The organism is Clostridium sp. AM29-11AC (assembly GCF_003480545.1).
Taxonomy (GTDB): domain Bacteria; phylum Bacillota; class Clostridia; order Lachnospirales; family Lachnospiraceae; genus Otoolea; species Otoolea saccharolyticum_A.
In genome coordinates this window covers 1-40799 of the sequence record NZ_QUJI01000026.1, presented here as the reverse complement: position 1 = coordinate 40799, position 40799 = coordinate 1, and the positions used below count along the sequence as shown (strand labels likewise).

Genomic DNA, 40799 nt, shown 5'->3' with positions numbered 1-40799 from the left:
TAGCATACAGACCTTGGAGAGGGTCTATAAACACTACTACTATATAATACGAGGAAAAAGGGGGAGTCCGGCAGGCGTTCAGCCTGCCGGGATATGAAAAAGAATTAAGTAGCAAGCAGTGTTTCTTGTCTTGCTGACTGTATCATACCAATCAGGTGTGAAGGAATTGTGGTGAAAATGTGAAAAAAGTGTGTTTCCGTGAGCAAAGAAGATAAAGGGCAGCAGAGGGAGGAAAAGAAACAAGAGGGGCTTCAGCCACAAGAAAATCATAAGAAAATCTTTAACAAATACTCCCATTTGTGCCACAGGCCGCAGGTTGACCGGACTGTAAAATGATGCTATAATCTATGAAGCCGCAGCAGGCCCAGACTACTGCACAGGAAGACGACGGCATTTCCAGGAATTCCCGGGAGATGCAGGCCCGGTAGCGGGACTGCTATATTGCGGAAAACAGGATTACAGAGAGAATAAATGAAGCATTGGCACATGGATTCTGGCTGTATGGTAATAGAGCCGGTAGGCGGGCAGGGAAGCTGTCAGCCTAGGAGTTCTGCGGTTTTTAACTTGCAGAATGGCGGAGCATACCCAAAAAACAGCAAAATCAGTGCTTCTGGACAGGAGGAAGCCCGTAGGTGTGGTATGTAGTACAGGTATACGGTGGGAGGGAAGAAAATACGGCAGAGCTGATAAAACAATGGATTCCCAGACAATTTCTCACAGATTGTTTTATACCGGTCCGGGAAAGAGAACGGAAGTTTCACGGAAAATGGAATTTCGTCCGTGAGGTTCTCTTTCCCGGCTATATTTTTGTAGAAAGCAGCCAGCCGGAAAAATTATTTGAAGAATTAAAACGCGTTCCGAAACTGACAAGGCTTCTGGGAGGGGACGGAGGAGATGAACCCTGCTTTATCCCGCTTGAAAAGACAGAGGCCAGGGAGATCTTAAAACTGGGGGATGAAAACCACGTAACAGGAATTTCAAAAATCAGGATATCTCCAAAAACAGCGAAACAGGACGGAAAGCCCGGTGAAGATGGAGAGGGCAGAAAAGCGGAAAACAGGGTTGAGGTACTCAGCGGGCCTTTAAAAGGAAAGGAGGGCAGGATTGCGAGAGTAAACCTGCATCGGAGAGAAGCCGTAATCAGGATAGATTTTATGGGAAGGGAAACGGAAATTTTTCTTGGAATTGAAACGATAGGGGACAAATCCCCACAGAAAGAATTGAAAAAATAAATAGTCAGAAATGAAAACAGATTGTTAGGAATGGTAAAAGAGGAGAAAAGGGCAGGAAAAATGAATCGCAGACAATTTTATATGAAATGGAAACGGCTGTCAGATACAGTTCTGGCGGCGTTGGGGCTGATTATATTATCGCCCCTTTTTTTGTTGCTGATTATTCTGATCAAGCTCGACTCAAGAGGGCCGGTATTTTTCCGGCAGAGGAGGGTGGGGATTCACAGGAAATATTTTGAAATCCTGAAATTCCGAACCATGAGGATCGACACGCCCAAGGATACGCCGACGCATCTGCTTGAAAATCCGGAGCAGTATATAACGCGGATGGGAAAATTCCTCAGGAAAACCTCCCTCGACGAGCTTCCGCAGCTAATTAATATCCTGAAGGGGGATATGAGCATCGTAGGGCCGAGGCCGGCGCTGTGGAACCAGGAGGATCTGCTTAAGGCGCGGGAACGGTACGGCGCAAATGACGTGATGCCTGGACTGACCGGCTGGGCGCAGATCAACGGCAGGGACGAGCTGGAAATCCCGGTAAAGGCAAGACTTGACGGAGAATATGTAAAGCATATGGGAATCAGGATGGACTGTGTGTGCTTCCTCAGAACGATTGCCTCAGTGCTTAAAAGTGACGGGGTGGTAGAAGGGGGAACGGGGAAGAAGAAAAGAGAAGGATTAAAATACAGGGAGGAAGAGAAAAACGAAAAAAGAACGGAAAGCAGGGGAAAGGTAGAGGAAAAAATCAGAAAAGGAATGGAAAGTCCAGACAGCGAAGCGGGAAAAAACAAAGAGGAGAAAACGAGAAAATCAGGGTGCAGTTATCCGGCGGGAGAAGGAGGGCAGGGGCAGAAAACAGAAAAAAAGAAAATTTTGATTACGGGGGAGGGATCCTTTATAGGAAGCTCTGTGGAAGGGTATTTAAAACGTAACTGTTTTGAGGAAAAATACCAGGTAGATACAATAGATATGAGGGGAAATGGATGGAGAAGCTATGATTTTACAGGTTATGACACTGTATTTCACGTAGCTGGAATTGCCCATGCGGATGTAGGAAAGGTAACTGAGGAGGGAAAGAAGCTGTACTATCAGGTGAACTGCGATCTGGCGGAGGAAGCTGCCAGGAAGGCGAAGGATGCCGGGGTCGGGCAGTTTATTTTCATGAGTTCTATGATTGTTTATGAAGGCTGCAAGACGAAACTTATTACAGCTCGGACAAAGCCCAGGCCGGCAAATTTTTATGGGGATAGTAAATGGCAGGCAGAACAAAGACTGTGGCGTCTGTCAGAGCCGGACGGGAGTTTTAAAGTAGCCGTACTGCGGCCTCCTATGATTTACGGGCCGGGAAGCAAGGGAAATTATCCTGTGCTTGCCAGGATTGCAGGCGCGCTGCCTCTGTTTCCATCTGTGAAAAATAAAAGATCTATGCTTTATATTGATAATCTGTGCCAGTTCGTGAAGCTGCTCATTGATAACAGGGAATCGGGGGTATTTTTTCCGCAGAACAGTGAATACAGCAGTACGTCAGAGCTGGTTCGGATAATAGCCAGAGCCAGAAATCACAGAATCTTTTTAGTCCCTTTTTGCGGGCCTGCCGTAACTATTTTAAGAAAATTTCCTGGAAAGGCCGGAAAGCTTGCGGAGAAGGCTTTTGGGGATCTGGCATACGATATGGAAATGAGTGAATATAAGGAAAATTATAGAATTTATAGTCTTAAGGAATCAGTCTGGCTGACCGAAAGGAGCTAAGAAAGTCGGGAACCTGATTATAGCAGATAAAAAGACAAATGAATAAAAGGGGAAGACAGTGAAGAAAAAACATATTTTAGTTATTAGCCAGTATTTTTATCCAGAAACCTTTCGGATTAACGATATTTGTACAGAATGGGTAAAACGGGGCTATAAAGTAACGGCAGTGACGGGAATACCTAATTATCCTCAGGGAAAGTTTTACGACGGCTATGGTTTTTTCAGAAAGAGGACAGAGCATTGGAACGGCATTTCGATAATAAGGCTTCCGCTGATTCCCAGAGGGAAAAATTCCCTGGGACTGGCAGCAAACTATCTTTCCTTTGTGGCCTCAGGATATATTTGGAAGCTGTTTACCAGGCTTAAGGCCGATATGGTGTTTATTTTTGAAGTATCTCCGATGACGCAGGCGCTTCCCGGGATCTGGTATGCAAAGAAACACGGAGTCCCCTGCGCCATCTATGTGCAGGATCTTTGGCCGGAGAATGTGGAAATTGTTGCCGGAATAAATAATCCTGCGGTAATTCGCCCTATTGAGAGAATGGTGGATTACATTTATCGGAGTTGCGATCATATTTTCGCCACATCGCCAAGTTTTATGAGGGAGATTCAGAAGCGGTGCAGGGAAAGGAAGAAGGTAAGCTATCTTCCGCAGTATGCAGAGGACTTTTATCAGCCGGTGGAAAGAGAAAACGCTGTTAAGCTGTGCAGGGTTTTGCAGCTTGCCGCGGATCGCCGCTTTAAGATTGTTTTCACCGGCAATATAGGAAAGGCCCAGGGACTTGGCATCCTTCCTGGGGCAGCGGCAAGGCTTAAGAAAAGCTGCAGCGGCAGCCTGCTGTTCGTCATAGTAGGAGACGGCAGGTGCAGGGAGGAGTTCCTTCAGCAGATCAGGCGGATGCAGGCAGAGGATATGTTCCTTATGATCGACAGGCAGCCTGCTGAAGAGATTCCGGCGATTCTCGGCTGCTGCGATGCTGCGTTTATTTCCTTTATGGATAACAGGCTGTTTGCCGGAACCATACCGGCAAAGCTGCAGTCTTATATGGCCTGCCGGATGCCTGTACTGGCCTCGGCGTCAGGAGAAACAGAGAGGATCGTGCGGGAGGCAGAGTGCGGGATAACAGCGGATATTGGAAGCGAGGAAGACTTGTGCAGGGCTGTTGAGAAGATGATGTCCCTTGACAGGAAAAAGCTTTTAGAGATGGGCTTAAATGGCCGACGTTATTATGAACAGAATTTTGATAAGGGAAAAATACTGGATCAGATAGACTTGATGCTCTGGTAGGTGAAAAAAATGAGGAGAAAAGAGATGGTTCGTCAATTTCAGAGATGTACAAAGTGCGTGATGGATACCTCTGATTCAAAAATCAGATTTGATGAGAATGGGGTATGCGATCACTGCAGGAATTTTGAAAAAAATATCAAACCTTATTGGAAACCGGCGGAAAACAGGTTTGAAGAGCTGGAGGCTGTCGCAGCCAAGATAAGGAAGGCGGGAGAGGGAAAAGAGTATGACTGTATTCTGGGATTGAGCGGAGGGGCGGACAGTTCCTATATGGCATATATTGCAAAAGAAATTATGCATTTAAGACCCTTGGCATTTGTTGTTGACACAGGGTGGAATTTAAATGTAGCGGTAGAAAATATTGAAAAAATTGTTAAAGGCCTTAACCTGGATATGTATACAGAGGTGATAAACTGGAAGGAAATGGCGGATTTTCAGCTTGCTATGTTTAAATCCCAGATTTCTTCGCAGGATGCACCGCAGGATCATGCAATTTTCGCGGCTCTGTATAATTATGCAGCCAAGCACCATATAAAATACGTTTTAACAGGGTCGAACAATTCAACAGAGTTTATCAGGCCGCCGGTTGAGTGGATTTATATGAATGACCTGACCCTGTACAAAGATATTCATAAAAAATTCGGAAAACGTGAACTGAAAACATATCCAACCTGCGGTATTTTAAAATATCGATTGTATTATAAATATGTTCTGGGTCTTAAAAGGTTTTATCCTTTGGATTACGTAGTATATAACAAGGCAGAGGCGGAACGCTTCCTTCATGAAAAATACGGATGGACAAAATATGAAAACAAGCATTATGAAAATGTATTTACACGTTTTTTTGAAGGATATTATCTGCCGCATAAATTTGGGTTTGACACGAGAAAAAATGTATATTCCACACAGATCCTTGCCGGAACGATGACAAGAGAGGAAGCACTCAGAGCCCTTGAAGCAAACCCGTATGATCCGGATTTGATGGAGCAGGATAAAGAATACATAGCAAAAAAGCTGGGAATTACAGCCGGAGAGTTTGAAGAGATTATTGAGGGTGATAATAAAACTCCTATGGATTATAAAAACAGCTTCTGGATGATTAAGCTGGGTGTCTGCATCTGTAAAATTTTGGGAATTGAAAACAGGAATATAAGGTAGGTAACATATGATCGCAATTATAGATTACGGGCTGGGCAACCTCGGCTCTATTGCCAATATGCTCAGGACAATCGGGGAAAAATCGGTGATAACAAGCAAAGCGGAAGTAATACGGCAGGCGGATAAGCTGATTCTTCCGGGAGTCGGTGCGTTTGACGCGGGAATGTCGGAACTGGAAAAAAGAGGCCTGGTTCCTGTTGTTAAAAAGGAAGCGGCCTCCGGAAAACCGATTCTGGGGATCTGCCTTGGAATGCAGCTTCTGGGAAGAGGAAGCGAGGAGGGGGAAAAAGCAGGAATGAATCTGATCCCCTTTGATAATATACGTTTCCGTTTTGATGAAATAAAAGAAGACATGAGAAAGCAGCTTAAGATTCCTCATATGGGCTGGGATATTGTGGAGTTTAAGCAGAAAAATCCTCTTCTTAATGGGATTGTGGGAATGCAGAGGTATTATTTTGTGCATTCCTATCATGCCGTGTGCGATAGGGAGGAAAATGTACTTATGACTTGCGACTACGGTTATCAGTTTGCGGCGGCAGTGTGCAAAGAAAACATTTACGGAGTTCAGTTTCACCCAGAGAAAAGTCACGATTTTGGAATGAAGCTTTTTGAAAATTTTGTGAGGAGGTGCTAGGAATGTTTACAAGGCCAAGAATAATCCCGGTGCTTCTGATTGACGACAGAGATTTGATTAAAACTGTGAAATTTGGTTCGCCTACATATCTGGGAGATCCTGTTAATGCTGTCAGAATTTTCAACAGAAAAGGAATAGATGAACTTTCTGTTCTGGACATATCGGCATCACGGCGAGGTTCCGAACCGGATTTTGAACTTTTGGAGGATATTGCCAGCCAGGCATTTATGCCCCTCAGCTATGGGGGAGGAATTAAGACGCTCGAACATGTAAAAAGGCTCCTTTTTATTGGATATGAAAAGGTGGTTATCAATACAGAACTGGTGAAGAATCCAAATCTTATAGAGAAGGCGGTAAAATTAGCTGGAAGCCAGAGCGTTGTAGCGTCTATTGATGCAAAAAAGACAGAAAACGGATATTGTTGCGTCATTGAGGACGGCAGAACAATAGTAGAAAGCTCTCCCGCAGAGCTGGCAAAAAGGGCAGAATCCCTGGGAGCCGGAGAAATATTACTTAATTCTGTAGATTGTGATGGAACGATGAAAGGATATGATATTAAGTTAGTCAGATCCGTAACGGATGCGGTGTCCATTCCCGTGACGGCCTGCGGAGGAGCTGGAAATATAGGAGATCTTAAAAAGGTAATCCATGAAGGACAGGCCCATGCAGCCGCAGGAGGGAGTATGTTTGTATACTATGGAAGATTAAAGGCTGTACTGATAACGGCCCCCAGTGAGGAAGAACTTGTAAAAGCAGGGATATACAGTCAGTGAAGACGGAAGGACCAATAAGAAAGCAGAAAGAGGAAAGAATGGATCAGTTTATTCATTATTATAAAAAAATAATATTAAGGGTATTATTAATGCCGCTAAGGATTATGCCCATAAAACAGAACCGTGTGTTTATGCACAATGATTTGGCATACAACTATTCATGTAATCCCAAATATGTTACAGAATATCTGCTGAAAAAGTACCCAGCTCAGTTTGAAATTATTATTTCCACAAAATATCCGGACAGATATAAATATCTGAACAGCAAGGGAAGAAAAGTGGTAAAGTTTAATTCATTTCTGTATTTTTTTTATGCTATGACTTCAAAAGTATTTTTAACTAACAGCGGAGGCTTTTCTTACATACCTATGCGAAAAAGCCAGATAGTGATTAATACGCATCACGGAGGAGGAGCGTATAAAAAAATAGGAAGATACGTATATGGAGATACGCCCATTTTCCGCAAAGATCTGCTGCTGTCAGCAAATCTGACAACCGTGTTTCTCTCTACCTGCCGCAGGTTTACAGAGGTTGTTTCAGACTCTCTTTTAGTGCCGAAGGAAAAGTTCTGGGAAATCGGAATGCCGAGAAATGATATTTTAATTCAGAGAAATGAAGAGGAATATAGACGAGTAAGAGAAAAAATAGGCCTGAAAGAGGGCGAATATCTTGTGCTGTATGCGCCTACTTATAGAAAAACAGATGATAATTATTTTAAAGATTCCATTTCTATCTGCTACGGAATTGATTGCAACCGGGTCTGCGCCGATTTGTCAAAACGGTTTGGAGGGAAATGGGTGTTTGGCTTCCGCTTCCATCCCTGCGTAACAAACCGGGATCAGTTTCCGGAAGGAAATATAATTGATTTGTCAGATTATGAAGAAATGCAGGAGCTTTTACTTGCAGCAGATGTAATGATAAATGATTTCTCGTCTTCCATGTGGGATTATATGCTGACAGGCCGTCCAAGCTTTATGTTTGCCGTTGATATGGAACATTATATTGCAACTACGGATGTGGAAACTCCGGTTTCTGAATGGCCATTTCCAAAATCGACAAATAATGACGAACTGGAACACTCTATTTTAAATTTCGATGAGGAAAAATACAAGAAAGACTGTGAGGAACATTACAGAGCGCTTGGAGGATGCGAAAGCGGGAGAGCAACAGAAATGGTTGGAGATTATATATATAAAACATGCTTTAAAGCTGGGGCGGGGGAAACAAGATGAATATAGCAGTTATATTTGCCGGAGGAGTTGGAAGCCGGATGCACAGCAAAGAAATGCCAAAGCAGTTTCTGAATCTTCACGGTAAGCCGATTATTATTCATACTTTGGACGTATTTGAAGACAGCGCCGATATAGATGCGATTGTCATAGCCTGTGTGGAAGCCGGGATTCCCCATCTTGAAAAGCTGGTTTATCAGTACAGGCTGGATAAGGTTAAGAAAATCGTCCCAGGAGGAAAAACCGGGCAGATGTCCATTTACAGAGGACTCCGGGCGGCCGAAGAGATCGCAGGGGAAAAAGAGAGCATTGTTTTGATTCATGATGGAGTAAGGCCCCTGATTAATGCAGAGGTGATTAAGAAAAATCTGGAGAGCGTAATAAAATACGGTTCAGCTATAACAACCAGTGTTGTAAAAGAAACGGTTTTGGTAGTAAAAGAGAGCGGAAGAATTGATTATGTCCCTGACAGAAGCCACTCAAGAATAGCGAAAGCGCCCCAAAGCTTCTGGCTTTCTGACATTATGGAAGTACATAAAAAGGCTCTGTCTGAGGGAAAAACAGATTTTATTGATTCCTGTACAATGATGCAGCATTACGGACATCTGCTACATTTGGTGGACGGGCCTTATGAAAATATAAAAATTACAACTCCTGATGATTTTTATACAATGCGGGCTCTGCTGGATGCGAAGGAAAACGCACAGATATATGGATATGAGGGATAGTACAGTACGGTTTGATAATCGCAGAACAGAATAATGCGTAAAATAACAGTGAAATAAGAGGCTAAAAATGAAGAAACCATGGATTCCGATGGAGCTGTTAAAAGAAAGCAGCATATTTATTACAGGGGCTTCCGGGCTTATCGGCTCAGTTATGGCAGAGTATCTGTTGAAAATAAACGAAAGCTGCCGTCTTGACCTGCATTTGCTCCTGCTTGTCAGAAATAAGAATAAACTGCCCTTAGAAATTCTGAGGGAGGAAGAAAAAGGAACAATAGAAATTATAGAAGGCGATGTATGCAAGATCCCTGAAATAAAAGGAGCAATAGATTATATTGTTCATGGGGCGAGCATTACTGAGAGCCGCATGATGGTGGAAAAGCCGGTGGAGGTAATCAGGACAAATCTGGAGGGAACGCTTAACTGCCTTGAGCTTGCCAGAAAAAAGAATATAAAGTCAATGATATATTTATCTACCATGGAAGTATATGGCTTCACAGAAGAAGAAATGCTTCTGACGGAAGAAAAGGTTCAGTATCTTAATCCTCTTGTGCTCAGAAGCAGTTATCCGGAGAGCAAGAGAATGGCGGAAAACCTGTGCGTATCATACGCAAAAGAATATGGAGTGCCTGCCAGAATTATTCGTTTGGCCCAGACCTTCGGACATGGGGTGAAGGAAAACGATACAAGAGTTTTTGCGGAATTTGCAAGGTGCGCAAAAAAAGAAAAGGATATCTGCCTGAAGACGGATGGTATGAGCAAAAGAATGTATTTAGATACCGGTGATGCGGCCAGGGCTGTTCTTACAGTCCTTTTAAAAGGGAAAGCCGGGGAAGCGTACAATGCAGGAAATAAAGAAACATACTGTTCAGTTCGGGAAATGGCGGAAATGGTCGCCTCTAAGATTGCTGATGGAAAAATTTCTGTTCAGTTTGCTTCGGATGAAAACAGCCGGAAGCAATTTTCTCCGCCCCATCGTCTGCTTTTAGACGTATCCAGGCTTGAGGCGCTAGGATGGGAGGCGACGGCAGGGCTAAAGGAAATGTATCTTGAGATGATGGAAGACTGGAAGGGAAAGAAATAAACGTAAAAAATGGACAGAAAAAAGAATTGCTTTAATTTAATCAGACTCTTAGCGGCGATTGAGGTATTTATTGGACATGCTTCAGAACATTTTGAGATTCCTCTTCCCCCGATGTTATATGAAATATGGTATGCCTTCAGAGGAGTTCCGATTTTCTTTATTTTAAGCGGCTTTCTGATCTGGAATTCATTGCTGAAAGAAGAAAATTTTAAAATTTATTGTAGAAAACGGGTAGCCAGATTATATCCGGAATTATGGGCAGGAGTATTGATAAATGCGGCGGTAATGCTGGCTGTATATGGGAAAGAAATAATGATAGTCCCATTTATAGCTTTTACTTTTGCACAGGCAACAGTATTCCAATTTTGGACTCCAGACTGCCTCAGGGGATATGGAGTGGGGACTCCTAACGGAGCTTTATGGACGATAGGAGTAATGGTGCAGTCCTATTGCATGATTTTTGCTCTGAATAAATGGCTGAGAGGAAGAAAGAGCAGAATGAAATTTTTAATAGCCCTGCTTTTTGCCGGTATGGCATTAAATATCATAACGCCAGGAATGAAAGGCTTTTTCCCGGATATTGCGTATAAATTATGGTCTCAGACGTTTTTTCCATACATTTGGCTGTTTATTCTCGGCGCGGTGATTTGCGAATGCTTTGACGGAATAATTAATTTCCTGATGAAATACTGGCCTGTGTTTTTGGCTGCTTCTCTGCTGATTAGCATGCTGCATTTAGAAAACGGAATTGGAATTTACGGGACAGTGGGGAATAGTCTTCTGGGAGCGGCGATTGTTGGGTTTGCATACGCTCTGCCCGATTTTGATATTAAATACGATTTTTCTTACGGGTTTTATATTTACCATATGATAGTCATTAATTTTATGGTGGAGTATGGATGTATAGGGAAAGTGTCTTATTTCCTGATCGCGTTTATAGCGTCCGCTACGCTTGCAGTGATTTCATATTACGTTGCTGGAGAGCTCGGAAGGAAATTAAAAAGGAAAACAATGTAGAGGAGAGAAACTATGAAGGTTGCTTACTGTAGTTTGCTTCTTCCAGAGGAAAAGCATCTGGCTGAGCGTGCCAAAGAACGGTTATCAGGTATTTCGTTACATAAATTTACTCGTGCAGTGATAGAGGGGCTTGATCAGAATCTGGAGGAGCCAGTGACGGTATTTAATATTATTAATACGTTAAATTATCCTAAATTCCCAGATCTAGTCTTTAAAACAGAGCGTTGGCATCACAAGGATAATTCAGATGATTGGCATATAGGATATATAAACTTAATTGCAGTCAAGTATATTACGCAGGCATATAATCTGTACAGAAAATTAGATCAATGGGTAAGGAATTTTAAGGATGAGCCGTGTATTGTGTGCGTTCATCATATTTATTTTCCTAGCATGTACGCTGCTCTTAAATTGAAAAGGAAATATGGAAGAAAGATTCAGCTTTGTCTGATAACAGGGGACATGAATGGAAAATTTGGCCTTGCGTCACAGTATAAAGCAAATTTGAAATCGTTTCTTCTGAAATTTGTAGAAAGAAAAATAGACAGAATGGCAAAGGATTATGACTGTTTTGTTTTTGCTACTAAGAATATGGCAGAGGCATTTGAGGTAGAAAAAAAGCCGTTTACAGTTGTAGAATGTGCGTATATAGCCCCGCCGGATTCGGAGAAAGCCCAGACGAACAGTGAAGATGAAACAAAGAAAATTATTTTTTATGCAGGAGCAATCCGGAGGGAATATGGAATCATTCATCTTCTGAAAGCTTTTGCTATGATTGAAGGCAGCGAGTATCGTCTATGGCTGGCCGGGGACGGAAATGCAGTTCCAGATGTTCAAAGCTTTGCCAAAGAGGATTCCAGAGTTGAGTATCTGGGCTTTTTGACGCCGAAACAGGTAGACGAATGCCAGAGAAAGGCTTCGGTATTAATCAGTCCCCGTGTAGCAGGAAATTATGAATATGTAAAATACAGTTTTCCCAGTAAGACAATGGAGTGTTTGGCTTCAGGAAAACCATATATAGCCCATAAATTGCCGTGTGATCCGTCGGAATATAGCAAGTATATCCAATATGCTGAAAGTGAGTCAGATGAATCATTAAAAAATAAAATTGTAGAGATTTGCAGTCTTTCAGAAAATGAAAGGCAAAGGATAGGAAAAGAAGCAAGAAGGTTTATATTGCAAGAGAAAAATCCAGTTATGATGACAAAACATATTATAACTATGTGGGAAAAAATGTTAAAAATCTATTATGACTAAATATTAAAAATTAATTCATAGGAGCTGGGCGAAAAAGTGAGGCACATCAAGATAAAATTATTGAAAAATATGCCGTTTATGACAGTAATTGCATCTATGCTATATATGATTCTTGCATCAAGATATATTAATTATATTTTTGAGAAACCATATATTATAGACTTAGTTTTAACAGGATTGTTTTATTCGATATTTTTAGGTTTTATTATATGGAATTTTATTGATGATTTTAAGCGTTTTTCTAATCATTCGTATATTTGTGCATATATAGCATTTGTAATATATTATTTGGCAGTTTGCTGCTACAGAGCAATTTTAGGTATGGAAGTAAAGGAAAGTTTGTACTATACAATTATTTTACTGGGTTCGCTTTCTATGTTTCGTGTTTTTGAAAAGAGGGAGGTGGTTATAACTTCAGAAGAAATAAATTCAGGAATACATAAATTTGCATTTATAATAACAGCCTATTGGATTTTATTTATTTTCGTAATTAACAGGTATACATACTATTCACCGATAAATGATAATATTGTAGGAGCGTGTTTTATTCTTACAATTCCAGTTATATTTAGAAATTTATTAGAAGCAAAGAAAAATACCAAAAAAATCAGAGGCTGCAGATGGCTGCTTATAGGTGAAATTGCCTGTGTTATAACAATCGGCTCAAGAACAGCTTTTTATTTGCTCGCCTTTGAGTTAATTATACTATTTCTTCTCAATTTAAAAAAACGTAAATTTATATTAAATTTTATGGCGATTTTTGGCTGTGTACTGTTGATTATTTCTATTTTGTATGTTTTGGATATTGGACAGACAAGATATGCAATATACCGTGAGGTGAAAATAGCAGTTAAGACGGATAGTGAACACTCGGAAAATTATAAACCTAAGGAGGTTGAAGAAGCGTCAATAAGACAGAAGGCAGAAGAACAAATCTTAAGAAGCGATTCAGGAAGAAAAGAGATGATGCAGCAGAGTTTAAAACAAATAAAAGAAAATCCGTTATTCGGGACGGGAGATGTCCTGTATGAATACATTGTAGATGGAACAGGAACTTTTCTGCAATCGGCTCATAACGGAATTTTAGAAACTCTTAATTGCTATGGAATTATAGGTTTTATCCAAGTTCTTATATTATTATACGTAATTGTTTTAAAAAAGATAGTAAAATATAAAGTTTATTTGGATTATCCGGAACTAATAATTTGTATTTTGATCTTTTTGGCTAATGGAATGGTTCAGCCTATATTGTATGACGGATTACTTTTGCCATTAATGTTTATGTTAATAAGAATGTATACAAACAAGGAATCTGTTGAGTATAGATAATGAATAAGGAGAAGATAGATGCAGAATACTCACACACGCAGCACCATCACCCTTCTGAACGCCCTTTCCGCCATTGGCCTTACATTCGTAAACGGGATCCTGGGAATTGTCGTTACGCGTATGGTGATAGGGCAGTATGGCTCTGATTTTAACGGCCTTAATTCAACTGCGAATCAGATTGTGAACGTGCTTCTGGTAATAGAAGGCGGGTTTACGCTGGCTTCAAACGTCGCTCTGTTTTCACCTCTTACCAATAAAGACTACCGAACCGTCAACCGTATTCTGTCTGTTACAAGAAGGAAATTCAAACAGATTGGAATACTTTTTTTGTGCGCGGGTCTGGCAATCTCAGCCGCCTATACCATAGCGGTAAACAGCCACCTTCCGCCGGAACTGATTTTTACAGTTATGCTTATGACTGTAATCCCGTCTGCTTTTAATCTGTATTATGCGACTACATACCGTGTTCTTCTGCAGACGGAACAGAGGGAATACGTTATAAACTTTATTACTATGTTTACCATCGGACTGGGACACGTGGCTAATATTGTTCTGATCCTGTTGGACGGCTCCGTCTGGATGGTGCGGTTTTTAACTATGCTGGCGGCTTTGCTGAACAGTCTTATGATAGCGGGATATGTAAGGAAAACGAGCAGGTTCATAAGCCTTGACGACGGCCGGAACGGGGAGGTTATCAGAGGGACCCGGGACGTATTGATACAGAGAATTACAGGAATGGTCTATAATTCCGCTCCAATTGTTTTTCTTTCGATTTCTCCCAGCGGGGGAACAGTTCTTGCCAGCGTCTATGCGGTTTATAACAACGTGTTTAATATGTTGAAAAGCCTGCTGCGAAGCGTTATAGACGCTCCAAGGCTGGGAATCGGGCAAATGCTGACAGAAGAGAAGAAAGAAAGGGTGTGGGAGGTTTTTGTCCAGTACGAATATGTGGCCTTTCTTTCAATTTTTGTAGCGGTAACTACTGCTTTCGTGCTGATACTGCCTTTTATTTCTATTTATATGGAGGGAGTGGCCGATGCAGATTATTATGACGCAAGGATAGCTGTGCTGATGACGCTGATAGCGGTGTTTGAGATGATCCATATCCCAAGCGGCCACTTGATTAATATGGCAGGAGAATTTAAGGTAAGCAGGAATATCCAGGCGTTTTCCTGCGCAGTGTTGATTGTTTCCATGGCGGCCGGAGGGCTCCTGTGGGGAGTATACGGCCTTCTGGAGGCTGTGCTTTTGGTGGCTGTACTTCTGGCGGTTCTGGAAATGGGCTATGTCCATACAAAATATTTTCCCGGGCATATAAAGGATCTTTTCCGCCTTATTCTTCCTTTGGCAGCGGCAGGAGCGGCCGCCTGCTTTTTTGAGAAGCAGATTTTTGGACAGATCGGAGGAATTTTAGATTTTATCATAGCGGGAATGATTCTTACGGCGGTCAATACAGTCCTGGCAGTCTTGGCCGCCGGGGTATCTGCGAAAAAAGAACTTACTGCGATTGTGCATAGAGGCATGGGGCTGATGAAAAAATTCAAAGCAATATAACAAAAAGACTGGAGAGTGAGAAAATGAAAACGGTTTTCAGCAACAAAACACTTCTTATTACAGGAGGCACAGGTTCCTTTGGGAATGCTGTTTTAAACCGCTTCCTTCCTACGGATATCGGGGAAATCCGAATCTTTTCCCGGGATGAAAAAAAACAGGATGATATGCGCCATGAATACCAGGCAAAATACCCTGAGTATTCCGACAAGATAAAATTTTATATCGGGGATGTGAGGAGCATTGATTCTATCCGTCCTGCCATAACGGGAGTTGACTACATATTTCATGCTGCGGCGTTAAAGCAGGTTCCTTCCTGTGAATTTTTCCCTATGGAGGCGGTGCGGACAAATGTGACAGGCACAGAGAATGTCCTGACGGCGGCGATTGACGCCGGAGTGCGTTCTGTAATCTGTCTGTCCACAGATAAGGCTGCATATCCGGTCAACGCTATGGGGACGTCGAAGGCCATGATGGAAAAGGTTATTGTGGCAAAGTCAAGAACCGTGGATCCGGAAAAAACAAAGATCTGCTGCACCCGCTATGGAAACGTTATGTGTTCCCGTGGATCCGTTATTCCCCTCTGGATCGATCAGATAAAAAAAGGAGAGCCGATTACGGTTACAGAGCCGTCCATGACACGGTTTATTATGTCCCTGGACGAGGCTGTGGATCTGGTGCTGTTTGCTTTTGAACACGGGACAAGTGGGGACATTCTGGTACAAAAGGCCCCTGCCTGCACCATAGGGGTACAGGCGCAGGCGGTATGCGAGCTGTTTGGAGGAAGGAAGGAGGATATTAAAATCATTGGGATCCGCCATGGGGAAAAAATGTATGAAACTCTTCTTACGAATGAAGAGTGCGCCCATGCTGTCGATATGGGGGCATTTTACCGTGTTCCCTGCGACAGGCGCGGCCTGAATTACGACAAATATTTTAAACACGGCGATACAGAGAGAAACCCTCTGACAGAGTTTAACAGCAGCAACACCGAGCTTTTGGATGTGGAACAGGTAAAGGAGAAGCTTCTGAGCCTTAAATATATTAAGGATAGGCTGGAAGAGGGGAGATAGTTCCTTCTCTCTCCCGAAAGGAAGGGGAGTCCGGAAAAAGCGCAAAAGAAAGACGATTCGGACGGACAGCGTGAATCAAGGAGGAGTAAAAGCAGAATGATGAAAATATTAGTGACAGGAGCGAGAGGGTTTGTGGGGCGGAACCTGACTGCATTTCTGGAATGTATGCGCGACGGAAAAGACAGGACGCACCGGATTTGCGCTCTTGCAGGCCGGGATGGGGAATATTCTCCAGAAAATCTTGAAATTGCCGCTTACGATGTGGATTCAGAGCCTGAGGAGCTGGAGGCGGCGTGCAGGGACTGCAGCTTTGTGTTCCACCTGGCAGGGGTGAACCGACCGAAGGAGAAGGAAGAATTTATGGAGGGAAATTTTGGATTCTCCTCTGTGCTTATAAATCTTCTCAGAAAATATAAAAATACCTGCCCGATTTTTGTAAGCTCATCTATCCAGGCGTCTTTAACCGGAAGGTTTAAGGACTCGGAGTATGGAAAATCGAAGCTGGCGGGAGAAAAGCTGTTTTTAGAATATTCCAGGGAATGCGGGGCGCAGGTATTCATCTACCGCCTTCCAAACCTGTTTGGAAAATGGTGCAGGCCTAATTATAATTCTGCCGTGGCTACCTTCTGCTACAATACGGCGAATGATTTGCCGCTGGTGATCCATGACAGGAATACAGAGCTTGAGCTTCTCTATATTGATGATCTTCTTGAAGAAATGCTCTGCGCCTTAAATGGAAAGGGACACCGATGCAGTCTTGAAGAAGCTGAAGCCAAGGCGGATGAAAATGGGGTTTACTGTTATGCGCCGGTCACTCACAGGGCCACTCTGGGAGAGATTGCCGATCTGCTGGAAAGCTTCAGGCAGCAGCCGAAAACGCTTCTCATGCCGGAGATCCCTTCCGGCAGCTTTGCCAAAAAGCTCTATTCCGCTTACCTCTCCTACCTGCCTGAGAAAAAGGCGTCATTCCAACTTAAGATGAATGCAGACGAAAGAGGGAGCTTTACGGAGCTTCTGAAGACAAAGGCCTGCGGCCAGTTTTCTGTTAATATCAGCAGACCGGGCATTACAAAGGGGGAACACTGGCATCATACAAAATGGGAGCTTTTTATTGTCGTAAGCGGTCAGGGGTTGATCCGGCAGAGAAGGATTGGAACGGATGAAAATGGGAATCCCTATCCAATACTGGAATTTCCAGTATCCGGAGAAAAAATAGAGGCAGTCCATATGCTGCCCGGGTATACTCACAGCATTGTCAACTGTTCAGAAACAAAAGAACTGATAACGCTTATGTGGGCCAATGAAGCTTTTGATCCGGAAAAGCCGGACACCTTTGCAGAACCGGTAGGAATACAGAAGGAGGAAAAGAAAAATGGAGCTTAGACTGGATTACAGCGGTGTAGCCTTTAAAAATAACGGAAAGCTGAAGCTGCTGGTTATAGTGGGGACAAGGCCGGAAATTATCAGGTTGTCGGCAGTAATTGAAAAATGCCGGTGTTATTTTGATACAGTGCTGGCCCATACGGGGCAGAATTATGATTACAGCCTTAACGGCGTATTTTTCAAAGATTTAAAGATTCAGGAGCCGGAGGTGTACATGGGCGCAGTAGGGGACGATCTGGGAGCGACCATTGGAAATATCATTAATGCTTCCTATAAGCTTATGAGCCAGATAAAGCCGGAAGCTCTTCTGATTCTCGGAGATACGAATTCCTGCCTCTCCGCTATTGCCGCCAAACGCCTTCATATTCCTATCTTCCATATGGAAGCAGGGAACCGGTGCAAGGATGAGTGCCTGCCGGAGGAAACGAACCGCCGGATCGTGGATATCATCTCAGACGTGAACCTGGCCTATTCTGAACACGCCAGAAGGTATCTTGCAGAATGCGGGCTCCCAAGAGAACGCACCTATGTGACCGGCTCTCCTATGGCAGAGGTGCTTGGCAGAAATTTAAAGGAAATCGAATCCTCTGATATTTTAAGCCGGCTCTCCCTTAAGACGAAGCAATATATCCTTCTCTCCGCTCACAGAGAAGAGAATATCGACACAGAGAAGAATTTTCTGTCTCTTTTTACGGCGGTCAACCGGCTGGCAGAACGGTACAATATGCCGATTCTTTATTCCTGCCATCCAAGGAGCCGGAAACGTCTTGAAGAAAGCGGGTTCAAGCTTGACCGGCGCGTAATCCGCCATGATCCCCTGGGCTTCCACGATTATAACTGCCTTCAGATGAACGCCTTTGCCGTAGTGTCGGACAGCGGAACTTTGCCGGAGGAATCCAGCTTTTTCCTGTCCGTAGGACATCCCTTTCCCGCAGTCTGCATCCGTACCAGCACGGAACGGCCGGAGGCGCTCGACAAAGGCTGTTTTATCCTTGCCGGTATTGATGAAAAGAGCCTGCTTCAGGCAGTGGCCACGGCAGTTTCGGCGGCAGAGGAGGGGGACAGCGGAACCCCAGTGCCGGACTATGTGGAGGAAAATGTAAGCGGGAAGGTTGTAAGGATTATCCAGAGTTATACCGGTATTGTGGATCGCATGGTTTGGAGGAAATATTAAAATTACTGTGAAATATTTGCAATTACTGAGGGTGAGGCACTGGACAAAAAATATTCTGATTTTCTTTCCCGCTGCTTTCAGCGGAAGAATTATGGAGCCGTATTTTCTGAAAAGAAATATTCTGGGTTTTTTCATATTCAGCGCCGTATCGTCTATGATTTATATTTACAATGACCTACAGGATATGGATAAGGACAGGAAGCACCCCAAGAAAAAAGAAAGGCCCCTGGCCTCCGGGAAAGTAGCGGTTCAAACGGCATACGGCCTTATTTTTGCCATAGGGCTCTCAGCTGGAGTGTTTTCCTTATTATGCCGGATCCCGGTAAAATATCTGATCATATATTTGGGAATTAACATTATTTACAGCAGGGGAGGAAAGGATGTCCCCTTGCTGGATGTAAGCATCCTGGCATCAGGATATATTCTGAGGCTTTTATTCGGAGGGGACTTAAGCGGGACAGGCGTTTCAGGCTGGATGTTTCTGACCGTGATGTCGGCGGCTTTCTATTTGGGATTTGGAAAAAGAAGAAACGAACTCAGGAGATTCGGGGCGGGAGGAAGGAAATGCCTTGACGCTTACAGCGACGCATTTCTTGACAACAGCTTTCAGATGTTTACGGTGCTTACGATTGTTTTTTATTCTTTGACATGTATGGACAGGGAAACCTATGTGGCAAAGTGTGGGGCGGATTTTATATGGACGGTTCCGGTTGTTATGCTTATCTGTCTTAGGTACAATCGGCTTCTGGATTCAGGAACCAGCGACGGAGATCCGGTAGATGTTGTGCTGAAGGATCGTTTTTTAATCGGCATGATTATATTTTACATAATGAGCTGCGCAGCCTTGCTGTACGGTTGCTGACAGAGGAGAAAAATGAGAAGCAGACTTATTATCCTGTGGAGAAAATTGACGCGTGTGAAGGCGCTTACTCCACTTATTGTATTCATTCGTTATTTTGCGGGAACAAATATGTTTAATACTGTTTTGGATTTCTGGGAGAGAAACATCAGCCATACGTCTTACGCAGAAACACAGGGATTTATGGACGTTCACAGCAGCAGAATCAAAAGGATCATGCAGGGGCTGGAGGACGAAAAAAGTGTGGAAGTCTACGGAAAAATATGGAAATACCGGGCGTCCCATGATAGGGGCTGTTTAAAGGGGATTGTGGATCAGCACCAGTATTTTGACAGGGAATTAATACATCTGGGAAACAGGGAGACTTTTGTAGACTGCGGGGCATATAAAGGAGATACTGTTAAGGCCTTTTTAGACTGCCTTGCTGACAGAAACCAGTTTGAGCTTATTGCAGCCCTGGAGCCTGATCCATACAATTTCAGACAGTTGGAAAAAACGGTAAAGAGGATAAATGAAAAAAGAATTGAGTGTTATAATCTTGGATCCTGGGACAAAAAAGAGAAACTTCGTTTCAGGAGCAATACAGAGGAAGGCTGTATGGTAACGGAAGAAGGGGATTTAGTGATAGAGGCTGATTCCATTGACAGCATTATTGGAAACCGGCCGGTGTCATTTATAAAAATGGACGTGGAGGGGGCAGAGCTGAAAAGCCTTATGGGAGCGGAAAGAGTGATAAAGGAAAACAGTCCCAGGCTGGCAATCAGCATTTACCACAGCGACAGAGATATGGTAGAAATTCCGGAATACATTATGAAAAAATATCCTTTTTATAGAATCTATATCAGACACTATACCTGGTTTTATGCAGATACGGTCTTGTATGCAATCCCCGGGGCAGAAGCTTTGAAGAGGGGAGAACGGAAATGAAGATGAAAAAGCCGACAGCAAATGATTTTTTGGCGGATATATTGTTTTTAGGAATCCTTCTGGCATATATGCTTTATTATCTCCCGGAGAAAAGCCAGCTCCACGGGTTTTGCCTTACTCCATATTTCCTGAGGTACAGCGATTTCGGATTTATCTCAAGAGGGCTTATAGGCTCAATTCTCGGGATATTTTATCCGTATCTGTCTGCAGATACGGCAGCGGCGTTTATTTTTATCAGCCAGATTCTTTTGTGTATTTTTACTGTGGTTTTCCTCAGAATGGTAAGAAAGAGGGCTGACGCCTGCACAAGAACAGGGATTCTGTTTTTATCCTTTGTATTTGCCGTAAATCCTGGCTCTGTAGCTTTCCTTTTTTACTGGGGGAATTACGGACGGTTTGATCTGTATATGATTGCAGCTGCGATTTTCTGCTGTATGATTGCAGCCGGAAGCCAGGGCGGCAGATATATGGGAGCGTGCCTTTGTATCTGCACGGCAACTCTCATGATCCATCAGGGCTTTATTTTTTCGTATTTTCCCTGCATTCTGTCGGCAGTATACATGAATCTGGAGGAAAATGGGAAAAAGAAATCTTCCCTTATTCTGTTGTTTTTATGCTGCTCGGCGGTTTTTCTTGCCCTGCAGTTCGGAGGCAAAATAAACGGGTTCTCTCTGCAGGAAACTATAGAAACCGTCGGTCGTCATACGGATTATCCGGTGTCGAACACAAATATGCTGGAGCTGGAATATTTCACTCCCGTTTTAAACTTTATTCCGGTATATGTTCTGCCGCCGTTAAAGAAAAATCTTGTGAAATGCGCCCTGACAATTATTTTGTTGCTTCCGGTGGAAATTATGATAGGAAGCATCTGGAGAGATTTTATAAAAAAAACGAAAAGAATTTATATTCTTATTCCGCTGTTTATAATTGCGGCTACCCTGCCTAAATTCATAATTACCTGCGACTACGGGAGAGATTTTTCTTCTATCTTAATTTCCCAGTTTTTAGTGATTTTTACTGTATTTGCTATGGGAAATATGGGAATGAAGGAGGCGGTGGCAGAATTTCAGGCAAGGCTGAAGAAACATTGGCCGCTCTTTCTGGCAGGAGCGGCGGAGCTGGCTCTGGTGGGAAAATTCCAGGCAGCCAATATATTGGAAATTACTGAAAAGATAGTTTCCGAATGGCTGTAAGGCGCTGCTTTGGACGGGTTTTGGGCAATACGCGCTTTCTTTGCCTCTCTCCGGGAAATAGCTCCGCCCAGCTCGTCCTTGCCGCTGGAGCAGAGAGGGAGGAAACTTCCGGTCCATAAATTTGTTACTTTACATTTAAAAATTATTAATATTTTTTTCCAAATAGAGGACATGATTTTTGTTCTACACTATATTTACAGGAAGCTAATCAGTTCCAATATTTTTCATAATATGCCGGGCGGCGGGATGATATGCTCCCCTTTAGGTAGACAGTTGAAATAATAAAACTGTTTATCTGGAGGGGAGTTTTATTATGCCCAGAGGAATATTTCCAGAAGTGAAGCTGCAGGCTATAAAAGATTACATTTCAGGAAGATGACGTATAATTAATTTCGCAAAATCAATTTCATAAAAATAGACATGGCCTATAGCCGTTTGGTAAAATTAAGTCACCACAACAAAATCTATCAGTTGAAGAAACTTTAAACGCCCTGCTCGATAAGGAAGCCGACGAATTAGTCAATGCTGAAAAGTATGAGCGCTCCTCCGAGCGCCAGGGATATCGTTCCGGCCATTATAAACGGAATCTCCATACAACTGCAGGCGAAGTGGAGCTGAAAGTTCCAAAACTCAAAGGCATTCCTTTCGAGACTGCCATTATTGAACGATACCGCCGCAGAGAATCTTCTGTGGAAGAAGCTCTTATTGAGATGTATCTGGCCGGTGTTTCTGTACGCCGTGTGGAAGATATCACCGAAGCCTTATGGGGAACAAAAGTATCCCCGGGAACTATCAGTAACCTGAATAAAAAGGCTTATGAGCATATCGAAACCTGGCGTACCCGTCCGCTTTCCGGGAGCTATCCTTATGTTTACGTAGATGGTGTTTACCTGAAACGCAGCTGGGGTGGTGAGATCCAGAATGTTTCTGTTCTCGTTGCCATTGGCGTCAGCCAGGACGGCTGCCGGGAAATCCTTGGCGCTGCGTAAGGGATGAAAGAGGATCGTGAAAGCTGGCGTTCTTTCTTCGTATGGCTGAAAGAACGCGGGTTTACAGGTGTACGTTTAATCATAGGAGATAAAAATCTCGGTATGCTTGAAACCATTCCGGAAGTTTTTCCAAATGCCAGATATCAGCGCTGTACGGTTCATTTTTATAGAAATATATTTTCTGTCACACCTCGAAACAAGATGAAAACAGTAGCTCTTATGCTCAAAGCAATCCATGCACAGGAGAGCAAGGATGCTGCTCGTGAAAAAACGCTCCAGGTATCGGAAAAACTCCGGTCTATGAAGCTTGCCAAAGCTGCCAAAAAGGTGGAGGACGGAATCGAGGAAACCTTGACCTATATGGATTTTCCTACGCAGCATTGGACCCGGCTCCGGACCAATAACGCGATTGAGCGTCTCAACCGTGAGATTAAACGCCGTACAAAAGCGATCGGAGCATTTCCAGCCGGACAGAGTGCCTTAATGCTCGTATGTGCCAGACTGCGTCATGTAACAGCAACCAGTTGGGGTTCCAGACGCTACATGAATATGGATCATCTTTTCAAACCAGAAGAGGATCCGCTGTCTGATACCATAGCCGGCTGACTACCGGCTGCCAAACGGCAAGATTTTAATTTTGCGAAAAACTATTGACACAATCCAAACAGCCATTCATGCTGTCTCATCACCCTCTCCCGTATCTGCCGCACAATCCTTTCGGGGCTTACGACCCGGATCACGGGACCGAAGCTCAGCAGATCAATAATCAGCTCTGTTTCATCCTGAATGTCATAGCAGATCGAGCAGATATAGACGCCCCGTTTCTCGTCATATTCCGTGCGCTTTTCATAGTCTGCGAATTTCAGCATGCACCGTTCTAACGAGTTGCGTCTGCCGTCGATCTCGATAACGGCAGGCTCCTCTGCCTTCCGGACAAAAGGACTCCCGGAACCGGAGGCCGCAGAGAAGGGCGGTGCAGATGCAGCCTGAATGCCGCCTGCAGGAGGAGTTTCTCTGCACAGCTCGCAGGACAGAATTTTGCTTACATTCAGGGTATATCCGAGCCCGGGGCGTCCGCTTCTCCGGCGGATACAGAGAAGGCGGAATTTATCGTCCTTTGCAGAGTACTGGAGGCTTACGGGAAACACCTTCATAGGGTCTAAGAGCTGCCGTTTTCCCTTGTAGGAGAGCCGGAGCATCTGCCTGTTCAGTATCCCCTCCAGAATCGTGGCGAAATGGCGCCGGTACATGACGCTTTCATAGTCATCCCCATCCCGGAACTGGTCGTAGTAATAGAACTCCTCCTGCCTGTAGAGCTCCGTCACCTGGCCATCCTCCTCAAGGGCAGCTGAGAGCCTGTCCCGTTCCTCTTCACTGAAAAACAGGAGGAATCTGGGATCGGAGCAGATGGCTTTAAGCCATGCCTTCTGCAGGCGGGAGAGGGGAGGCTTCAGGGAAGCGCTGCCAAGGCTGGAGGAAAAGAGTCCGCCCCTTTTTGCGGACAGGAGGGCGCTCCACGCTCCGTCCGGCCTGGTAAGCTCAGGAACAATGGAGAGGGCGCTCTCATCAAAAGCGCAGGCACGGCAGATCTCCTCCATCCGCCTGCTGTCGACAGGCGACAGGGCTGCCTCCTCCAGAATCCTTCTTACAGCCAGATAATAGCAGCTGTACAGTTTGTCAAACAGAGAAAATGATGTATCACCGCTCATCTGAAACCACCTCTCATTTCTTTTCGCCGGCTGTGAAGCCGCCGCAGCTTCGTTCTCCTGCATACATCCGGTACATACTTTTCCAGTCGGAAATGACCTTGACGGCGGCAGCCTCATTGCTGCACTGGATATCCATGATCCGCCCGGTGAAGGTTTTAACCCAGGACAGCATCTCATTTACGTCAAAAAAAGTTCCGCTGTAGAGATATTCATTTCTGCGGATGCGGAGTACCTCTCCGCCCTTTCCTTCCCGGTAGAGCCGTTCCAGGATATGAGGCTCCGTCTGCTCATCCACATGAAGGCGCAGGCAGATCTCCTCCAGACGGACGGCTTTTGACCCAAAGGACACGCCAAAGCAGAAGGGCTTGTTTTTCTCCAGAAGTTCCATAAGCTCCCCGGCGGTCTGCCCCCGGGGCCCGCCCTGGCGGAAGGTCTCCTGTCGGGTAGCCTCCCTGCAGTCATTTACAGCCTCAGGCTCTTCCTGAACCCGGGCAATGCAGTCCAGCCGCAGCGTCATAAATCTCCGCTCTTTTGCAGAATACAGGCAGACATAGCGCCTTCCTGTCCTGGTGCTTGCAAAGATCTGCAGGGGAATTCCCGTTATGCAGCTGACATGGCTGCTGCGCCTGCTGTGGTTTTCAAATTCCAGGGTACTCCCCTTTCGGATTGCCTGAAGAATGGGGTAGAGGATTCCGTCCTCCAGGGTGTGAACCATGAAATGGTGCTTGAACTGGAAACAGGTGTTGGCTCTGTTTTCCCGATCCAGAATCGTATTTCCCACAAATCCAAAGGGCGCCGCCTCTGAAAAGAAAGAGATGGCGGCAATCAGCCGCTCGAAGAGGGGAGTAAACTCCGGCCGGTCCAGAACCGATGCAGGTGCAAGGCGGTAGCAGAGAGACTTCTGCCTTTTTTCAGAGATGAGCAGTCCGAGAAGCTCGTATTCTTTTAATTTGAGCCGCACTGTCTGGGCGTCGAAGGTCAGGCCAAAGTCAGCTGCAATCCGGTCAGCCAGCTCGCTGCAGGATAAGAGAGGAAAATCCGCGTTTTCACCCGTTTCCTGCCCGCCTTCGGGGGCCAGATAATAGAGTATGAAAAAATGGAGCAACAGGTCATTGTCTGTAAAGCTCTTTGCCTTCCAGGCCGCGTAGAGAGGATTGGAGACAATGGAGCGGCTGTCTGCGCTGATGGAAACCTGCTTTCCCTTCGCCGTATAGTCGAAGGTCACATATCCCTTCAGCCAGCTCTCGATTCTGCGCCGCTCATTATCGTAGGTTCGGGCACTTTTTTCTGTATATTCCCCTCTTACCTTAAAGCCGTATACATAAAACTGCCGCATATAGTCGCGGATGCGGTCGAAATTTTTGATTAGCTCCTGAAACTGGGCCATATGCCTTCCTCCCCTCAAGCCGGACGGCCGGTACGTTTTGTGTCTTACCTGGCTTAATTATATCAAGGTCGCAACTTTTTTTAAATGATAGGACAGGAAAAATTTACTAGAATAGGACATGTAAAGGTCAGACAGAAGAAAAATACAGACCAGAGGGAAAAACGCAGGCCGAAACAGACAGTCGGGCGCAGATAACGTCCCGTGAAAATAATCAGAATCAGACAGAGAGGAAGTGTTCAGAGCGATGTTTACATTATCAGATGAGTCGAGAAAATGGCCGGTCAGAGTCTGGCTTGAGAAAAAAGAAGATATTGAGGAGAGCTGCCTTCTCCAGGCATATCACCTGGCTGAGCTTCCCTTTCTTCATAAGTGGGTGTGTCTGATGCCGGATACCCACACGGGAAAGGGGATGCCCATCGGAGGAGTGATAGCGGCGAAAAACGTGCTGATACCCAATGCAGTAGGCGTGGACATCGGCTGCGGAATGGCATGGACGGGGACGAATGTAAAGGCAGAGGAGCTTCGCGGTATATTGACTGGAAACGGGAACCTGCTCCAGGGGATAGTCGGAGATATTCTGAGAAATATCCCGACAGGCTTTGCCCACCACAAGATACAGATGCCCTCTTACACCCTTGACCGGGCCTTTGAGGAGTTTGACAAGTACGAGGAGGACGGGGAGCTTTTAGGCCAGCTGGACGCGGGATATTTCCAGATAGGAACTCTGGGAGGCGGAAATCATTTCATTGAGCTTCAGGAGGATGAGGAGGGGTATTTAAGCGTCATGATTCACTCTGGAAGCCGCCATTTCGGAAAGGCCGTCTGCGACTATTTTCACCAGAAGGCCAGGGAGCTGAATGCCAGATGGTACAGCCAGGTTCCCGATGAATACCGGCTTGCTTTCCTGCCTCTGGACAGCAGGGAGGGAAGGCAGTATCTGAATTGGATGCAGCTTTCCATGGATTTTGCCATGGAGAACCGGGCGAAGATGATGCTTGCCGTCAAGGCTATTCTGGAAAAGTGGATCGGAAAGTATACGGATCTCCATTTGGCCTTTACAGAGGAGATCAACTGCCATCACAATTATGCGGCTCTTGAGAACCACTATGGAGAGAATGTCTGGGTACACAGAAAAGGCGCAACAAGGGCCAGGGAGGGAGAGCTTGCGGTGATTCCCGGAGCCATGGGCTCCTGCAGCTACATTGTGCGCGGCAAAGGAAACCCGGAATCCTTCTGCTCCTCCTCCCACGGAGCCGGGCGCAGATATTCCAGAAAAGGAGCTATGAGCGCCTTTTCCTGCGAGGAGGTTATAAAGGACCTGAGAGAAAAGCAGGTCATTCTCGGCAAGCGCAATAAATCCGATGTGGCGGAGGAGAGCCGCTTTGCCTACAAAGACATTGACGAGGTAATGAAAAACCAGAGTGATCTGGTGGAGCCGGTGAAAAAACTTCACACCGTTGGTGTGGTCAAGGGTTGATTCCCCCGGGCCTTCCGGCAGGAAAGCCCTTTCAGGCAGCAGGTTTGGGATGGATTTTATGCCTCCCGCCTGGGCGGTGCAGGAAAATAGAGAGCCTGCATTCCGGGGAACAGAAACCTTCATATATATCGATTTTTCGCGGGTTCGAATCCCGCCGGATACCGAGAGGATCTGTAGCTAAGTGGTATAGCAGTCGACCGATTTTCTGCTGTCAGGCAGAGCTCTGTGTTTGCGGGAGAGGATGCCGCCCTAAAGGGTATCTGAAGGAAAGCGGGTCTGTCCTCTGACCGGCGGGGAAGAGGACGGAACTTGAAGCTTTCCCGTCTTACTGCAGCCTGCGCCTTCCGGGATACCGGAGAGGGAGGGCAGAAAAGGAGACCGGAAAACGGGGGGAACCGGAAAGAATCCGATTTCTTCCGGATTCCAGGCCCCGGTTCTGCCGGAAGGCTTCTGAACGGAAGGCCCCTGCAGGGAGATGGAAAAAACAGAAAAAGACAGGAGGGTAAACCATGAAAACAGTTATCGCAGATCAGTCCTGTGGATTTTTAATAGATAATGGGAGATTCGTCAGATTTCTGTCTCCCGGTACCTACCGTTTCCCGTTCTGGAAGCCGTATGCGGTGAAAAAGGCAGCCATGAAAGGCAGGTTTGCCGATCAGGGGATTCCCATGGAGATTCTTTTAAAGGATAAGGAATTTGCAGAGCGTATTCTGTACGTTCAAATTCCGGACGGGAGCATAGGCTTTCACAGCGTAAACGGAAATTTCTCCCAGGTGCTTCCGGCGGGAGAGTACTATTTCTGGAATGTCTATGAGAAGAACGAGGTCCGCATTGTGGATCTGACTAAACCGGAGATAGAGGGGGAGCTTCCGGTCTACCTGATTGAACAGGTTCCGGCGGCCATGTACAGAAAAATTACCGTCGGAGAGGGGGAGGCAGGGCTTCTCTACTTTGACGGAAAGTATGAGAGAACGCTTCCCTGCGGCATCTGGTACTATTGGAATTACGGCACAAAGGTCTCCTGTGTCCTGGTGGACCTGAAAATGCAGCGCCTGGAAATTTCCGGGCAGGAGATTCTGACAGCGGACAAGGTGGGAGTAAGGCTCAATATTCTCTGCCAGTACCGTGTCTCTGACCCGGCAGAGCTGGTGAAAAAGACGAAAAATATCGCGGAGCAGATATACAGCGCAGGGCAGCTGGCTGCACGGGAGTATGTGGGAAAGCTAACCCTCGATGAACTCCTGAATCAGAAGGAGGAGATTGGCAGAAAGCTGGAAGAGAAGATGAAGGAGATCCAGTCACAGTATCCGGTGGAGATCGGAGCTGTGGGAATCAAGGACATCATCCTGCCGGGAGAGATCCGCGCCATCATGAATACCGTTCTGGTGGCAGAGAAGCAGGCCCAGGCCAATGTGATTACCCGCCGCGAGGAGGTGGCTTCTACCAGAAGCCTTCTGAACACGGCAAGGCTCATGGAGGAAAACCAGATTCTCTATCGCCTCAAGGAGATGGAATACCTGGAGCGAATCTGCGAGAAGGTGGGAAGCATTTCCCTGTCAGGCACAGCCGGAATACTGGAGCAGCTGGCTGCTCTGACAGAGGGGCGAAAGACTTGAAAAGTTCATTTCTGCACTTGACAAACAGGAGAGCAGTGCTTAGAATATAAACCAGTATATAAAAAGGCAGTGAAGGTGCAAGTAGACCCTTATTTTCCGTCCAGAGAGAGGAGGCCGCCGGCTGAGAGCCTCTTCGGTTCAGATAGGGTGTCGAAATTCCCGCCGGAGCCGCGCAGCTGAACGAGAGCTGTTCCTTTGCAGCATCTATTAGGCGGCGACGTCCCGTACACGTTACGTATAAGATAAGAGCCTGGGCTGTGAAAAGCCGGAGGCCGGCAGGAACCGGCACCGTTTTCACGGATACAGGAATCAGGGTGGTACCGCGGTCTGAACCGTCCCTTCGTGTCTGAAGGGGCGGTTTTTTTGTTTTATTTTTAAGAAATCCCGGGAATTTCAGGTAAAACAAAACTTTTCTGCCGCTCATCAATCAGCCACGGTTAAAAGCAAAATTTAAGTCTATTTCAGAAGGAGAAATTATGAGAGAGCAGTTAGAGAAGATCAAGGCAGAAGCCCTTGCGAAGATCGAAGCTTCCGACGCGCTGGAAAAGTTAAATGACATCCGCGTTGCATACCTCGGAAAAAAGGGCGAACTGACAAGCGTGTTAAAAAGCATGAAGGATGTAGCTCCGGAAGAGCGCCCGAAGGTTGGACAGATGGTAAATGACGCCAGGGCTTTAATTGAGGAGAAGTTAGAGGAGACAAAGAAAAAGCTGGCCCGCATTGCCCGCGAGGAGCAGATGAAGAAGGAAGTTATCGATGTAACCCTTCCGGCGAAGAAAAATAATGTAGGACACAGCCATCCCAACACCATTGCCCTTGAAGAAGTGGAGCGCATTTTCATCGGCATGGGCTATGAGGTTGTGGAAGGTCCGGAGGTGGAGTACGACAAGTACAACTTTGAGAAGTTAAACATCCCTAAGGGGCATCCGGCAAGGGATGAGCAGGATACCTTCTACATCAATGACTCTGTGGTGCTCAGGAGCCAGACCTCCCCGGTACAGGTGCGGGTTATGGAAACGAAGAAGCCCCCTATCCGCATGATCGCCCCGGGACGTGTGTTCCGCTCCGACGAGGTGGATGCAACCCACTCCCCGTCCTTCCACCAGATCGAGGGACTTGTCATTGACAAGAACATTACATTTGCAGACCTTAAGGGAACCCTGGCCGAGTTCGCCAGAGAGCTGTTCGGGGAAGAGACAAAGGTAAAATTCCGCCCCCACCACTTCCCGTTCACAGAGCCCAGCGCTGAGGTGGATGTAAGCTGCTTCAAGTGCGGCGGAAAGGGCTGCCGTTTCTGCAAGGGATCCGGCTGGATTGAGATTCTGGGATGCGGCATGGTGCACCCCCATGTACTTGAGATGTGCGGCATTGATCCGGAGGAGTATTCCGGCTTCGCCTTCGGCGTGGGCCTTGAGAGAATTGCCCTGTTAAAATATGAGATCGACGATATGCGTCTCCTGTACGAGAATGACGTGCGTTTCTTAAAGCAGTTTTAGGAAACCCGGGAACAGAGACAGGATACGAAGTTCTGAATCAAGCACTGACGAAAATCATGGATTAGATTGCAAGGAGAATCAAAATGAACACAGCATTATCATGGATAAAAGCATATGTTCCGGATCTCGATGTCACAGCGCAGGAATATACAGACGCCATGACACTGACAGGAACGAAGGTAGAGGGATATGAGTGCCTGGATAAAAACCTGGACAAGATTGTTGTAGGCCAGATCACAGAGATTGAGCGCCATCCGGACGCTGACAAGCTGGTTGTATGTCAGGTGGATCTGGGCGGTACTTCCACCCAGATCGTGACGGGCGCTCCGAATGTAAAGGTGGGCCAGAAGGTTCCGGTTGTTCTCGACGGCGGAAGGGTGGCCGGCGATCACGATGGAGGCCGTCCGGAAGGCGGAATCAGGATCAAAAAGGGCAAGCTGCGTGGAGTGGAATCAAACGGAATGATGTGCTCCATCGAGGAGCTTGGCTCCAGCCGTGAGATGTACCCGGAAGCTCCTGAACAGGGAATCTATATTTTCCCGGAGGACACAGAGGTGGGAAGCGACGCCATCGAGGCCCTGGGCCTTCGCGACGTGGTATTCGAGTATGAGATCACATCAAACCGCGTGGACTGCTACAGCGTCATCGGTATTGCCAGAGAGGCAGCGGCTACCTTCGGAAAGACCTTCTGCGAGCCGGAGATCAAAAAGACAGGAAACGGCGAAGACATTCACGACTTCCTGAAGGTGAGCGTGGAGAACACAGAACTCTGCCCCCGCTACTGTGCCAGAATGGTGAAAAACATTAAGCTGGGGCCGTCCCCTGACTGGATGCGCCGCCGCCTGGCAGCCAGCGGCATCCGCCCCATCAACAATATCGTAGACATTACCAACTATGTGATGGAAGAGTACGGACAGCCGATGCACGCTTACGACTACGATCAGATCGCCGGTCAGCAGATCGTTGTAAAGTGTGCGCAGGACGGGGAAGTATTTGAGACCCTGGACGGCCAGGAGAGAAAGCTGGACAGCCAGATTCTCATGATCAACGACGGAGAGAAGGCTGTCGGAATTGCCGGAATCATGGGAGGAGAAAATTCCAAGATTACAGATAACGTGAAGACCATGGTATTCGAGGCCGCATGCTTTGACGGAACGAATATCCGCCTTTCCGCCAAGAGAGTGGGATTAAGGACAGATGCTTCCGGAAAATTCGAGAAGGGCCTTGATCCGAATACGGCAGAGCTGGCCATCAACCGCGCCTGCCAGTTAATTGAGGAGCTGGGAGCCGGAGAGGTAGTCGGCGGCATGATCGACGTTTATCCGGTAAAGAGAGAGGGAAACCGCGTTCCCTTTGAGCCGGAGAAGATTAACCGCCTTCTGGGAACAAATATCGACAGGGCGGATATGATTTCTTACTTAAAGAGCGTGGAGCTGGAGTACGATGCAGCCACAGAGGAGATTGTAGTTCCAAGCTGGCGCCAGGATGTCCACAGGATGGCAGATGTGGCCGAGGAGGTGGCCCGCTTCTATGGCTACGACGTGATTCCGACAGCCCTTCCCACCGGCGAGGCCACAGCAGGAAAGCTGTCCTTCAAGCTGAGAGTGGAGGAGGTTGCCAGAAGGATTGCCGAGTTCTGCGGCTTCTCCCAGAGCATGACCTACTCCTTTGAGAGCCCGAAGGTATTTGACAGGCTTCTGATTCCGGAGGACAGCACGCTCCGCAGGGTTGTCACCATATCGAATCCTCTGGGCGAGGACTTCAGCATCATGAGAACCACTCCGTTAAATGGTATGCTGACCTCCCTGTCCACCAACTACAACCGCCGGAATAAGGATGTAAAGCTCTATGAGCTTGCCACCATCTACCTGCCGGCAGAGGACAGCGTAAGCAAAGAGTACCTCGAGCAGACAGGGCTTCCCATGCTTCCGGACGAGCGCCAGCAGTTTACTCTGGGCATGTACGGGGAGGGAGACTTCTTCACCATGAAGGGTGTTGTGGAAGAATTCCTGGAAAAGATCGGCTTAAATAAGAAGCCCCGCTACAACCCTGAGGCAGGAAAGAGCTTCCTCCATCCGGGACGTCAGGCGGAGATCTCCTATGGTGACACGGTAATCGGCTACATGGGAGAGATTCATCCGGATGTGGCAGACAATTATAAGATCGGCGAGAAGGCCTATGTGGCAGTCCTGGATATGCCGAATCTGATTCCTCTTGCAACCTTTGACCACAAGTACGAGGGAATCGCCAAGTATCCGTCTGTTACAAGAGACATCAGCATGGTAATGAAAAAAGAGGTGCTGGCAGGACAGATCGAGGAGATCATCGAGCAGAGAGGCGGAAAGATCCTGGAAAGCTACAAGCTCTTCGACGTTTACGAGGGCAGCCAGATCACGGCAGGCTACAAGTCTGTGGCCTACTCCATCACCTTCCGCTCCAAGGATCACACATTGGAGGAGAAGGAAGTGGCTTCTGCCATGCAGAAAATTTTAAACGGACTTCAGGGGCTGGGAATTGAGCTGAGAAGCTGATAGAACGAAAAAGAAGGATTCCGCAGAGGGAGAAAACTCTGCAGGATCCTTCTTTTTTCTGCCATTCAGCTGCGGCAGGAGCGGTCTCCTTCAGGAAAATATTTCAGAATATGTTAAGAAAAAAGAAAACAACACAGAAAATATCCGTGATACAATACATCTATATGCGGAGGGAGGAACAGGATATGAAATATGAGATTCACGGAGAGACGCTGCCGGCAGTAGTATGCGAGCTGGAAAAAGGCGAAGCTATGATTACAGAGAAGGGGGCGATGGCCTGGATGAGCCCCAACATGCAGATGGAGACGAACGTCGGCGGAATCGGGAAGGCCTTCGGGCGGCTGTTTTCGGGGGAGTCCATGTTCCGGAATACCTATACGGCCAAGGGCGGTCCGGGGATGATCGCGTTTGCATCCAGCTTTCCGGGTTCTATCAGAGCCTTCGAAGTCGGGCCCGGGCAGGAGTATATTTTTCAGAAAAGCGCGTTTCTGGCTTCTGAGGCAGGGGTGGATCTGTCTGTCTACTTTCATAAGAAGCTGGGGTCAGGTCTGTTCGGCGGTGAAGGCTTTATTATGCAGAAACTCTCGGGAAGAGGCATCGTGTTCGCTGAATTCGACGGCCACATTATGGAGTATGATCTGGAAGCCGGCCAGCAGATGGTGATAGACACAGGATACCTGGCGGCTATGACGGCAGGATGTCAGATGGAAATTCAGTCAGTGCCGGGAGTTAAAAACATGCTGTTTGGCGGTGAGGGACTGTTTAATACCATCGTCACAGGACCAGGCCATATCTGGCTTCAGACCATGCCGATTTCCAGTGTGGCAGGCGCGCTCCTCCCCTATTTTCCAAGCAGCGGGAAATAGCAAAAACAGGGAAGATGACAGAAATCAGTGAAAAACAGCTTGTTTTTCCATGTAAAGTGTGATACTATACTCTTGTTTGACTATAGGAGGTGCAAAAGATGTTACGAGGGATTCTTACCTTTGTATTTGTTGCTATATGTGTATTTTTGACAATTGTAGTATTACTTCAGGAGGGAAAGTCAGCGGGCCTGTCCGGCACCATTAACGGTATGGCTGACAGCTACTGGGGGAGAAACAAGAGCCGTTCCATGGAGGGTAAGCTCGAGAAGCTCACAAAGTATGGTGCGATTCTCTGGCTGATTCTGGCGCTTGTGCTGAACCTTAAGATACTTTAATTAAGATACTCTAATTGATTCAGAAAGACACTCTTGGCAGCAGGGGTGTCTTTTTTGTCTTTGCGGAAATTTCTGCAGGCTTTCCGCGAAGACGGAGTGGATTCACATGCACACAGGGCGGCGCGTCTTATTTCAGGAAAAGTGGGAATAATAAGCGTGTCCTCCGGCGGGGCCAATTAAGAGGCGGCTTCGCCGGTGAAAAATCAAAAAAGAGTAAAATTTGAAAAAGCTGACTGGAGAACAGGCGTGAAAAAAGAGAATAAAAAACATAAAAAATCAAAGCGCAGCTTTCAACCAGAAAAGCTGCAAAAGAACAGGGGCAGGAGCAGAGCCGACAGCGTTCTGGAGGCGGCAGAGGAGAGCCCGGAGGCTGAGCAGGCAAAAGCAGATGAGGGAGAGCTGTTTGAACAGCGAAAAGCCATGCTGGTGTCCCTGATGAATGAGACGGCGTACGTTCCGATGAAGCTTAAGGAGCTGGCCATCCTGCTGAACGTCCCCAAGGAGCAGCGGGAGGAGCTGAAAGCAGTGCTGAACGCTCTGCTGTCTGAGGGAAAGATCAGCATTTCCAAAAAAGGAAAATTCGGAAAGGCGGAGGCTTTTGCCCTGACAGGGATCTTCTCCGGCCATCCGAGGGGCTTTGGCTTTGTCACGGCTGAGGGGCAGGAGGATATCTTCATCCCTGCAGACAGAACAAACGGAGCCCTTCACGGGGACCGGGTTCAGATTGTCATCGACGCAGAGGAAAAAGGGCGCCGGGCAGAAGGCACTGTGGTGAAAATCCTGGAGCATGCCAATGAAACTCTGATCGGAACCTACGAAAAGAGCAGGGGATACGGTTTCGTGATCCCGGACAATCAGAAAATAGCAAAAGATATTTTTATTCCCCAGGGATGCGATCAAGGGGCAGTAAGCGGCCACAAGGTCATGGTGAAAATTAAGGACTTCGGGGAGAAAAAGGGAAGGAAGCCTGAGGGAGTCATCACGGAGATCCTGGGACATATCAATGATCCGGGGGTGGACATTCTGTCTGTTGTCCGGGCATATGGGCTTCCCGAGGAATTTCCCAGGGCGGTGATGGAGGAGATAAAAAGTATCCCGGAAAAGGTAGACAGCAGCGACATAGGGGGACGAAAGGATCTGAGAGGCGTTCTGACCGTCACCATAGACGGCGAGGAGGCTAAGGACCTGGACGATGCCATCAGCATTGAGCGGGCCGGCGACGGATACCGGCTGGGCGTCCACATCGCTGATGTAAGCCACTATGTGAGGGAATACACGGCTCTGGACGCGGAGGCCCTGAGGCGATCCACCAGCGTTTACCTGGTGGATCGGGTGATCCCCATGCTTCCTCACAGACTTTCAAACGGGATCTGCTCCTTAAACGAGGGGGAGGATCGGCTGACGTTAAGCTGTCTGATGGACATCGACAGCCAGGGAAACGTGGTGGGCCACGAGATTGCGGAGACCGTGATCCGGTCTGACCGGAGAATGACCTACACGGCAGTCAATGCCATTGTCACGGAACACGATCCGGAGGTGACGGCCAGATATGCAGAGCTTGCCGACATGTTCCTCCTGATGAAGGAGCTTGCCGACATTCTGCGGAAAAAGCGTCATGCCAGAGGTTCCATTGACTTTGATTTCCCGGAGAGCAAAATTGTGCTGGATGAGAAGGGAAGGCCCATTGAGATAAAGCCCTACGAGCGCAATGCCGCCACCCGGATCATCGAGGACTTCATGCTTCTGGCCAACGAGACAGTGGCGGAGGATTATTTCTGGCAGGAGGTGCCCTTCCTCTACCGGACCCACGAGAAGCCGGATGAGGACAGGATGAAGCGCCTTGGAACCTTCATCAACAACTTTGGCTACACTCTCCGGATGCCGGGCGGCGAGGTTCACCCGAAAGAGCTGCAAAAGCTCCTGGATAAGGTGGAGGGAACGCCCGAGGAGGCTCTGATCAGCCGGCTGACGCTCCGCTCCATGAAGCAGGCAAAATATACTACAGCAAATACAGGACATTTCGGGCTTTCAGCCCGCTATTATACGCACTTTACATCTCCTATCAGGAGATACCCGGATCTGCAGATTCATCGGATCATCAAAGAATCTCTTCACGGCGGTCTGACAGGGAAACGAGTTTCCCACTATGAGAGAATTCTGCCGCAGGTGGCAGTGCAGACCTCAGCTCTGGAGAGAAGAGCTGATGAGGCAGAGAGGGAGACCGATAAGCTGAAAAAGGTTCAGTACATGGAACAGTTTATCGGACAGGAATTTGAGGGCGTTATTTCCGGCGTCACGAACTGGGGCTTCTACGTGGAGCTTCCGAACACAGTGGAGGGACTCGTCCATATCAATGAGCTCAGGGACGATTACTATGTGTTCAGCGAAGAGCGGTACGAGCTGACAGGGGAGATGACGGGAAAGACGTATAAATTAGGTGAGGTCATCCGGGTGCAGGTGACAGGCTGCGACCGGTTTGCAAAAACCATCGACTTTATTCCGGCAAGGCAGTTTTAGAAAACGGGAGCGTTCGGAAAGAACGGACCGGCTTTCGGAATAAAACATGAGGAGGAACACATGGGAACAAATAATTTTAAGCTGGTGGCCAATAATAAAAAGGCCTTTCACGATTACTTTATTGATGACAAATATGAGACGGGAATTGAGCTTTACGGCACAGAGGTAAAATCCATCCGCATGGGAAAATGCAGCATTAAGGAGGCCTTTGTGCGGATTGAAAACGGCCAGGTCTATGTGTACGGCATGCATATCAGTCCCTATGAAAAGGGGAATATTTTCAACAGAGATCCCCTCAGGCAGAGAAAGCTTCTGATGCACAGAAAGGAGATCGACCGTCTTGTATCAAAGATCAAGGAGAAGGGCTTTACCCTTGTGCCCCTCCAGGTCTACCTGAAGGGAAGTCTTGTGAAGGTAGAGATAGGACTTGCCAGGGGTAAAAAACTCTATGATAAACGGGAGGATCTTGCCAAGAAAGATGCCAGACGTGAGATGGAAAGAGGCTTTAAGGCAAAACAGTATTAAGCCAGGGTTAATGTCATAACGCCGGTGCCGGGGCAGGCTTCAGCAGACAGGCGGCCAGCTCCCGGTCACTTTGGCACAGTGCTTTCAGCAGTTCTCTTTCCTGAAAACGTTTGAATTGTGCAGAAAAAAGAGGAAATATACCGATATTTGGACATTCAAATCGGTTGACAGTTGGGAGAATCGGTGATAAAATCTATAGGACAATTTGTAAGGGCCAGTACCGGTTTCGACAGGGGCTATGCAGCTGGTGAAGCTATCCGCATGCGATGCGTTAAATGGCAAAATTAAAATTAAACGCTAACGATAGAAAATTAGCACTTGCTGCTTAATTGCAGCAGTTGTCAGCCTTAGGGCACTCACACCTTAAGAATCTGGCATCGACTATGTGAGAAACGATGGCGGGAGGGCGCCGGACCGCCAGGCGTATCAGGTGCTACTGAAGTTCTGAGGATGTTCGTTTCCGCAGGATGGAGGGAATGAAAAAGAACGGACTATGATAGTAGAAGAACAGGGAATTGGTTCTTGGACACGGGTTCGACTCCCGTCTGGTCCATCCATGAAAAACCCTTGTAAGTATTGGATTTTTCCTTTATTTACAAGGGTTTTCACTTGTTTTGAGCGTAACCATACTGCGATTGGAAAACAATCAGGAAAGACAGTCATAAGGAGAAGAGAAGATGGAGCGGACGGCGGAAAACGATTTTTCAAAGGGGAGCGTTGTCAAAAATATTTTAGGTCTGGCAGTTCCCATGACACTGGCCCAGCTGATCAATGTCCTCTACAATATTGTGGACAGGATTTATATAGGAAGGATACCGGAACATGCCACTCTCTTTCTGACCGGAATCGGGCTGTCCCTGCCCATGATCACCATGGTAATCGCCTTTGCCAATCTGTTCGGAATGGGAGGCGCCCCTCTGTGTTCCATTGAGAGGGGGAGGGGAAACCTGGAAGAGGCAGAGAAGATTATGGGGAATTCCTTTACCATGCTGGTGGTTTTCGGGGTTTTTCTCACTATGCTTGGTCTGCTCTTTAAGAAGCCCCTTCTCTATGCCTTTGGGGCCAGCGATTCTACATATCCCTTTGCTGACGCCTACATCACTATCTACCTTCTGGGAAGCATATTTGTCATGGTAGGGCTTGGAATGAACAGCTTCATTAATTCCCAGGGATTTGGGAAGGTGGGGATGTGCACCGTCCTTCTGGGGGCGGTGGCCAACATCATCCTGGATCCGATTTTCATTTTTGGCCTTGGCATGGGAGTCCGGGGGGCTGCCCTGGCGACGATTATCTCCCAGTTTTTTTCCGCTGTCTGGATTGTGCGTTTCCTGACAGGAAAAAGAACCATACTGCGCCTCCGGCTGTCCTGCCTGCGTCCGCAGTGGAAGAGAATCCGGGCCATTGTGGGACTGGGAATGAGCGGTTTTACCATGGCAATCACCAACTGTACCGTGCAGATCGTGTGCAATGCGACGCTTCAGACATTCGGAGGGGATCTCTATGTGGGCGTTATGACAGTCATCAACTCCCTGCGGGAGGTGGCGTCCATGCCGGTGCAGGGCGTCACAAACAGCGCCCAGCCGGTTATGGGCTTTAACTATGGGGCTAAGGAGTATGGACGGGTGAAAAAGGCGATCGTGTTCACCTCCCTGTTCTCCATAGCCTATACCACGCTGGCATGGGCATTTCTCCACGGATTTCCGGAGTTCTTCATCAGGATTTTCAACCAGGATCAGGCCCTTATCGAGGCGGGAGTTCCGGCGCTTCGTCTGTATTTCTTCGGGTTTTTCATGATGTCTCTGCAGTTTGCGGGGCAGGCTGTTTTTGTGGCGCTCGGAATGTCAAGGCAGGCCATTTTCTTCTCTATTTTCCGCAAGGTAGTGATTGTAGTGCCGCTTACGCTGCTGCTGCCGTCTGTGTTCGGGATGGGGACGAACGGCGTGTTTCTGGCAGAGCCGATCTCGAACTTTATCGGCGGGGCTGCGTGCTTCGGAACCATGCTTCTTCTTGTATGGACAGAGCTGACAAGGCGGGAGCGAGCTAAAACAGTATAACCGCCGGTTATACTGTTATTCGATTTGCGAAAAAAGACAGTATATTATTGACAATTTAAGTGCCTTAGCCGATAATGTTTATAACACAATCAGACGGAACGCAGATTTGTGAATCTGCGGTTAGAGAAAGGAAGCGAGGGCCCATGTACAATATAAGAATTGAGAAAACGACCGCGCCGAAGCAGAAGCCGGCAGCAGATGATCCATTAAAATTTGGGACCATTTTTACTGATCACATGTTTGTATGCGACTATATTGAGGGACAGGGATGGGTAGATCCCAGGGTTGTGCCCTACCAGCCGCTCTCTCTGGATCCATCCTGTATGGTATTCCATTACGGACAGGAAATGTTCGAGGGACTGAAAGCATACAAGAGCGAGGACGGAAGGACGCTTTTATTCCGCCCTGACAAGAACTGGGAGAGGGCCTGCAACAGCAATAAGCGTCTCTGTATGCCGGAGATTCCGAGGGAGCTGTTTCTGGAGGGGTTAAAGGAGGTAGTCAAGATCGACCGTGACTGGATTCCCACAAAGCCGGGAACCTCTCTCTACATCAGACCGTTTATGTTTGCAACGGATCCGTTCCTCGGAGTGCGGCCGTCAGATACCTATAAATTCCTGATTATTCTCTCCCCGGTGGGCGCCTACTATGAGAGCGGCCTGGACCCGGTGAAGATCTGGATTGAGGACGAGTATGTGAGAGCCGTGAAGGGCGGAATCGGAGAGGCCAAGACGGGAGGAAACTATGTGGCATCCCTGGCAGCTCAGGTGAAGGCCCACGACGAGGGCTATGCCCAGGTTCTCTGGCTGGACGGCATAGAGAGAAAGTATATCGAGGAAGTCGGCGCCATGAATATCTTCTTTAAGATTAACGGCACAGTGGTAACGCCCAAGTTAAACGGAAGCATTCTTCCGGGAATCACCAGGAGATCCGCCATCGAGCTGTGCGAGAAGTGGGGCGTTCCGGTGGAGGAGCGCAGAATTTCCGTGGAGGAGATTGTGGAGGCAGCCAGGACAGGAGCCATGGAGGAATGCTTTGGAACCGGAACAGCGGCAGTTGTATCGCCGGTGGGAGAGCTCCGCTATGAGAATGAGAAGATGGTGATAACGGGAGGCAAGATTGGCCCTCTGACCCAGAAAATCTACGATACCATTACAGGCATCCAGTTAGGCAAGCTGGAAGGCCCGGAGGGATGGAGCGTAGAGGTTAAGTAGAGTTAAAAAAGCAGAGAAAAGAAAATCTGTTCTCTGCACTTGACAAAACACAAACCGATGATATAATCAAGAAAGAAACAGAAGCATTTTACAGAGAAACACGTTGAGAAGAAGAGTAGGGCAAGGGAGCTGTCCAGAGAGAGGCGCATATGGTGGAAGCGCTTTACAGGGAGTTTGTCTGAAAACCATCTTTGAGTGTCCCTTAATCGGGAACGGTGATTCCGTTATCATCACAAACGAGAGGCATAAGGCAGAACTGCTTTATGCAAGGAGGGTGGAACCGCGAGTATATCGTCCCTTGCCGTGCGCGCAGCGCATGGCAGGGGATTTTTTATTTAACAGGAAACTTCGTTCCCTGTTAAATAAAAACGCTCCGCGGAGATCGCACTGCGGCGGAAAGACTAACTATTAAAAGTCAAGTCTAAAATGAAGATTTTTGAATGAATTG

The 40799-nt window shown here is 46.9% G+C and carries 31 protein-coding genes, 1 other RNA gene, 2 pseudogenes and 2 other annotated features; of the genes and pseudogenes, 32 read left to right on the top strand and 2 right to left on the bottom strand.

All coding sequences use genetic code 11. The annotated features are described in order from the left end of the window. The first annotated feature begins 632 nt into the window (after positions 1-632). The 21 genes and pseudogenes from DW757_RS14960 (at position 633) to DW757_RS14865 (ending at position 23230) form a co-directional block, all read left to right on the top strand. Positions 633-1232 carry a transcription termination/antitermination NusG family protein gene (locus DW757_RS14960; RefSeq protein WP_118752125.1) on the top strand — a complete coding sequence of 200 codons (600 nt, stop codon included), beginning with the start codon at positions 633-635 and terminating at the stop codon, positions 1230-1232. An 81-nt stretch (positions 1233-1313) separates the two neighbouring features. Beyond that, positions 1314-1892: pseudogene (locus tag DW757_RS18075) on the top strand (sugar transferase); the annotation flags it as partial. A gap of 96 nt (positions 1893-1988) precedes the next feature. Beyond that, on the top strand, positions 1989-2981 hold the full coding sequence (locus DW757_RS18070) for an NAD-dependent epimerase/dehydratase family protein (protein ID WP_243033726.1): 993 nt from the start codon (positions 1989-1991) through the stop codon (positions 2979-2981). Positions 2982-3039: 58 nt separating this feature from the next. Further along, positions 3040-4269, top strand: a complete 1230-nt coding sequence (locus tag DW757_RS14950) for a glycosyltransferase family 4 protein (protein ID WP_118752124.1) — start codon at positions 3040-3042, stop codon at positions 4267-4269. A 24-nt stretch (positions 4270-4293) separates the two neighbouring features. After that, positions 4294-5427, top strand: coding sequence for an N-acetyl sugar amidotransferase (locus tag DW757_RS14945; protein WP_243033725.1), 1134 nt, complete (start codon positions 4294-4296; stop codon positions 5425-5427). Positions 5428-5434: 7 nt separating this feature from the next. Next, positions 5435-6061: an imidazole glycerol phosphate synthase subunit HisH gene (gene hisH, locus DW757_RS14940; protein WP_118752122.1), complete on the top strand. Its 627-nt coding sequence runs from the start codon at positions 5435-5437 to the stop codon at positions 6059-6061. A gap of 2 nt (positions 6062-6063) precedes the next feature. Continuing rightward, a complete protein-coding gene (locus DW757_RS14935) occupies positions 6064-6834 on the top strand; it encodes an AglZ/HisF2 family acetamidino modification protein (RefSeq protein WP_118752121.1) in 771 nt (256 codons plus the stop codon). A gap of 38 nt (positions 6835-6872) precedes the next feature. Next, entirely contained in the window at positions 6873-8066 is a 1194-nt protein-coding gene (locus DW757_RS14930; RefSeq protein WP_147355645.1) for a CDP-glycerol glycerophosphotransferase family protein, read from the top strand. Continuing rightward, positions 8063-8791, top strand: coding sequence for an IspD/TarI family cytidylyltransferase (locus tag DW757_RS14925; protein WP_087382980.1), 729 nt, complete (start codon positions 8063-8065; stop codon positions 8789-8791). The genes DW757_RS14930 and DW757_RS14925 overlap by 4 nt, the downstream gene beginning before the upstream one ends. A 67-nt stretch (positions 8792-8858) precedes the next feature. Next, positions 8859-9872: an NAD(P)-dependent oxidoreductase gene (locus DW757_RS14920; RefSeq protein ID WP_118752119.1), complete on the top strand. Its 1014-nt coding sequence runs from the start codon at positions 8859-8861 to the stop codon at positions 9870-9872. A gap of 9 nt (positions 9873-9881) precedes the next feature. Beyond that, positions 9882-10889 carry an acyltransferase gene (locus DW757_RS14915; RefSeq protein ID WP_118752118.1) on the top strand — a complete coding sequence of 336 codons (1008 nt, stop codon included), beginning with the start codon at positions 9882-9884 and terminating at the stop codon, positions 10887-10889. Between the two features lie 12 nt (positions 10890-10901). Then, entirely contained in the window at positions 10902-12146 is a 1245-nt protein-coding gene (locus DW757_RS14910) for a glycosyltransferase (RefSeq protein WP_118752117.1), read from the top strand. A 36-nt stretch (positions 12147-12182) separates the two neighbouring features. Next, a complete protein-coding gene (locus DW757_RS14905) occupies positions 12183-13475 on the top strand; it encodes an O-antigen ligase family protein (RefSeq protein ID WP_118752116.1) in 1293 nt (430 codons plus the stop codon). An 18-nt stretch (positions 13476-13493) separates the two neighbouring features. Further along, entirely contained in the window at positions 13494-15029 is a 1536-nt protein-coding gene (locus tag DW757_RS14900; RefSeq protein ID WP_118752115.1) for a hypothetical protein, read from the top strand. A gap of 23 nt (positions 15030-15052) precedes the next feature. Continuing rightward, entirely contained in the window at positions 15053-16099 is a 1047-nt protein-coding gene (locus tag DW757_RS14895; RefSeq protein ID WP_118752114.1) for a polysaccharide biosynthesis protein, read from the top strand. Positions 16100-16198: 99 nt separating this feature from the next. Beyond that, positions 16199-17482: an NAD-dependent epimerase/dehydratase family protein gene (locus DW757_RS14890; protein WP_118752127.1), complete on the top strand. Its 1284-nt coding sequence runs from the start codon at positions 16199-16201 to the stop codon at positions 17480-17482. After that, positions 17472-18656 carry a UDP-N-acetylglucosamine 2-epimerase (non-hydrolyzing) gene (wecB, locus tag DW757_RS14885; RefSeq protein ID WP_118752113.1) on the top strand — a complete coding sequence of 395 codons (1185 nt, stop codon included), beginning with the start codon at positions 17472-17474 and terminating at the stop codon, positions 18654-18656. The genes DW757_RS14890 and wecB overlap by 11 nt, the downstream gene beginning before the upstream one ends. A gap of 91 nt (positions 18657-18747) precedes the next feature. Next, positions 18748-19518: a UbiA prenyltransferase family protein gene (locus DW757_RS14880; protein WP_147355644.1), complete on the top strand. Its 771-nt coding sequence runs from the start codon at positions 18748-18750 to the stop codon at positions 19516-19518. 12 nt (positions 19519-19530) lie between these two features. Beyond that, positions 19531-20442, top strand: a complete 912-nt coding sequence (locus DW757_RS14875; protein WP_118752111.1) for an FkbM family methyltransferase — start codon at positions 19531-19533, stop codon at positions 20440-20442. Then, positions 20439-21635, top strand: coding sequence for a hypothetical protein (locus tag DW757_RS14870; RefSeq protein WP_087383009.1), 1197 nt, complete (start codon positions 20439-20441; stop codon positions 21633-21635). The genes DW757_RS14875 and DW757_RS14870 overlap by 4 nt, the downstream gene beginning before the upstream one ends. A 443-nt stretch (positions 21636-22078) precedes the next feature. After that, a pseudogene (locus DW757_RS14865) lies at positions 22079-23230 on the top strand (IS256 family transposase). A 41-nt stretch (positions 23231-23271) separates the two neighbouring features. Here DW757_RS14865 and DW757_RS14860 read toward each other — a convergent pair. Both DW757_RS14860 and DW757_RS14855 read right to left on the bottom strand, forming a co-directional pair. Beyond that, on the bottom strand, positions 23272-24333 hold the full coding sequence (locus tag DW757_RS14860; protein WP_243033724.1) for a WYL domain-containing protein: 1062 nt from the start codon (positions 24331-24333) through the stop codon (positions 23272-23274). Between the two features lie 13 nt (positions 24334-24346). Continuing rightward, complete coding sequence (locus tag DW757_RS14855) at positions 24347-25720, bottom strand: WYL domain-containing protein (protein ID WP_118752109.1); 1374 nt, start codon at positions 25718-25720, stop codon at positions 24347-24349. 244 nt (positions 25721-25964) lie between these two features. On the opposite strand from DW757_RS14855, the gene DW757_RS14850 reads away from it, so the two are divergent. From DW757_RS14850 to DW757_RS14795, 11 genes are all read left to right on the top strand, one after another. Next, positions 25965-27197, top strand: coding sequence for an RtcB family protein (locus tag DW757_RS14850; RefSeq protein WP_015574322.1), 1233 nt, complete (start codon positions 25965-25967; stop codon positions 27195-27197). 509 nt (positions 27198-27706) lie between these two features. Beyond that, the gene (locus DW757_RS14840) at positions 27707-28813 is read left to right on the top strand and encodes a slipin family protein (RefSeq protein WP_087384925.1); all 1107 of its coding nucleotides are present in this window, start codon (positions 27707-27709) and stop codon (positions 28811-28813) included. A gap of 60 nt (positions 28814-28873) precedes the next feature. Then, positions 28874-29156: a binding site (T-box leader), on the top strand. 133 nt (positions 29157-29289) lie between these two features. Then, positions 29290-30309 (top strand): phenylalanine--tRNA ligase subunit alpha, encoded by a 1020-nt coding sequence (gene pheS, locus DW757_RS14835; protein WP_021966078.1) that lies wholly within the window; start codon positions 29290-29292, stop codon positions 30307-30309. A gap of 83 nt (positions 30310-30392) precedes the next feature. Then, a complete protein-coding gene (gene pheT, locus DW757_RS14830) occupies positions 30393-32840 on the top strand; it encodes a phenylalanine--tRNA ligase subunit beta (protein WP_118752107.1) in 2448 nt (815 codons plus the stop codon). A 110-nt stretch (positions 32841-32950) separates the two neighbouring features. After that, the gene (locus DW757_RS14825; protein ID WP_118752106.1) at positions 32951-33706 is read left to right on the top strand and encodes a TIGR00266 family protein; all 756 of its coding nucleotides are present in this window, start codon (positions 32951-32953) and stop codon (positions 33704-33706) included. A 98-nt stretch (positions 33707-33804) separates the two neighbouring features. Then, on the top strand, positions 33805-34041 hold the full coding sequence (gene secG, locus DW757_RS14820; RefSeq protein ID WP_008397878.1) for a preprotein translocase subunit SecG: 237 nt from the start codon (positions 33805-33807) through the stop codon (positions 34039-34041). Positions 34042-34461: 420 nt separating this feature from the next. After that, positions 34462-36558 carry a ribonuclease R gene (gene rnr / locus DW757_RS14815; protein WP_118752126.1) on the top strand — a complete coding sequence of 699 codons (2097 nt, stop codon included), beginning with the start codon at positions 34462-34464 and terminating at the stop codon, positions 36556-36558. A gap of 60 nt (positions 36559-36618) precedes the next feature. After that, complete coding sequence (smpB, locus tag DW757_RS14810) at positions 36619-37083, top strand: SsrA-binding protein SmpB (RefSeq protein WP_118752105.1); 465 nt, start codon at positions 36619-36621, stop codon at positions 37081-37083. A gap of 211 nt (positions 37084-37294) precedes the next feature. Then, positions 37295-37639, top strand: a transfer-messenger RNA (tmRNA) gene (gene ssrA / locus DW757_RS14805). 121 nt (positions 37640-37760) lie between these two features. Continuing rightward, positions 37761-39137 (top strand): MATE family efflux transporter, encoded by a 1377-nt coding sequence (locus DW757_RS14800; RefSeq protein ID WP_118752104.1) that lies wholly within the window; start codon positions 37761-37763, stop codon positions 39135-39137. 143 nt (positions 39138-39280) lie between these two features. After that, positions 39281-40351: a branched-chain amino acid aminotransferase gene (locus tag DW757_RS14795; protein ID WP_015574317.1), complete on the top strand. Its 1071-nt coding sequence runs from the start codon at positions 39281-39283 to the stop codon at positions 40349-40351. Between the two features lie 94 nt (positions 40352-40445). Beyond that, positions 40446-40653 (top strand) — a binding site (T-box leader). The last annotated feature ends 146 nt before the right edge of the window (positions 40654-40799 follow it).

Coding starts and splice junctions, on each gene's coding strand:
- DW757_RS14860 (WP_243033724.1), bottom strand. CDS start 24,333: ATGAGCGGTGATACATCATTTTCTCTGTTTGACAAACTGTACAGCTGC.
- pheT (WP_118752107.1), top strand. CDS start 30,393: ATGAACACAGCATTATCATGGATAAAAGCATATGTTCCGGATCTCGAT.
- hisH (WP_118752122.1), top strand. CDS start 5,435: ATGATCGCAATTATAGATTACGGGCTGGGCAACCTCGGCTCTATTGCC.
- rnr (WP_118752126.1), top strand. CDS start 34,462: ATGCTGGTGTCCCTGATGAATGAGACGGCGTACGTTCCGATGAAGCTT.
- DW757_RS14900 (WP_118752115.1), top strand. CDS start 13,494: ATGCAGAATACTCACACACGCAGCACCATCACCCTTCTGAACGCCCTT.
- smpB (WP_118752105.1), top strand. CDS start 36,619: ATGGGAACAAATAATTTTAAGCTGGTGGCCAATAATAAAAAGGCCTTT.
- DW757_RS14800 (WP_118752104.1), top strand. CDS start 37,761: ATGGAGCGGACGGCGGAAAACGATTTTTCAAAGGGGAGCGTTGTCAAA.
- DW757_RS14920 (WP_118752119.1), top strand. CDS start 8,859: ATGAAGAAACCATGGATTCCGATGGAGCTGTTAAAAGAAAGCAGCATA.
- DW757_RS14875 (WP_118752111.1), top strand. CDS start 19,531: ATGAGAAGCAGACTTATTATCCTGTGGAGAAAATTGACGCGTGTGAAG.
- DW757_RS14795 (WP_015574317.1), top strand. CDS start 39,281: ATGTACAATATAAGAATTGAGAAAACGACCGCGCCGAAGCAGAAGCCG.
- DW757_RS14895 (WP_118752114.1), top strand. CDS start 15,053: ATGAAAACGGTTTTCAGCAACAAAACACTTCTTATTACAGGAGGCACA.
- DW757_RS14935 (WP_118752121.1), top strand. CDS start 6,064: ATGTTTACAAGGCCAAGAATAATCCCGGTGCTTCTGATTGACGACAGA.
- DW757_RS14910 (WP_118752117.1), top strand. CDS start 10,902: ATGAAGGTTGCTTACTGTAGTTTGCTTCTTCCAGAGGAAAAGCATCTG.
- DW757_RS14890 (WP_118752127.1), top strand. CDS start 16,199: ATGAAAATATTAGTGACAGGAGCGAGAGGGTTTGTGGGGCGGAACCTG.
- DW757_RS14855 (WP_118752109.1), bottom strand. CDS start 25,720: ATGGCCCAGTTTCAGGAGCTAATCAAAAATTTCGACCGCATCCGCGAC.
- DW757_RS18070 (WP_243033726.1), top strand. CDS start 1,989: ATGGAAAGTCCAGACAGCGAAGCGGGAAAAAACAAAGAGGAGAAAACG.
- DW757_RS14915 (WP_118752118.1), top strand. CDS start 9,882: ATGGACAGAAAAAAGAATTGCTTTAATTTAATCAGACTCTTAGCGGCG.
- DW757_RS14925 (WP_087382980.1), top strand. CDS start 8,063: ATGAATATAGCAGTTATATTTGCCGGAGGAGTTGGAAGCCGGATGCAC.
- DW757_RS14930 (WP_147355645.1), top strand. CDS start 6,873: ATGGATCAGTTTATTCATTATTATAAAAAAATAATATTAAGGGTATTA.
- secG (WP_008397878.1), top strand. CDS start 33,805: ATGTTACGAGGGATTCTTACCTTTGTATTTGTTGCTATATGTGTATTT.
- DW757_RS14850 (WP_015574322.1), top strand. CDS start 25,965: ATGTTTACATTATCAGATGAGTCGAGAAAATGGCCGGTCAGAGTCTGG.
- DW757_RS14880 (WP_147355644.1), top strand. CDS start 18,748: ATGGAGCCGTATTTTCTGAAAAGAAATATTCTGGGTTTTTTCATATTC.
- DW757_RS14840 (WP_087384925.1), top strand. CDS start 27,707: ATGAAAACAGTTATCGCAGATCAGTCCTGTGGATTTTTAATAGATAAT.
- DW757_RS14825 (WP_118752106.1), top strand. CDS start 32,951: ATGTTAAGAAAAAAGAAAACAACACAGAAAATATCCGTGATACAATAC.
- DW757_RS14870 (WP_087383009.1), top strand. CDS start 20,439: ATGAAGATGAAAAAGCCGACAGCAAATGATTTTTTGGCGGATATATTG.
- pheS (WP_021966078.1), top strand. CDS start 29,290: ATGAGAGAGCAGTTAGAGAAGATCAAGGCAGAAGCCCTTGCGAAGATC.
- DW757_RS14945 (WP_243033725.1), top strand. CDS start 4,294: ATGGTTCGTCAATTTCAGAGATGTACAAAGTGCGTGATGGATACCTCT.
- wecB (WP_118752113.1), top strand. CDS start 17,472: ATGGAGCTTAGACTGGATTACAGCGGTGTAGCCTTTAAAAATAACGGA.